Source organism: Yersinia fenwicki (assembly GCF_043099325.1).
Classification (GTDB): Bacteria; Pseudomonadota; Gammaproteobacteria; order Enterobacterales; family Enterobacteriaceae; genus Yersinia.
This window is the reverse complement of record NZ_CP170755.1, coordinates 4,496,161-4,553,831: the sequence shown is the minus strand read 5'-3', so window position 1 is coordinate 4,553,831 and position 57,671 is coordinate 4,496,161. Positions and strand designations below refer to the sequence as shown.

The window sequence follows — 57,671 nt, the reverse complement described above, 5'->3', positions numbered from 1 at the left end:
ACTGTTCACCTGTGCAAGACATAATCGGCAAATAAAAATTTTAAAAAATCGCATCTACAAGTTCAGAGGTAGTCATGGTCAAGAAAATCGGTGTACTAACAAGCGGCGGTGATGCGCCAGGTATGAACGCAGCCATTCGTGGGGTTGTTCGTGCTGCTTTGTCAGCAGGATTGGAAGTTTACGGTATTGAAGATGGCTATCTTGGCTTGTTTGAGAATCGCATGAGGAAGCTGGACCGCTATAGCGTGTCGGACATGATTAACCGCGGTGGTACCTTCCTCGGTTCAGCGCGTTTCCCCGAGTTCCGTGATCCGGAAAAACGTAAAGTCGCCCTACAGAACATGAAAGAGCGAGGCATTGATGGCTTGGTAGTTATCGGTGGTGACGGTTCTTATGCCGGTGCAGACTTGCTGACCAAAGAAGGTGGTATTCACTGTGTCGGCTTGCCGGGCACCATTGATAACGATGTGGCCGGGACTGACTATACTATCGGTTTCTTCACCGCACTGGGTACCGTGGTAGAAGCTATTGACCGCTTACGTGATACCTCTTCTTCACATCAGCGCATTTCCATCGTTGAAGTGATGGGCCGTTATTGTGGCGATTTGACATTGGCGGCAGCGATTGCCGGGGGCTGTGAGTTTATCGCGATCCCTGAAGTTGAATTCAAACGTGAAGATTTGGTTGCCGAAATCAAAGCAGGCATCGAGAAAGGTAAAAAGCACGCTATCGTTGCCATTACCGAAAAACTAGACAATATCGACGAGCTGGCTAAATACATTGAGCAAGAAACCGGCCGTGAAACTCGTGGCACAGTGTTAGGCCATATCCAACGTGGTGGTGCCCCTGTTCCTTATGACCGTATTCTGGCTTCCCGTATGGGCGCTTATGCTGTTGACCTGCTGTTGGAAAACCATGATTACTCACACGGCGGCTTCTGCGTTGGCGTACAGAACGAAAAGATGGTGCATGAATTAATCTCCGTTTGTATCGCGCCAGAAAACAAGAAAAGTAAATTTAAAGAAGATTGGTACGATACGGCGAAAAAACTGTTCTAAAACAGCCAATAGCCCGAAAAAAAGCCTCCGCTCGCGGGGGCTTTTTGCATTTACCGGGTTATATATTTCATATTGGTATAATCAAAACTTTTTTATTCTTTAATTGACCGGAAAGTTTCTGGCACGCTCAGTATCAAGCCAACTAACTTGGTTGATTACAATTTAATTAGTAATAATATTTCTGGGAGCGGGTCAATGCGTAAATGGGGTATAGGTGTTTCATTATTGCTGCTGGCATCTGGTGCTATGGCAAAAGATATTCAATTGCTGAATGTGTCATATGATCCGACACGTGAGTTCTATCAAGAATATAACCAGGCATTTAGTCAACATTGGCAAGAGCAAACGGGTGACAAAGTGACTGTACGCCAATCACATGGCGGTTCCGGTAAGCAGGCGACCTCGGTGATTAATGGTATTGAAGCTGATGTTGTGACTTTGGCATTGGCTTATGACATCGATGCTATTGCTGAGCGTGGTCGTATTGATAAAGACTGGATTAAGCGTCTGCCAGATAACTCTGCGCCTTACACTTCAACGATCGTCTTCCTGGTACGGAAAGGGAATCCAAAACAGATTCATGATTGGTCGGATTTAGTGAAACCGGGTATCTCGGTCATTACGCCGAATCCGAAAACCTCTGGCGGTGCGCGCTGGAACTATCTGGCAGCATGGGCCTATGCGTTAGATCACAACAATAACGATCAGGCCAAGGCGCAAGAGTTTGTCAAACAGCTGTATAAGAATGTGGAAGTGTTGGATTCCGGTGCGCGTGGCGCAACCAATACCTTTGTCGAGCGTGGTATTGGTGATGTATTGATTGCCTGGGAAAATGAAGCTCTACTGGCGGTGAATGAAGTGGGTAAAGACCAGTTTGATATCATCACGCCAAGCCTCTCTATTTTAGCTGAACCGACGGTTTCGGTCGTAGATAAAGTGGTTGATAAACGCGGCACCCGTGAAGTGGCTGATGCGTATCTGAAGTATCTGTATTCACCTGAAGGCCAGACTATTGCTGCGAAGAATTACTATCGTCCACGCGACCCAGCTGTAGCGGCTAAGTTTACCAAGGAATTCCCACAGCTGAAGCTGATTACCATTGATGATGTTTTCGGTGGTTGGACGAAAGCACAGCAGGTGCATTTTGCAACCGGCGGCGTATTTGATGAAATTAGTAAACGATAAAATTAGTAAATAATAGAATAATGATTTATAGCAGTAGTAGACTCAGCGCCCATAAGTGAATGCTTACGGGCGCTTTGTATTATTGGTCATTTTAATCCTCTGATTATTTTCATAATTTATCCCTTTCTTCCCGATTCACTTGGAAGTACTAAAAAAAACCGGAGCATCTGCCCCGGTTTAACAAACAGCTTAAAACCTAAATTAGGCTTTTTTAGCTGCGGCTGCGGCTTTCACGATCACCGCGAAAGCATCAGCTTTCAGTGATGCACCACCCACCAGCGCGCCATCGATATCAGGCTGGGTGAACAGTTCCGCTGCGTTCTTATCGTTAACAGAGCCACCGTACTGGATGATAACTTGTGCGGCAATAGCGGCGTCTTGTTTGGCGATATGGTCACGGATAAATTTGTGAACCGCTTGCGCCTGTGCAGGAGTTGCTGATTTGCCAGTACCGATAGCCCAGATTGGCTCATAAGCGATAACCGCGCCTTCGAATGCTTTAGCACCCAAGGTGTTCAGCACTGCGTCTAATTGCTTAGCGCAAACAGCTTCAGTTTGACCGGCTTCGTTTTCTGCTTCGGTTTCACCGATGCACAATACAGGCGTCAGACCGACTTCTTTCAGTACGCCGAATTTCTTCGCGATGAATTCATCACTTTCTTTGTGATAAGTACGGCGTTCAGAGTGACCGATGATGATGTATTGAGCACCAATATCTTTCAGCATTTCAGCAGAGGTTTCGCCGGTAAATGCACCAGACAGGTTCACATCAACGTTTTGCGCGCCCAGCGCGATACGGCTGCCTGATAATGCATGTTTAGCCTGACTCAGATAGATAGCTGGTGGGGCAATAGCCACGCCACAACCTTCAACAGTACTCAGTTCTTTACGCAGGTTAGCGATAAGCTCGTTAACCATGTGAGTGCTACCGTTCAGTTTCCAGTTACCCATAACTAATGGATGACGCATGTTTCTTCCTCCAACAAGGGGACACGAGGGTCAATAATAATGACTGCCCGACAGGCAGTTTACCTGTCCAACAGTATAGAGATGATTAGCGGCAATGGCTTTGCTTTTCGTCATTAATTGCGGCGAGATTATGCTTCGGATAACGACAGCTTAATCGGTTCAACAGCGAAGGTAAGCCCCTTTTCGCCATTATCTGCCACCACATAGCGAATTGCGCCGACAGGATGGGCGAAGAAAGGTGATCCTTTGCCCTGGGTCAGAAGTTGCTGCACGTTACTGATACTTTGTTCGAGTGTGAGTGTGGGTTCAAACTGGCGCATCAGTGCTGCCATATAATTTACCGCGACCAGCCGGGCGGCTTTTTCTTCACTGCCTTTGATCGGCAAATAAGTAATTTGTATAGTTTTTATCTTGCCAGTGCCTCTCTCCAACGCCGTGGAAGCATAGAGATTTTCATTTATCTTGCTGGCTGCTCGGGTCAGAGGTGGCGCATCATCTTTTACTGTGATGGCGTGAAACTCACTGATTGGCAGGGTTGGATTGGCGTGATTATACCGCTCACGGAATTTCACCAGGGTTAAATCAAAGGTTGGTGCGCCAGAAAGCAGATAAGGTGCCGTAGGTTGAGTCTCTTCAGCCTGCTGATAACGGCCAGCATCGGGGTCGGCATGAGCGCGGCTAACCGTTGCTATTAGCAGCAGTATTGTCAGCATTGCGGTTATTTCTTTTCTCATGGCTACGCCGTTTTTAAGAGTGTGTGGAGGGAATTAAAACGGTAATTGGTGGTGATTGTCAAAATTCACTGCAAAGATTATAGGTTAGTTACTGCGTTGGGTTACTCTATTGTGCATACCCGTCATACTTCAAGCTGCATGTGCGTTGGCTACGCTCGTTACTCGGCCCGTCCATGGGCCTCGCCTCTGCGAGGCCGCTGCAAATAGCGTTCAAATCGGTTCCAGACCGATTTGTCACCCGAATCACTTACTTATGTAAGCTCATCGGGACTCTCTCGTTTGCCGCCTTCCTGCAACTCGAATTATTTAAGGTATATCAACTTTAGGTTATATCAGCTAAATGGATCAGGTTATTGATGACAATACAGCAGTGGTGTTTCTCGTTGAAAGGGCGCATCGGGCGGCGTGATTTTTGGATCTGGATTGGGCTATGGCTATTGGCCATGCTGATTATTTTCACATTGGCAGGGCAGAATTGGCTGCCAACCCAGACCGCTGCTTTTGCTATCGTATTTTTACTGTGGCCGACGGCAGCAGTGGTGGTTAAACGGCTACATGACCGCAATAAAGCCGGTTGGTGGGCATTATTGGTGGTGCTTGCATGGATGCTGATGGCCGGTAACTGGCAGATGCTCGCGCCGATTTGGCAATGGGGTGTCGGGCGATTTATGCCCACACTTATTATTGTCATGATGTTTATCGACTGTGGTGCATTTCAGGGAACGCAGGGGGAAAACCGCTTTGGTCCAGAGGCGGTACCGGTGAAGTTTCTGGCGGAAAAATCACAGTAATATCTTCACGATGTGGCGCAATTGAACCAAGAGGAAACATGCCGCAGGGGGCGTCGTCGCGTAAGCGACCGGAGTGCCCCTCTGCGTGGTCAACTCTTGGCTCTCGGTGCTTATGGTTACCAATACTGTTCGCTGGTCATGTGCCCCGGTTTACGGCGTAAATGCTTGCGCATTCCACGTTGTTCTTTCAGCATTTGCTGAGTATCACGTACCATTTGCGGGTTACCGCACAGCATGACATGGCTATCTTCCGCATCAATTTTCAAACCGACTGCCGCTTCCAGTGAACCATTTTCAATTAGTGCAGGGACCCTGCCAGTCAATGACCCTACGGATTCTTCACGGCTGACAACCGTCTGAATACGCAATTTGCCGTTATAGCGCTGTTCGAGCTGTTGCATTAGCGGCAGATAACTAAGATCTCGGGCAAAGCGAGCAGCATGCACCAGCACCAGATTTTTAAAGCGCTCTAAATCGCGCCCTTCCTGCAAAATAGACAGATACGGGCCAATGGCTGTGCCGGTTGCCAGCATCCATAGCGTGTCGCAATCCGGAATTTCTTCCAACACAAAGAAGCCCGCCGCTTGCTTAGTCACCATCACTTCGCCGCCCACCGCCAGTTGGTCAAGACGTGGGCTGAGTTTCCCCTCTGGCACGGTGACCAGATAGAACTCCAAATTATTGTCACTTGGCGCATTAACGTAGGAATAGGCCCGCTGTACCCGCTCGCCGTCAATATCTAATGCCAGCTTGGCAAATTGACCGGCAGTAAAGGGATCAATTGGCGCATTGACCCGAATACTGAACAACGCGTCCGTCCAGTGTTCAATGTGAGTAATTTTGCCGCTAACCCATTCAGCCATAATTCTGATTCCCTTTATTCAAATACTTATCGAAAGTAGTACCTAAAGCGCAGGCGATATTTTAGGTCATTTAGTTGAAAAGTATTATCGATTACGTGTGACATCCTTCGCTCTTGCTGTAGTCACGTAATATGGACAGTTAACTTTACGACAATGGTGTTTTTATCTGCCAGTTGGCTATTTGGCAATATGTCATGCTGGCTCGCTAAAAAATCTGAATTTGTTAGCTTATGCGCCCAGTAAGTGGTGTCGCATAAATAGTGAGGTGTGTCGCAAAATAGGGCTTTCTCTGCCAGGTATTTGTGACACGAAGTCCGGCTAACAATTAGTTAAGATTATGAGAAAAATAGAGAATTTTCACCTGCTGGTTATGTTGATTCTGTTAGTTGCAGTCGGTCAAATGGCACAAACCATTTATGTTCCTGTTGTCGCGGATATCGCCCGCGATCTCTCGGTGCGCCCCGGCACTGTGCAGCGCGTGATGGCGGCCTATTTATTAACCTATGGCTTCTCGCAACTGATTTATGGCCCACTATCTGATCGGGTTGGGCGTCGGCCGGTCATCTTGGCGGGTATGATGATATTTATGCTGGGCGCATTAGGTGCTTGGCTGGCAAATAGTTTGTCCTTGTTGGTTGCGGCCAGTGCTTTGCAAGGCATGGGGACGGGGGTCGCAGGCGTGATGGCACGAACCATGCCGCGAGATTTATATGCTGGTACCGCATTGCGTTACGCTAACAGTATGCTGAACATGGGGATTTTGGTCAGCCCGCTCATGGCTCCGGTCATCGGTGGGGTGCTAGCAAGTCTGTTTGGCTGGCGTGCATGCTATGCTTTCTTGCTTTTCTTATGCGGTGGCGTGGCATTTTGCATGTTCCGCTGGTTGCCAGAAACTCGTCCGCAGCAAACTGAGAAGCGACGTATGCTGGCCAGCTTCCGCTTATTGTTATCAGACCGCGCTTTTAGCTGTTATTTGGTGATGTTGATTGGAGCATTGGCAGGAATTGCAGTGTTTGAGGCCAGTGCCGGTGTGTTGATGGGCGGTGTGTTGGGGTTGAGCGGCGTGATGGTCAGTATCTTATTTATCCTGCCCATTCCTGCAGCGTTCTTTGGTGCATGGTATGCCGGTCGCGATGGTAAAACTTTCCATAACCTGATGTGGCACTCAGTGATCAGTTGTCTGCTGGCGGGCTTAATGATGTGGATACCTGGCTGGTTTGGCATTATGAATATTTGGACGCTGGTGATACCGGCGGCGCTGTTCTTCTTTGGTGCTGGGATGTTATTCCCGCTTGCCACGACAGGGGCGATGGAGCCATTCCCTTATCTGGCCGGTGCGGCGGGGGCTTTGGTTGGTGGGTTACAGAATGTTGGTTCAGGCCTGGCGACCTGGTTATCCGCGATGTTACCGCAGACCGGGCAATTCAGTCTGGGGCTACTGATGTTTGCTATGGCAGTCTTGATTTTGCTGTGCTGGTGGCCGTTATCTCACCGGATGCAACCGCAAGAACATCGGGTTTAACTGCGAAGAGATTCTTGTGAGCGAAGGGGGTAACGCACCTAGGGGCGCTCCGGCGAGTGGCGTCGCTACGACCCCAGCGGCACGCTTCCCCTTCGTTTAACTTTATCAGCCGCCACCATTTTAATTTTTTGCTAAAAAATTCGTGAGACGAATTACAGCAAGAACTCATGCAGTGCCGGGTCTTTGCGATCAAGGAAATGGGTGGAACGGATACGGCGGATTGTGCGGGATTTACCGCGAATCAGCAGTGTCTCGGTGGTTGCCATGTTCCCTTTGCGATAAATGCCTTCCAGCAGATCACCTTTGGTAATGCCGGTGGCAGAGAAAATCACATTATCATTGCGGGCCATATCACCCAGTAACAGCACTTTACCTGCCTCAATACCCATTGATTTGCAGCGCACCAGTTCTTCTTCACCAATGCGACGATTGTCTTCGTTATCACCTTTTACTTGATGACGAGGTAGCAAACGGCCTTGCATATCACCATCCAGGGCGCGGATGACCGCAGCAGAAATCACCCCTTCAGGTGCTCCGCCGATGCAGTACATCACATCCACTTCACTTTCTGGCATGCAGGTTAGGATGGAAGCCGCAACATCGCCATCGGGAATAGCGAACACTTTGACACCCAGTTGCTGCATTTCGGCGATGATGCCGTCATGACGAGGTTTAGCGAGCGTAATAACCGTTAAATCGGTCAGTGGTTTATTCAGCTTGATAGCCACATTGCGTAAGTTGAGTTCGAGCGGCAGATTTAGGTCGATAGCGCCTTTCGCCCCGGGGCCAACCACCAGCTTTTCCATATACATGTCCGGCGCATGTAAAAATGTGCCTTTATCTCCCACCGCCAATACGGCCAGTGCATTAGCTTGACCCATTGCCGTCATACGGGTGCCTTCAATGGGGTCTACCGCGATATCAACCGCATCACCTTGGCCTGTGCCGACATTTTCGCCGATATACAGCATCGGAGCTTCATCAATTTCACCTTCGCCGATAACAATCTGCCCATCAATATTGACCTGATTGAGCATAATACGCATGGCTTTTACAGCAGCACCGTCGGCAGCATTTTTATCGCCCCGACCCAGCCACTTATAACCTGCCAGCGCGGCAGCTTCGGTGACGCGGGAAAACTCGATGGCTAATTCACGTTTCATCATTAACCTATTAATTGAGGTGGTATAGAAGAATAGAAGCCGGAATTCTACCACCTTTGTGACGTGAAGCCGCAAGCGTGTCTTTTGATGTGGTGGTTTTTTTCACCATAAAAATGCCCCATCGGGGGAGGGATGGGGCGTCGATTGCATAAAACATTTTTAGCTTAAAGCCGGCGGACCGTTACTCTTCGTGCTCTTCCCATGCCTGGGCGCGTGCCACTGCTTTCTTCCAGCCTTTGTAACGGTAATCACGCTCAGTGGTTTCTATTCCTGGGCGGAACTCACGCTCAATGGTTGCTTTACTTTTCACTTCGTCCAAATCATTCCAGAAGCCAGTTGCCAGACCTGCCAGGAATGCAGCACCCAGTGCTGTGCTCTCACGTACCTCTGGGCGCTCAACACGCGTGCCCAGAATGTCGGCCTGGAACTGCATCAGGAAGTTGTTGGCAACTGCGCCACCATCGACACGGAGTGATTTCAGGCGCTCACCAGAATCTGCTTGCATGGCATCCAGTACATCACGAGTCTGATAAGCAATAGATTCGAGTGTTGCACGGATAATATGGTTGCTGTTAACACCACGGGTCAGGCCGAAGATTGCACCACGCGCATACGGGTCCCAATAAGGAGCACCGAGGCCGGTGAAGGCAGGCACCACATACACACCGTTGCTGTCTTTCACTTTGGTGGCGAAGTATTCAGAGTCATCAGCATCGCTGATAAGCTTCAATTCATCACGCAACCATTGGATGGATGCACCACCAATAAACACTGCACCTTCCAGTGCATAGTTAACTTCACCGCGAGGGCCACAGGCGATAGTGGTCAGCAGGCCATGATTGGATTGCACTGCTTCTGTGCCGGTATTCATCAGCAGGAAGCAGCCGGTACCGTAAGTGTTTTTTGCCATCCCTGGTTGGACACAAAGCTGGCCGAACAGCGCGGCTTGCTGGTCACCGGCGATCCCGGCGATAGGAATACGAGTCCCGCCTTTACCACCAATGTTGGTCTGGCCGTAAACTTCTGAGGATGGGCGAACTTCAGGTAGCATTGAGCGCGGGATATTCAGCGCTTTCAACATCCGTTCATCCCACTCTTTGGTGCGGATATTAAACATCATGGTACGTGAAGCGTTGGTGTAATCCGTTACGTGTACGCGGCCTTGCGTCATGTTCCACACTAGCCAAGTGTCAACAGTACCAAACAGCAACTCGCCGCGCTCAGCACGGTCACGCGCGCCTTCTACGTTATCAAGAATCCATTTCACCTTGGTGCCGGAGAAGTAAGGGTCGACGACCAGCCCGGTGTTGTGGCGGATGTACTCTTCCAGCCCTTCTTTTTTCAGTTTTTCACAGATATCGGCAGTACGGCGGCATTGCCAGACGATGGCGTTATACACCGGCTTACCTGTTGTTTTATCCCAAACAATGGTGGTTTCACGTTGGTTGGTGATACCGATGCCAGCAATTTCATCAGAACTGATACCGGCTTTGGCTAGCACTTCGACCAATGTAGAGCTTTGGGTAGCCCAGATTTCCATTGGGTCATGCTCAACCCATCCTGCTTTTGGATAGATTTGCTCAAATTCGCGCTGAGAGATACTCACGATATTGGCATCGTGATCCAACACCACTGCTCTGGAGCTGGTGGTTCCTTGGTCAAGCGCGACAATGTATTTCTTTTGAGTAGTATTTTCAGTTGTCATAATTAGCCTACTTTTAAGTTGCCGTTTATACCCACAATTTCAATTACGGTGAGTATATTCTTCCAGTATCTATTATTTACGCTTTGCGTTCTGTGGTCGTAACCGTGGTTTCTTCATCGTCAGCGACACACACATCACATGGCAAATGGCGACCAATTAGGGCGCGATAACCAAATGCACCTACCAATGCGCCAACGATAGGCCCAAAGATGGGTACCAAGAAGTAAGGAATGTCACGCCCGCCAGTGAAGGCAACCTCGCCCCAGCCAGCAAAATAAGCAAATAGCTTAGGACCAAAGTCACGTGCCGGGTTTAATGCAAACCCAGTTAATGGTCCCATTGAGCCGCCGATAACGGCAATCAAAATACCAATCAGCAGTGGCGCCAACGGACCGCGTGGAATGCCGTTGCCATCATCAGTCAGCGCCAGGATCAGACACATCAAAATTGCGGTGATAACAGTTTCAACCAGGAAAGCCTGGAAAACAGAAATGTGTGGATTTGGATAAGTCGAGAAAATGCCAGCCTAGTTCAGACTTTCAACGCTACCACGTGCTATCTGATGAGTTTGTTCAAAATCGATAAACAGGTTGTAGTAAAGGCCAAACACTAAGGCCGCGGCACAAAATGCCCCGGCAACTTGCGCCACAATGTAGGGAAGAACTTTACGGCGATCGAAGCAGGCAAATAGCCACAATGCAATGGTGACTGCTGGATTAAGATGAGCGCCTGAAATGGCTGCGGTTAAATAGATGGCCATGGCAACACCCAGGCCCCAAATGATACTAATTTCCCACTGCCCAAAACTGGCCCCAGCCAACTTTAATGCAGCGACACAGCCCACACCAAAAAAGATGAGTAGAGCAGTACCGAGAAACTCCGCGATACATTGGCCCTTCAAGGTCGAACTAGCAGTTTGGCTCATAGTAGATGTCCTAGAGACAGAGATTTATAGGGTATTTCTTATTTTTACCCTTTGGATAATAAAAGGGGTGATGTAAATTTATCGTTAACGAGCACAAACGAGAAATAGCGAAATCAAAATGTGTGTAGTGCGTCATAAAAATGAGCGATTTCGCGTTATTCACGGCTGTTAAGGGACTTTGAAAGTGTGATCAGACCAGTACTTTTCTCTTCAGTTGTTAAGGGCATGTATCACTTTACAGGATTGGCCATAGAGGTTTTTCAGTTTTTACTGATGGTTCTTGACATGAAATTGCAACAGAGTGTGGTTTGTACCGGCATGGCGCTAGACAGGGGGGGATTGGCTACATACAATCGCTTTACAAGGGAGGCGCTTTACAAGACCATCGTTTTTATCAAGTGGCGTCACTTGGGCGATGGGACGTCTAAAATAGAGTGCTTGTGGCACTCGTTTGATGGATATATAGCGCGATAAATAAGTATTCACAGCAGTTTCATTTGTCGATGGTTGCTTCAGTTTATGCGGCAACTGAAGCTAAAAATGATGACTGCGATCAAGATATGTACGCCTTGCGACTCATAAGGGGACCGAAGAATGTCATTTGAAGTATTTGAGAAATTGGAAGTTAAAGTTCAGCAGGCGATTGATACCATCACTTTGTTACAGATGGAAATTGAAGAGCTGAAAGAGAAAAATAACACCCTGTCCCAAGAAGTTCAGGAAGCGGCTGGTGGCCGTGAAGCGTTAGTGCGCGAAAATGAACAACTGAAACAAGAACAGCATGTGTGGCAGGATCGTCTGCGGGCACTGTTGGGAAAGATGGAAGAAGTCTAAGTACCCGTTGGCTTAAAGCTTCACTAACGCGTTGTTGAAAGCCGCTAGTCACATAACCTCTCCTGGTTGGAAAGGCAAAAAGGGCGATATCAATATCGCCCTTTTTAATGATTATTATATGTAAATCAGCTAGATACTATTCAATATCCAACGGTTCTTCTGACAAGATGATCCCGGTGTTGTCTGCATACAAATGGTCACCGGAGAAGAATGTCACCCCACCAAAATTAACGCGGATATCGCTCTCACCAATACCCTCATCTGCAGCACCGACTGGAATTGCCGCCATCGCCTGGATACCAATATCCAATTCGGCCAGTTCATCAACTTGACGGACAGCGCCGTAAACAACGATGCCTTCCCACTCGTTTTTCAATGCTAAATCAGCAAGTTCAGCATTGATTAATGCTCGGCGCACTGAGCCACCGCCATCGACAACTAAAACACGGCCAAGACCATTTTCTTCGAATAGGTCAAACAACAAGCCGTTATCTTCGAAACATTTTACAGTGGTTATCTTGCCACCAAATGAAGTACGTCCGCCAAAATTGGAGAACAGTGGTTCTACCACATTTACCTCTTCATGATAGATATCACAGAGATCGGAAGTATCATATTTCATAGGATTAACGTCTGGTTGCGGCTGGGATGCTAAGTATATCCCTTTCTGGCAGCTGTTGGCAAAATCATCAATTGTTAAATTTCTCCGGGAAGGTTTTATCGATCACAACCCGGAGAAAAAAGAAGCGGGATTAACTCAGCACCAGGCCAATAGCAAATAGGATATTGGTCAGTAGTGCGGCTTTGACCATATGTTCGAGCATTGGGCGCATACCTGCGGCGGTTGGCTCACGCAGTACAAACAGCGCGTGTCTGGCTAGCAAGGGAATGGCCAGAACAAAGATCCAACCCGCCCAGCTATGCAAATAAAGAATGTTGAATAATGTCAGGCAGAAGATAGCCGCGACAATCAGCAGGGCATGATAATAACGTGCGACGACAGGGCCTAAACGCACCGCCAGTGTGTTTTTGCCATTTGCTTTATCATTTTCGATATCGCGCAAATTATTAATATTCAAAACAGCTGTTGCCAATAAACCACAGGCGGTAGCCGGTAGCATGACGATACTGTCAAAGTGGCCAGCCTGAAGATAGTAAGTTCCAGCGACACTCAGCCAGCCGAAGAATACTAATACCGAGATATCGCCTAACCCCATATAGCCATAGGGTTTGCTACCCACGGTGTAGGTAATTGCAGCCACAATTGCCATCAGCCCGAGCAGTAAAAAGCCTAAAACGTCGCTGGGCTTTTCACAAGCCACGGCAATGAGTGCGATACCTGAGATAACTGTCAGACTCACAGTGATGATTAGCGCGACTTTCATCTGGTGACGCGTAATTATCCCTTTTTGCATACCGCGCAATGGCCCGATACGTTCTTCGGTATCACTGCCCTTGATAGCATCGCCATAATCATTGGCGAGATTAGATAAAATTTGCAGCAGGCCGGCGGTTAATAAGGCGAGTAATGCGACTGCCGGCTTGAAACTATCGAGCCAGACAGCCAGTGCTGAACCGGTAACGATAGAGGCAAATGCCAGTGGCAATGTTCTTGGCCGCAGGCTTTCCAGCCAAGCCTGGGTCTGGCTGGTGCTGGTTAAGCGGGTATTAGTTGATTGGCTCATGTTCTGCTTCATTGTATAGGAGTCTGGTCCGCCCATATCGGCGAGTTAAAAATTTCAAAACGATCATACGATAAAAATAAGAGCGGGAGGCAGCGCCTCCCACTCTTATTTTGGCGAACCATTTTATCCAGCAAAGGCTTATAAAGCGAATTATAGGATAAAACGACTCAGATCTTCATCTGCAACCAACTCATCCAGGTGCTTACCGACATATGCCGCATCAATAGTTATGGATTGGCCATTGCTCTCGCTGGCGTCATAAGAGATATCTTCCATTAGACGTTCCAGCACAGTATGCAAACGGCGTGCGCCGATGTTCTCGGTGCGCTCGTTAACTTGCCATGCCGCTTCAGCGATTTTGCGGATACCTTCACGGGTAAACTCGACAGTCACCCCTTCAGTTGCCATCAGTGCTTTATACTGTTCCGTTAGCGAAGCACTCGGTTCGGTCAAAATTCGCTCAAAATCATCTGTTGTCAGGGCCTGCAATTCTACCCGAATTGGCAAGCGACCTTGCAATTCCGGGATAAGGTCTGACGGGCTGGAAACCTGGAATGCACCGGAGGCAATAAACAAGATATGGTCCGTTTTCACCATGCCGTGTTTGGTTGATACGGTGCAACCTTCTACCAATGGCAACAAGTCACGCTGTACCCCTTCGCGAGATACATCCGGGCCAGACGTCTGACCGCGTTTACAGATTTTATCGATTTCGTCGATAAATACGATCCCGTGCTGCTCGACCGCATCAATCGCCTGCTGTTTCAGCTCCTCTGGATTAACCAGTTTCGCTGCTTCCTCTTCAATTAGCAGTTTAAATGCTTCTTTGATTTTGATTTTACGCGGCTTTTGCTTCTGCCCCGCAATATTCTGGAACATGGATTGCAACTGGTTAGTCATCTCTTCCATGCCAGGAGGGGCCATGATTTCGACACCAACCGGTGCAGCCGCTAGATCGATTTCAATCTCTTTGTCATCTAATTGGCCTTCACGCAGTTTCTTGCGGAAAGCTTGACGCGTCGGGGATTGCTCTTGGGTTTCTTCCGACTGGCCCCAGTTATTCTTAGCCGGTGGGATTAATACATCCAGAATACGTTCTTCGGCCAGTTCTTCTGCCCGATAACGCATTTTTTCAATGGATTGATGGCGAACCATTTTTACTGCTGCATCGGTCAGATCGCGGATTATCGAATCCACTTCTTTACCAACATAGCCAACTTCGGTGAATTTGGTCGCTTCTACTTTGATGAACGGTGCATTGGCCAGTTTTGCCAGTCGGCGGGCAATTTCAGTTTTACCTACACCGGTTGGGCCGATCATCAGAATATTTTTAGGGGTAACTTCATGGCGCAGCTCTTCGCTAAGCTGCATCCGACGCCAGCGGTTACGCAGGGCAATAGCCACTGCACGTTTAGCTTTATCCTGGCCGATAATGTAGCTATCAAGTTCGCTGACGATTTCGCGTGGGGTCATTTCAGACATGTCACTCTATCCTTACGCTCTGTACGTTAATAACGTTTAGTACGTTAATTCTTCAATGGTTTGGAAGCGGTTGGTATAGATACAAATATCCCCCGCAATGCTCAGAGATTTCTCAACGATATCTCGTGCACCCAATTCGGTATTTTCTAGCAACGCGCGTGCAGCAGACTGGGCATAAGGCCCACCTGAGCCGATAGCAATCAGATCATCTTCTGGCTGAATCACATCGCCGTTACCGGTGATGATGAGCGATGCAGTTTCGTCTGCGACTGCCAACAATGCCTCGAGTTTACGTAACATGCGATCGGTGCGCCAATCTTTGGCTAACTCAACGGCGGCTTTGGTCAGGTGGCCCTGGTGCATCTCAAGTTTGCGCTCAAATAGTTCAAACAGGGTAAAGGCATCAGCCGTACCGCCAGCAAAACCAGCAATGACTTTATTGTTATAAAGGCGGCGTACTTTTTTAGCGTTGCCCTTCATTACGGTATTGCCCAGAGTGACCTGGCCATCACCACCGATAACGACATGACCATTACGGCGTACACTTACAATTGTTGTCACGAGCGGACCCTCGTTGCAGACTGAATGAGTCCCCATACTGAATTCAGAAAAACAGTATGGGGTATATTGAGATTATAAATGGGGGAGGATTATGACTTTTCAACCCCCAACAGCGAGGGGAATGCATCCTGACTGACCTGCGCCTTTCAAACGTTGTAAGGCTTTATCGGCAGCAGCCTTGGTGCTGTAAGGGCCGAGTACCACGCGATTCCAGCCACCGCCGGCGGTAATGCGGCTTTCGATACCTTCGAATGCCAATTGCGCGCGAATAGATTCAGCCTGATCAGCAACTTTGAATGAGCCACACTGCACCATCCAGCGTTGTACCTTTTCTTTCTCTTTCTCTTTCTCTTTTTCCGGCTTCGGCGGTGTTGCTGCCTGTGTTACCGGCGCAGTAGGCTGCTGCGTACGAGGTGGTGTCGTGACTTGCGGCTGCACTTGTACCTGTGGAGCAGGTATTGACTGCGTTGTCGTCTGACGTGGCTGCGTTAAGGGTTGCTGCTGCATATTGGTGACCGGTGGTTTGATGGTCACTGCGGAGCGTGGCACCGACATCCCTTGGTTATACGGCACTTCTGAAAGCTGCGTAGGTTGCTGGCGCATATCTGCCTGCATCTGCTCAAGCAATTGGCGTTGCTCATTGGTCAGTTGTGTCTTGGAATTGACTTCACCACCAGCAGACGGTTCTGTTGGTGTTGGCACGCCAATCTGGCGATTTTCCAACTCCTTAATATAACGCCAACGCTCTTCCGGTTTCGGCGGTAAGCCATTACCGGTACGCGGGTCATGACTGGGCAGTAACGGAAGCTCACCCGATTTGTTATGGGTGATGAAATAAAGTCCACCAACAAATACCACTAATAGCGCGACGGCCAGTGCCACCACGGTTTTGGATACTGCTGGAGCACTGCGTTTTTTTCGGCTGGTGCTTTTGCGCCGCGCTCCTGAGCGCCCTCGGCTTACATAATCTCTTTGTGCCACTATCGTTTCGCTGCGTCGTGATGATGGAATAAGTCCGTCATGTTACTGAACCCCTGAATATTTGCCTAGCGTTTAGGCGCAGCAGTACTTTCCCTGACGATCAATTCGGTGTCTAACAGGCGGGAGCCACTTTGTACTGAATGCCCTTGTAACTGCTCAAGCAATAGTAACATGGCTTGCTGACCAATTTGATAACGCGGTTGTGCCACGGTGGTCAAGGGGGGATCACAATACTGTGACAATTTCAGGTCGTCGAAGCCGACCACCGAGATATCCTGCGGGACGCGCAGCCCCATTCTCTTGGCCTGCCACATTGCTCCTATCGCCATAACATCATTGTGACAAAATATTGCTGTAGGGGGGTGAGGTAGCCCCATGAGAGTGGCAAAGGTTTCGGCTCCGGCTTCATAACTAAAATCACCGCGAATAATATAGTCACTGTCGATCGTAATACCATTACGGCGGAGCGCCTGGATATAACCCTGTAGCCGGTATTGGCATAAGGGGAAATGCTCCGGCCCGGCAACACAGGCAATGTGTTTGTGGCCTAACTCATGCAGATAATTAACGGCTTCATAGGCGGCGGTCAGGTTATCGATATGTACGGTGGGCAGTTCCAATTCTGGTGCAAACTCATTTGCCATCACCATCGGCGGTAAATTACGTTGTTCTTCCTTGCTGGCATCAAACGGCAGGTTGGAACCTAGCAGCAACATACCATCAATTTGTTTAGTGATGATCAGGTTAACGAAAGTCCGCTCTTGCTGCGTTTGTTGGGCACAATCACCAATTAAGATCAGATAGCCTTGTTGGGCTGCGGCATGTTCAATGCCTTGGATGATGTCAGCAAAAAAGGGGTCGCTGATATCTGGAACGATAACCAGAATAGTGCGCGACTCGTTACGTTTAATATTGCGGGATAAAGCGTGAGGAGAGTAACCGACAGCCAGAACAGCTTGCTCCACTTTTTGCCGAGTCACTGTTGAAACCTTTTCAGGGTTCATCAATGCGCGCGATACCGTCGCAGTTGAAACACCTGCCATTTCGGCAACGTCTTTCATCGTGGCCATCGTGAATTCTTTCTTATGTTCCAACGCCTTTCTCCTTGCTCTGGCTCCGAGCCAGCACTCATGCTTAATGCAGGCTTTCCGTCATTCTATACAGATAGTGAGGGCAATTTGTTACCTAATTTGCATTAAAAGTGTGACGGAAGTGGGTTTTTTCGCACTGGCTCGCATAAAGCAGGGTAAACGATTGCTTTATGATGTTAGCTATATCGCCAAAATCGTTGGCGTTACAGTTAACATCATGGTGGCGTCAGCTGATTAGCTATCTATGGGATCAACATCCAATGTCCACTTAACTTTCCGCGCTTGCGGCAAAGTATTGATGAGGGGCTGAGATGTTTTAATCAGTCGTTGCAGTAATTGCCGCGAGGGGTGTTGTAATAATAATTGCCAGCGGAAGCGCCCACCTCGTTTCGCCTGTAATGCCGGAACCGGCCCCATAATCCATAATGCATCATCTTTAAGCGGGCTGGCTTCCAGTAAATTACGTAATTGTTGCAAAAACAGTGCCGCTTGCTGGTTATCGTGATCTTCGCTGCGCACGATAATATGGCTGGTATAGGGGGGTAAAAATACGCTTTTGCGCTCTGCCAGAGCTTGTTTGGCAAAGGCATCGTAGCCCTGTTGCAGCAGGATTTGCAGCAATGGATGCTCAGGGTGATGGGTTTGTAAGATGACCTCGCCTTGCTTACCTGCACGGCCAGCACGGCCTGATACTTGCGTGTAGAGCTGCGCAAAGCGCTCCGCCGAACGGAAATCTGCCGAGAATAATGCACCATCGACATCCAGCAATGCCACCAGAGTCACATCGGGGAAGTGATGGCCTTTCGCCAGCATTTGGGTGCCAATCAATATTCGCGCCCCTCCTTGATGTACATCAGCCAGATGCTGTTCCAGCGAGCCTTTGCGGCTGGTGGTATCACGGTCAATTCGGGTGATCGGCGTGTCTGGGAACAGAGGAGCCAGCTCATTTTCCAACTGTTCAGTACCGACACCGACTGACACCAGATGTGTTGAGCCGCATTTAGGGCACTGCTGTGGCACTGGGCGCTGGCTGTCGCAGTGGTGGCAGCGTAATTGGCGGTAATTCTGATGCAGGGTGTAATAGTGGTCACAGCGCTGACATTCAGCAATCCAACCACACTCATGGCACAGCAGCGCAGGCGCATAACCCCGGCGGTTGAGGAACAGAATCACCTGATTGTCGGCCTGCAAATGGGTTTTCATCCGTTTTAGCAGCGGCTGAGAAAGGCCGACTTTGAGCGGCAACCCTTTGAGATCTAACAAGTGCTGCACTGCCGGTTTAGCATTACCGGCGCGTTTCGTCAGGGTTAACTGGCGATATTTACCCATTTGTACATTATGTAAGGTTTCCAGCGCGGGGGTTGCCGTCCCCATCACGATGGGAATGCCTTCTTCGCGCGCACGGAATACCGCTAAATCGCGGGCATGGTAACGCCAGCCTTCTTGCTGTTTATAGGAGCTATCATGCTCTTCATCAATAATGATGACGCCGAGACGGGAGAATGGCGTGAACAGCGCGGAGCGAGTTCCTATTACAATGGCGGCTTCGCCGTTACGGGCTCGTAGCCAGACGGATAAGCGCTCGCTGTCGTTTAAACCAGAATGGAGCACTTCAACCGGCGCATTGAATCGTTCGCGAAAACGGGCGATAGTTTGCGGTGTTAGGCCAATTTCAGGAACCAAAACCAGCGCCTGGCGGCCCTGCGCCAGAATATTTTCCAGCACACTGAGATAAACTTCGGTTTTACCCGAGCCAGTCACCCCGGCCAGCAACCAGGCGGCAAACTGAGTATCTTCACTGCGAATCGCCCCGACAGCGGTGGCTTGCTCAGTATTGAGCCGCAAGCGTTCGCCTAATACGGAAAAACCGTCGCGCCAGTCTGTGGTTGCTACTTCTTGTGCCCGCAGGTCAATTAGCCCTTTGCTACGCAATGCTTGCAGCGCACTTTCCGTTAATGCCATTTCATTAACTTGATGGCGATAAACCGGCTTTTGTAATAACGCCGCAAGGGCTTGTTGTTGCTTCGGTGCGCGTTTTAAGCTTTCTGGCGGAGTGGCCCTGCCTTGTTCGGTGGCAAACCATTGCCACAAGGGGGCAGATTGCGCAGGCTTCCCCTGGCGCAATAAAATTGGTAACGCATGAAACAGCACTTCGCCTATCGGGTAATGATAGTACTCGGTCGCCCAACAAAGAATGCGCCACAGGCTGGGTGGGAATAAGCTGTCGCCGTCCAACACCGCATCAATAGCTTTAAGCTGTTCGAGGGGGAATGTACTGGTTTCGCTGATACCCACTACCATTCCAATGGCATTACGTTTACCAAATGGCACACTGACGCGAGCCCCCACTACCGGGCAGGGCGTGGCACTGTCAAGGCGGTAGTCAAAGGTGCGGGCCAGTGGAACGGGTAACGCCACTTGAACAACGGGCATGTGTTTTCATCCTGATATACCCGTCATATTTCAAGCCGCATGTGCGTTGGCTGTGCTCAATCACCCCAGTTGCTCACTTATGTAAGCTCTTGGGGATTGACTCGCTTGCCGCCTTCCCGCAACTCGAATTATTTAGGGTATTAATAAAATGGTATAAATAAAGATTGAACAGTTTACACTGCGTACCTCACAATGTGCGGATTCGATTGCGCGGCTTGGTCAAATTCTGTATTATTCGCCGCCTTTGATATAATTTGATATCAAATTCTGTTAACAACCGTTGTTTGTTTTATCAGCGCTTGTTATTTTCTAATCGTGTGGTGTCTGGCGGAACAGGGCTGGATAGCGACACGGCCTAAATATAGAGGTTTCCATGAAACAAGGTATCCACCCTAAATACGACTTAGTTACTGCTTCTTGCTCTTGCGGTAACGTTATCAAGATCAACTCAACTGTTGGTCATGACCTGAATCTGGACGTGTGCGGCGAATGCCACCCGTTCTACACTGGCAAGCAGCGTGATGTTGCGACCGGTGGCCGTGTTGACCGCTTCAACAAGCGTTTCAGCGTGCCGGGTGCTAAGAAGTAATTATTGCCCGCCAGACGAAAAAAAGGCCTCCAGGGGCCTTTTTTCATTTCTACTCTCAGGTTCAGATTGAACCGGACGGTAGCTGGAAATCAATATTCCCAGGTATCGGGATCAACACCCAATTCACGCATTAAAATCTTCGCGGCTTCCGGGATTTCATCACTGCGTTCTTTGCGCAGATCTTCGTCATTCGGTAGCGGCTGACCGGTAAATGCATGCAAAAAAGCCTCACACAACAACTCACTGTTGGTGGCATGGCGCAGGTTGTTCACCTGACGGCGAGTCCGTTCATCGGTGAGGATTTTTAAAACCTTCAGCGGAATGGATACCGTAATTTTTTTGACCTGCTCGCTTTTCTTACCGTGTTCAGCGTAAGGGCTGACATACTCGCCGTTCCACTCAGCCATGGGACACCTTAAATTTGTCGGGAAAATACAAAATTCTGAAAACCGGCCAATTATGCCCGATCTTCGCTGTTCTCACTAAATAAATGTCGATTTTACTAGACTAATGTCACTGAAATAACCTTTTTTGCTATTTATTGATAGCTATTACCTTTCTATGTCATCTTTGTGGTTAAACAAAGCACCACTGAAACCTGACTGACATCATAAGGATATCTAAAACCTCTATAATTTTAGCGGTTATTATCCCATTGCTCAATCTATACGCAAAGAAGTTTAGATGTCCAGATGTATTGACGTCCGTAATTTGTGCGTCTACTCTGGCGTAACATTTTCTCGATATCCGGTTGGTGGAAATCCATATGACGCGTAAACAGGCAACCATAGCAGTCCGTAGCGGGTTGAACGATGACGAGCAATACGGCTGCGTTGTCCCCCCGATTCACCTCTCCAGTACCTATAATTTTATCGATTTTAATCAGCCACGCGCCCATGACTATTCTCGTCGCGGTAATCCGACGCGTGATGTGGTGCAGCGGGCATTGGCTGAACTGGAAGGGGGCGCAGGTGCGGTAATGACCAGCAGTGGGATGTCGGCGATTCATTTGGTTTGTACCACCTTCCTTAAACCCGGCGATCTACTGGTTGCTCCGCATGACTGTTACGGTGGTAGCTATCGTTTGTTCGATAGTTTGAGCAAGCGCGGTGCTTATCGGGTTCTGTTTGTTGATCAGGGCGATGAAGCTGCATTGAGTCAGGCCTTGGCTGAAAAGCCCAAGCTGGTTTTGATTGAAACCCCGAGTAACCCGCTGCTGCGAGTGGTGGATATTGCCGCTATCTGCAAAGCCGCTCATGCTGTCGGCGCATTAACGGTTTGCGATAATACTTTCCTTAGCCCAGCGCTACAGCAGCCGCTCACTTTGGGGGCGGATCTGGTGGTGCACTCCTGTACCAAATATCTAAATGGTCATTCTGACGTGGTGGCGGGGGCGGTCATTGCCAAAGATCCTGAGTTGGCTGTCGAGCTGGCATGGTGGGCGAACAATATCGGCGTAACCGGTGCGGCATTTGATAGCTACTTGTTATTACGTGGGTTACGCACGCTGTCACCGCGTATGGCTCAACAACAGCGAAACGCAGATGAAATTGTCCGCTATTTAGAGCAACAGCCTTTAGTGAAAAAGCTGTATCATCCTTCTCTGCCACAACATCCCGGCCACGAAATTGCTCGCCGTCAGCAGTCAGGTTTTGGTGCGATGCTCAGTTTTGAGCTTGATGGTGATGAGCAGGTATTGCGTCGTTTCCTCTCTGCCCTTGAATTATTTACCCTGGCAGAGTCTTTGGGGGGCGTTGAAAGCCTGATTTCCCATGCCGCGACCATGACCCATGCCGGTATGGCGCCAGAAGCGCGCACGGCCGCCGGTATTACTGATAGTTTATTGCGAATTTCCGTGGGTATCGAAGACAGCGAAGATTTGATTGCCGATTTGGAAAATGCTTTCCAGTTGGCGAGACCGAGGTAAGTATGAATGCAACAGCGGTAGCAGCGGCGGTGACTGGCCGTCAACTGCATAAATTTGGTGGTAGTAGTCTTGCGGATGTGAAGTGTTACCTGCGGGTGGCCAATATTATGGCCAACTATAGTCATCCCGGCGACCTTATGGTGGTGTCTGCGGCGGGTAGCACCACAAACCAGCTGATTAGCTGGTTGAAACTGAGTCAAACTGATCGTCTTTCTGCCCATCAGGTGCAGCAAAATCTGCGCCGTTACCAACATGACTTGATTAGTGGTTTATTGTCGCCAGAAATGGCCGAGCCGTTAATTAGTGAATTTATTCATGATCTGGAACGCCTGGCTGGCCTGTTGGATAATAAAGTCGACGATGCTATCTATGCCGAAGTGGTTGGTCATGGTGAGATTTGGTCGGCCCGCTTGATGTCTGCGGTATTGAACAAACTCGATATGGATGCCGACTGGCTTGATGCTCGTAGTTTCCTGCGTGCTGAACATGCGGCGCAGCCACAAATCGACGAAGGCCGTTCGTATCCGTTGTTGCAGCAATTAATGGCACAACACCCACACCAACGTCTGGTGGTGACGGGTTTTATTTCGCGCAATAGCGCCGGTGAAACCGTGTTGTTGGGGCGTAACGGCAGTGACTACTCGGCCACTCAAGTCGGTGCGCTGGCAGGGGTCGAACGTGTCACTATCTGGAGTGATGTGGCGGGGGTATACAGTGCTGACCCGCGCAAAGTGAAAGATGCTTGTTTGTTACCTTTACTGCGGCTGGATGAAGCCAGTGAACTGGCTCGATTGGCAGCTCCGGTATTGCATACTCGCACCCTACAGCCGGTTTCCGGCAGCGATATTGATTTACAACTACGTTGTAGCTATCAGCCAGAACAAGGTTCAACCCGTATTGAACGGGTGCTGGCTTCCGGGTCAGGTGCCAAAATTGTCACCAGTCACGATGATGTCTGCCTGATCGAATTACAGATTGCCGCCCACCATGATTTCTCGCTAGCACAGAAAGAGATCGATTTACTGCTCAAACGCGCGCAAATCAAGCCGCTGGCTACCGGTATTCATCCTGATCGTAATCTATTGCAACTTTGCTATACCTCCGAAGTGGTTAACAGCGCATTAAGAGTGCTGGAGGATGCCACGCTGCCGGGGAAATTATCCTTGCGTGAGGGGTTGGCTCTGGTCGCTTTGGTCGGAGCTGGGGTCAGCAAGAACCCCCTGCATAGCCACCGTTTCTATCAACAACTGAAAGATCAGCCCGTCGAGTTTATTTGGCAGGCAGAAGACGGCATTAGTATGGTTGCGGTGCTGCGTCTCGGGCCGACTGAGCACTTGATTCAGGGCTTACACCAATCACTGTTCCGTGCAGAGAAGCGCATCGGTTTGATGCTGTTTGGTAAAGGCAATATTGGTGCTCGCTGGTTGGAGCTATTTGCCCGTGAGCAGAAGAATATCTCAGCTCGCAGTGGCTTTGAGTTCGTGTTGGCCGGTGTAGTGGATAGCCGCCGTAGTCTGTTGAGTTATGACGGGCTGGACGCTAGCCGGACGCTGGCATTTTACGATGACGAAGCTAAAGAGCAGGATGAGGAATCCTTATTCTTGTGGATGCGCGCGCACCCATTTGATGATTTGGTGGTGTTGGATGTGACCGCCAGTGAGTCACTTGCCGAGCAGTATCTGGATTTTGCCAGCTATGGTTTCCACGTTATCAGCGCCAATAAATTAGCCGGAGCCTCCAGCAGCAATAATTACCGCCAAATCCGTGATGCTTTTGCCAAAACTGGCCGCCACTGGTTGTATAACGCCACGGTGGGCGCGGGGTTACCGGTTAACCATACCGTGCGCGATTTGCGCGATAGCGGCGACAGTATTCTAGCCATCAGCGGTATTTTCTCTGGCACTCTATCCTGGCTGTTCCTGCAATTTGACGGCACCGTGCCCTTTACCGATCTGGTGGATCAAGCCTGGCAACAGGGCTTGACTGAACCTGATCCGCGTGTCGATCTCTCCGGGCAAGACGTGATGCGCAAGCTGGTGATTTTAGCTCGTGAAGCCGGTTACGACATTGAACCTAATCAGGTGCGGGTCGAATCGCTAGTACCTGCGGGTGCCGATGTGGGTTCCGTAGATCAATTCTTTGAGAATGGCGAAGCATTGAATCAGCAAATGATTCAGCGTTTAGAAGCCGCCAATGAAATGGGTCTGGTGCTCCGTTATGTCGCGCGCTTTGATGCCAATGGTAAGGCGCGGGTGGGCGTTGAAGCAGTGCGTGCGGACCATCCGTTAGCGTCATTACTGCCATGCGATAACGTTTTTGCCATCGAGAGCCGTTGGTATCGCGATAATCCCTTGGTTATCCGTGGCCCAGGGGCAGGGCGTGATGTTACCGCTGGTGCCATTCAGTCTGATTTAAACCGCCTATCCCAGTTGTTATAACCTGCACTTATTCACCTCCTCTGTCCAACGCAGAGGAGGTGAAGTGACTACATTTCATACAGCATGAATTTTCCGCGCATTGCGTGTGAATATTAATCATCGCTCTAAACTTATTTAAAAGTTGACTCTTTAGCCAACTTCGGTCATTTTCTATTTAGACGTCTAAACGTATAGACGCTTATAAAATGACAGATAACATAAGTCGTCAAAATGATGACAATAGTCAATGGAGTAACAGGGTATGAGTTTTTTCCACGCAAACCAGCGGGAAGCGCTGAATCAAAGTTTGGCAGAGCTGCAAGGCCAGATTAATGTTTCTTTTGAGTTTTTCCCGCCGCGTACCAGCGAGATGGAAGACACCCTGTGGAGCTCGATTGACCGCCTGAGTACTCTGAAACCAAAATTTGTCTCAGTGACTTATGGTGCTAACTCCGGTGAGCGCGATCGTACTCATAGCATCATCAAAGGGATTAAAGAGCGTACCGGCCTTGAAGCGGCTCCGCATCTGACTTGTGTTGATGCTTCTCCAACCCAGTTACGGGAAATAGCCACCGATTACTGGAACAGCGGTATTCGCCATATCGTGGCGCTGCGCGGTGATTTACCGCCCGATAGCGGTAAGCCGGAAATGTATGCTTCTGATTTAGTGGGTTTATTGAAAGATGTCGGTGATTTTGATATCTCAGTTGCTGCTTATCCAGAAGTACACCCAGAAGCCAAAAGCGCGCAAGCTGATCTGATTAACCTGAAACGCAAGATTGATGCCGGTGCTAACCGCGCTATCACTCAGTTTTTCTTCGATGTTGAAAGTTACCTGCGTTTTCGTGATCGCTGTGTAGCGACGGGTATTGATGTTGAGATTGTACCGGGTATCTTGCCGGTATCTAACTTTAAACAGCTTCAGCGCTTTGCCACCATGACCAATGTGCGGGTACCTAACTGGATGACCACTATATTTGAAGGGCTGGATAACGATCCAGAAACCCGCAAAATGGTCGGTGCATCAGTAGCAATGGATATGGTGAAGATTCTTAGCCGCGAAGGGGTAAAGGACTTCCATTTCTATACCTTAAATCGGGCAGAATTAAGTTATGCGATTTGCCATACGCTGGGGGTCAGGCCGTAGTGCCGATAAACTCATGGCGTGATATTTATTAGAGGACCACAGATAGATTTATTTCTAGTTCTTTGGCTTCAGATAGAGCTAAAGAACTAGAACCAAGAGGCCTGAGATAACTCTTTGTTTAGCGAGTCTATTGGCAGTTTTACGGGTTATTTTATTTTTCTGCAGTAATCATTTTTATTTGTTCACTTAGTTGGTTCAGTGCTTTTTCTTTACTATCATGCATACCTGAATATTGGAAAAGCAGTGTATGTTTCATCGTGGCGATATCGGATTGCATCTGTTTTCCCTCAGCCTTGGATAATATAGAATTCACTCCGCCGAAAAGGCCATGATTGTCTTCAGGCCCCCTGAATGTATGTAGCGTATTTTTTATTTCATTCACCTGGACTGTTATTGCTTTCATGTCTGCTTTGTGAAAACGGCCGTCACTCTTGGTATTGTTGACCGCATTTTCAATAGTACCTAAGAGATTACTTCTAATGGCCATTGTTCTGTTATTTAAGTTGATACTCATATAAATTCCTAATTATGAAAGTGAAATTGATTTATAGTCAATAATAAATGAGCTACTCATAACAATCTTTCATAAACCGATTGCAAACAGTTCCAGCGCTTGGCCACCATGACCAATGTGCGGGTGCCACACTGGATGACCCGTATATTTGAAGGGCTGGATAACGACCCGAAAACGCGCAAAATGTTCGGCGCCTCAGTGGCAATGGATAGGGTGAAGATTCTGAGCCGCGAAGGGTGAAGGACTTCCATTTCTATACCTTAAATTGGGCAGAATTAAGGTGTGCTATTTGCCATAAGTTTTGGTAATACTTTGATTTAGATAAATTAAACCCGCCTATTCAAGCTGGCGGGTTTGTTAATTCAATTAGTTATTGGCTATATTTAGATGCTATACCTCGACCACCAGCAGCGCTCTGAAATGCTGAATCAAAAGCGGATTTTTGGGTGTTGATACCAACACTATTGATGGCTTTCATCATTTGTGCGATGGGTGCCATTTTTTTCTCCAACATATTTGAGTTTTGGCTCAAAAGTTTATCACTCATTATTGTCAGATGATTCATCGCCCCTCGTTGTTCCGATTTACTAAGACCTTCAATACTATTTTTTACTTCCTTGAATAAAGAAGCCAGGCTCTGTGTGGTACTTTTAGTGACTTTACCGTCTGTTTGAGATGCTTTGGCAAAGCTATCTAATTTGTTCAACATCATACTTCTGGCTGCTGGACCGGATATATTCATTGTCTTACTCCTAATAATTTTAATAAAAATGGTTTTGTAAGACGTAATAATGAATCTACAGGCCATAACAATCTTTCATAAACCGATTCTAAACTTACAGTCTATTGATGGAATAAATGTGCACCCTTGATTGAGCAATAAAAAAACGGGCACTCGGCCCGTTTTGTCTTTTTATTCCCGATAATTCTGCTGGCACTAACCGGTATTACGCATCCCGGCCGCTACCCCAGCTATAGTCACCATCAAGGCTTGCTCAACACGGGCATCGGGGTGTTGTTGCTGGCGCGAACGGTGCAACAGCTCGGCTTGCAACACGTTCAGTGGGTCGGTATAGACGTTACGCAGTGCTATTGACTCGGCAATCCACGGCAAATCAGCCATCAAGTGGTCGTCGTTGGCGATAGCCAGCACCACGTTAATATCGGCTGCCAGTTGGTCGCGTAATTGCTGTCCTAACGGCCACAATGATTTATCCACCAGACGCTGGTCATAATATTCAGCCAGCCACAAATCGGCTTTGGCAAACACCATTTCCAGCATACCAATTCGGGTTGAGAAGAACGGCCAGTCACGGCACATGGAGGCTAATGCTTCTTTCTTACCGGCCTCGATAGCTTTCTGCAAACCGGCACCGGCACCCAGCCACGCCGGTAACATCAGGCGGTTTTGTGTCCAGGCGAAGATCCACGGAATAGCACGCAGGCTTTCCACCCCGCCATTCGGGCGACGTTTGGCGGGGCGTGAACCCAATGGCAGCTTGCCTAATTCCAGCTCTGGCGTCGCGGCGCGGAAGTAAGGCACAAACTGTGGATTTTCACGTACATAGCCGCGATACATCTCACAAGAGGCATCAGACAGAATATCCATCACCTCCACCCATTCTTTCTTCGGCTCTGGCGGCGGCAATAGATTCGCTTCCAGAATCGCCCCTGCGTACAGGGCCAGGCTGCTGATGGTGACTTCCGGTAAACCAAATTTAAAGCGAATCATCTCGCCTTGTTCCGTTACGCGTAAGCCGCCTTTCAGGCTGCCCGGAGGCTGAGAAAGCAGCGCGGCATGGGCAGGTGCACCACCACGGCCAATGGAACCGCCGCGACCATGGAACAGTGTCAGGGAGATACCGGCTTTCTCGCAGGTTTTAATTAGCGCATCTTGCGCGCGATATTGCGCCCAAGACGCGGCCATCACACCGGCATCTTTCGCCGAGTCAGAATAGCCAATCATCACCATTTGCTTGCCTTGGATCAGACCGCGATACCAGTCGATATTCAGTAACTGGGTCATCACGTCGTCCGCATTGTTCAGGTCATCGAGTGTTTCGAACAATGGCGCGACTGGCAGAGTGAATGGGCAGCCGGCTTCTTTCAGCAGTAAATGCACCGCCAGCACGTCCGATGGTACTTTCGCCATGGAAATCACATAAGCGGCGATAGAACCTTGCGGTGCTTCGGCAATCACCCGGCAGGTTTCCAGCACTTCTTGGGTATCTGCACTGGGTTCCCATTTCAGCGGAACCAGTGGGCGCTTAGAGTTCAATTCGCGGATCAGGAAGGCTTGTTTGTCCGCTTCAGACCAGCTTTCATAATCACCGAGGCCCAGATAACGAGTTAGCTCAGCAATGGCATCGGTGTGACGGGTGCTTTCCTGACGCACATCGATACGCACCAATGGCACACCGAAACAGCGCACGCGGCGCAAGGTATCGAGTAACTGGCCGTTGGCGATGATTTCCATGCCACAAGCTTTCAGGGATTGATAACAAGCGTATAGCGGATCCCACAGTTGGTCATTGCTGACCAGTAAATCTGTTGGTGGCAATACGCGCTCGCCCTTCAGACGTGCTTCCAGATAAGCCTGAGTATTGTTCAACTGAGTACGCACGCGTTTCATCAGTTCACGATAAGGTTCGAGGACCTCTTCGCCGCCCGCCAATTCCCGCAGTTCCGGCGTACATTCCGACATGGAAAGTTCTGATACCAACACCTGAATATCGCGCAGGAACAGATCGGTCGCTTTCCAGCGGCTCAGTAATAGCACATGGCGGGTAATTTCAGCGGTGACATTCGGGTTACCATCACGGTCGCCACCCATCCATGAAGTGAAGCGGATCGGCACCGCTTCTACCGGCAAGCGATAATCGAGGGAGTTTTGCAACTGCTCGTTAAATTCACGCAGGAAAGCTGGCACACCTTCCCATAAGCTGTTTTCAACCACAGCAAAGCCCCATTTGGCTTCATCAACCGGGGAAGGGCGAATTTTGCGAATTTCGTCGGTATGCCATGATTGTGCGACTAACTGCCGCAAACGACGCATGATCTTGTTGCGCTCGTAATCGGCTAAATCATTATGATCCAACTGGCTTAGGCAGGTATTCACTTCAACCAGTTTATGAATCAGGGTACGGCGGGTAATTTCGGTTGGATGAGCGGTCAACACCAGTTCAATGGATAACTCATCAACCGCGCTGCGCATGTCTTGCTCGCTCAGCTTTTTGTTTTTTAAGCGGGTGAATAGTTGGGCCAGAGCTTCCGGGTTACTCGCGGCTTCGCCATGCGGTGAAATGCTGTGATATTGCTCTGCCGTATTCGTCAGATTGAGGAATTGGCTAAAAGCCCGGGCGACCGGCAGCAGTTCGTCGTTGGATAAATTTTGCAGCGTTGTCAGCAATTCCTGACGGCTCGCTTCATTACCGGCACGCGAAGATTTAGATAATTTACGGATGGTTTCTACTTTTTCAAGGATGTGTTCACCGAGCGCTTCCTTGATGGTGTCCCCGAGTAGCGTACCGAGCATACTGACGTTACTTCGCATTGCGGAATATTGTTCGTTCATATGATTTCTTTTAGTACCCTTCGTAACTTGATGAGTATGTAAATTAATTTCACCCAAGATGCCGAGATGGACAAATCCACTCGCCACGCTCAATCCCATCCCCCAATTGACACTATTTTCAGCAAAAAAACATCATTTTTGGGGATATTTCTGAAATTTAATTACCAGAGGCAGGTTATCAGTCTTTCTAATGGGCAAAATTGATCACCTACCTCATAAGGGGTAACTATTGCTGGCAGAAATGATCGACTAATTGACCAATCAGCTCACGAGTGGGTTCAATAAAGGCCATATCGATAAATTCATCCGGCTGATGGGCTTGATTGATGGAGCCGGGCCCTAGCACTAATGTCGGGCAAATTTGCTGAATAAACGGCGCTTCGGTGCAGTAGTTCACTACCGCCGTGCGCTCACCCAGTAATTTCTCAATAACCTCGACCATATGATGATCTGTCGGACATTCATAGCCCGGAATCGGTGGATGCAGTTGGTCAATACTCAAGCGACCCGGCCAGCGGGCACTGACGGGGGCCAGTGCTTCAGTCATCAATTCATCCAAATCACTTAATGTCAGCCCCGGTAACGGGCGGATATCCATATGTAATTCACAGCAAGCGCAGATACGGTTTGCAGCATCACCTCCATTGATGTGGCCGAAATTCATTGTCGGATAAGGGATAGCAAATGCCGGGTTGTTATAACGTTCTTGCAAAGTGGTACGCAGCTTCATTAGCTCGGTAATAGATTCATGCATCAAATCAATAGCATTGACGCCACGCGCTGGATCACTGGAATGGCCGGACTGACCGGTAATACGGATAGCATTGGAAATATGGCCTTTGTGCGCACGCACCGGTTGCAGTGATGTTGGCTCACCGATAATGGCAAAGTCAGGGCGTAATTGGGTGGAAGCGGCAAAATAGCGTGCGCCCGCCATGGTAGTCTCTTCATCAGCGGTTGCGAGGATATACAGCGGCTTACTCAATGTGCTGGCATCGATATCACGTACCGCATCAAGAATAAAGGCAAAGAAGCCTTTCATGTCGGCAGTACCCAGACCATACAATTTATTATCATGCTCGGTCAGAGTGAAAGGGTCGCGCGTCCAGCGGCCTTCATCGTAAGGTACGGTATCGGTATGACCTGCCAAGAGTAGCCCACCGCTGCCCTCTCCGCTGCTTTTTTTGCCAACAGAGTTTTCACCAATAGAGGCAAGTAGATTAAATTTGTGGCGTGTATCCGGTACCGGCTGGATTTCGACGCGAAAACCCAGATCAGCAAACCATCCGGCCAACAAGTTGATTAACGCCTCATTACTTTGATCGAGGGCGCTATCGGTTGCGCTGATCGATGGCGTTGCGATTAGCGCCCGATACAGCTCAATAAATGGAGGTAATTTCATCTTCACTGTTGACAGCCTTTGGTTAGGGTAGTATCAATATTCATGCATTAATTATGAATAAAAATACATTAAGCTTGAGTGTAAGGGAACCTAAAAACACCCTTAAATCTACGAAAATGTCAATGCTCAATCACGTGGGGGAACAGTAAAACCTTGCTGAGAACCCAAATGCCGGTTTTGACTACTTATGTCTTTATACCGAATAACATTTTTATACCCAAAGTACTAAGGGCAAGGTGAACTGAACCCATGTTGAATACGCTAATTGTTGGTGCCAGTGGTTATGCCGGAGCTGAGCTTACGGCTTACCTGAATCGTCACCCACATATGAACATAACCGGTTTAACGGTTTCAGCGCAAAGTGCAGATGCAGGGAAATTACTTTCTGATCTGCATCCGCAGCTAAAAGGCATTATCGATCTTCCGCTACAGCCCTTGGTGGATGTGGCTCAAGCGGCAAAAGGTGTGGATGTTGTCTTCCTCGCCACCGCTCATGAGGTCAGCCATGATTTAGCGCCACAATTCCTGGCAGCGGGTTGTGTGGTATTCGACCTCTCCGGTGCATTCCGGGTTCAGGATGCGGCGTTTTATAGTCAATATTACGGTTTTGAGCATCAACATGCCGATTGGTTGGATAAAGCGGTCTATGGATTAGCTGAATGGCAGGCTGAGCAAATTAAGCAGGCCCAATTGATCGCGGTCCCAGGTTGTTATCCAACCGCATCCCAGCTGGCGCTTAAACCGTTAGTGGAAGGCGGTTTGCTCAATGATGCACAGTGGCCAGTGATTAACGCCGTCAGCGGTGTGAGTGGCGCGGGTCGCAAAGCCAGTATTGGCAACAGTTTCTGTGAAGTGAGTTTGCAACCCTATGGTTTGTTTAATCATCGTCATCAGCCGGAAATTGTCGCCCACCTTGGTACGCCAGTGATTTTTACTCCGCACTTGGGGAATTTCGCCCGCGGTATTTTAGCGACCATTACCTGCCGTCTGAATGCGGGTGTGACAGCACAAGATATCGCTGAGGCATACCATAATGCCTATCAGGATAAGCCGCTAGTTCGGCTGTATAAGCAAGGCGTACCGGCGCTGAAAGCGGTGGTGGGTCTACCTTTCTGTGATATCGGTTTCTCTGTGCAGGGTGAACATTTAATTATTGTTGCGACAGAAGATAACCTGCTCAAAGGCGCGGCAGCGCAGGCCGTGCAATGTATGAATATACGTTTTGGCTTTGCGGAAACCCAATCTCTGTTGTGAGTAATAAAACGCTAAGCAGCAGAGGTTTTAACCGAGTCAGAACTGAAATTTTTTCTAATTATATTGAGGCGAAACATGATAAATCCGTTGGTCATTAAATTAGGTGGCGTGTTGCTCGACAGCGAAGAAGCGCTGGAACGCCTGTTTACTGCATTGGTGACCTATCGTGAGAAGCATGAGCGCCCGCTTGTGATTATGCACGGTGGTGGTTGTCTGGTTGATGATCTGATGAAAAAACTCGCGTTGCCGGTGGTGAAGAAAAACGGCCTGCGTGTGACGCCTGCAGATCAAATTGACATTATTACCGGGGCATTAGCGGGTACCGCCAACAAAACATTGCTGGCCTGGGCGGTTAAACATGACATCAATGCGGTTGGCTTATGCTTGGGTGATGGTAATACCGTGTCGGTCACCCCGCTGGATGCGGCACTTGGCCATGTGGGCAAAGCCGAAGCTGGCTCACCGGCTTTAGTACAAATCTTACTGGCCGCAAATTACATGCCTATCATCAGCTCTATTGGTATTACTAAAGATGGTAGTCTGATGAATGTAAATGCCGATCAGGCAGCGACTGCTTTGGCTGCGACATTGGGAGCCGATTTAATTTTGCTGTCGGATGTCAGTGGGATTTTAGATGGCAAAGGCCAGCGCATTGCTGAGATGACTGCACAAAAAGCCGAACAACTGATTGCGCAGGGCATCATCACTGACGGTATGGTGGTTAAAGTGAATGCGGCGCTGGATGCGGCTCGTTCATTGGGCCGTCCGGTGGATATCGCCAGTTGGCGTCATGCAGATCAGTTACCGGCGCTGTTTAACGGGGTGCCAATTGGCACGCGTATTCTGGCCTGATACCTGATACTGTTTATTTTATTATTAATTTTTATAACCCAAAGTCATTGGAGTTACAGGTAGGCAGCCAGCAAACGAATCCCGATGAGCTTACTTAAGTCAGTGATTCGGGTGAGCGAGTGCAGCTAACAACCCTGTAGCTTCAAGGATGAAGGGTAGGATTTAGGGAAGCAAGATTATGGCATTGTGGGGCGGACGGTTCAGTCAGGCGGCAGATCAGCGTTTTAAGCAATTTAACGATTCGCTGCGGTTTGATTACCGACTGGCAGAGCAGGATATTATAGGTTCTGTTGCCTGGTCGAAAGCACTGGTGACGGTCGGCGTTTTAACGGCGCCCGAACAGCAACAACTTGAGCAGGCGCTCTCTGTTTTATTAGAGGAAGTTCAGGCCGATCCGCAAGCTATTTTAGCCAGTGATGCAGAAGATATTCATAGCTGGGTTGAAACAAAACTGATTGATAAAGTCGGTGATTTAGGCAAAAAACTGCATACCGGGCGCAGCCGTAACGACCAGGTGGCAACTGACCTGAAGTTGTGGTGCAAATTTCAGATAACTGAATTACAAACCGCCGTGCAGCAATTGCAACAAGCGCTGGTTATCACTGCCGAAGCCAATCAGGATGCGGTGATGCCGGGTTATACCCATTTGCAACGCGCTCAACCTGTGACCTTTGCACACTGGTGTCTGGCCTATGCTGAAATGCTGGCTCGTGATGAAAGCCGCTTGCAAGATACCTTGAAACGCCTGGATGTCAGCCCGTTAGGCAGTGGCGCTTTAGCTGGAACAGCCTACGCTATTGATCGCGAACAACTGGCAGGTTGGTTAGGTTTTGCTTCGGCCACGCGTAATAGCCTGGACAGTGTTTCTGACCGTGACCATGTATTGGAATTACTGTCAGATGCCAGCATTGGTATGGTGCATTTGTCCCGTTTTGCAGAAGATCTGATTTTCTTCAACAGCGGCGAAGCAGCTTTCGTTGATTTATCTGATCGTGTTACATCGGGCTCTTCCCTGATGCCGCAAAAGAAAAATCCAGATGCGCTAGAGTTAATTCGTGGTAAATGTGGCCGGGTACAGGGCGCATTGACCGGGATGATGATGACGCTCAAAGGCCTGCCTCTGGCTTATAACAAAGATATGCAAGAAGACAAAGAAGGCCTGTTTGATGCGCTCGATACTTGGCTCGACTGCTTGCATATGGCAGCGTTGGTATTGGATGGCATTCAGGTAAAACGCCCACGTTGCAAAGAAGCGGCTGAGCAAGGTTATGCCAATGCGACTGAGTTAGCTGATTATTTGGTTGCCAAAGGTGTGCCATTCCGTGAAGCACACCATATTGTCGGTGAGGCGGTGGTTGAGGCGATTCGTCAAGGGAAAGCATTGGAGGCGCTATCATTAAGTGATTTGCAAAAATTCAGTGCAGTCATTGGCGATGATGTTTATCCGATCCTGGCGTTACAATCTTGTTTAGATAAACGTGTTGCTAAAGGTGGTGTATCACCGCAACAAGTCGCATCGGCTATTGCCGAGGCTAAAGCGCGTTTATTTTAATTCGCAGAGTATTGGTTAATATTGAAGCGGGCCACAATTAATGTGGCTCGTTTTGCGTTATAAATACTTAAATATATTTTATTCGTTACTCGTTTTATTTATAAATCTTTAATCCACGTAACAGCTACTGCTATATCTAGATTATTTATTTCTTCTATTAAATCAATATCATCAGCGACCTGGCGTTTTATTCTTAATAGACAGTTGAGTTTATAACCACAAATGATTATGATAATCATTATCAAATAATGGCGATATAGTAAAACCTCTACTAGCATTAGAAAATTAAATGAATGTTACTTAGGTGAAATAATAGTAGATCTTACTGAAAAAAATTATTGAATCCTCTAATAAAGTAACTGCTTTATTTTTAAATTTAATGCCCCATTTATTTGATGACATAACTTATTTAGCCCATACAAAATAACATCATTTTAGTTACCGGATACTTTCTATTATTTGGCGGTAATCTTATAGCTAAATTTCAGAGTGAGTACCATTTAAACAAAGGCTAATAATTAATTGACGTATTGCTTTTATACTAATAAGGATGAAATCTTATAAATGGATAATATATTAAGAGATAAAAGAATAACAATAAATGCAATGAATAGAGTTACATTCGGTATATTCTTGGCGTTAGTCACTCAAGGTTATTCAGAGAGGATCAATGCTGAAACTACCGTCATACCTGCCAATGAACATGACATAGTATTAGATGAGCTGAAAGTGGAGGGTACCAGTAATGCCCATGAGGGGGACTGGGTTTATGATGAACTCCATTCCGTGAGTGAAATATCCCGCGAACAGCTCGATAACCGGCCTGCCCGCCATGCGGCGGATATATTGGAACAAACCTCCGGTGTCTATTCAAGCGTTAGCCAACAAGACCCTGCACTTTCAGTGAATATTCGTGGCATTCAGGATTATGGCCGTGTCAATATGAATATTGACGGTATGCGGCAAAATTTTATGAAAAGTGGCCATGGGCAACGCAATGGTGTGATGTATATCGATCCGGAAATATTAAGCGATGTGGTGATTGAAAAGGGGGTCACCAGTGGTATTGGCGGAGCGGGGGTAATAGGCGGTATTGCAACGTTCAATACAATTAATGCCAGTAACTTTCTTGAATCGGGAAAAGAAATTGGCGGCAAAATCCGCGTTCTCACCGGTGATAATGGCACCAATTTTATTGGCAGCGCCGTGCAGGCGTTGGGGAATAAACATGGCGATATATTAATTGCCATCAGTGAGCGCAATTTAAGTGATTATTGGCCGGGCAATAAAGGAACTTTGGGAGATATTCGATTTGGCAACGGCACAGAGAAATTTAATTATGATATTAAGAATAATAAAGTGCCGTTCACCAATTATAAAATGCAGTCGCACTTGGCCAAGTTGGGCTGGAATTTACCCGCCGATCAACGATTGACATTCAGTTATCTGCAAACACAAATACACAGTCCTAATACTGGTTTTATGACTAACGTAAAAGAAGGTCCAGGAAAAGGAAGGCATGGCTGGGTAAGCAGCAGTGTGAGTGATGTGCTGAATCGCAATATTGGGCTGGATTATAGTCTCAATCCCCAGCATATCGCCTGGCTAGATATGACGGCAAAAATCTATTACGTTGATACCGATGATAAAACGGATACTCATAATGCCAATGTTGTTTACCGCGATAAATTCTGGACTCAAACCCGCTTAAGTACCCGTGGTTTACAACTGCAAAATACCAGTTTTTTTAGCTTTGCCGATTACCATCAATTCCGTCTCAACTATGGTCTGGAATGGTTTAGTGACCACTCAACCGGCAACTCAACTCATGCATCAATGCTTGGCATCACCCCACCCGGCAAGCGCACCATTACCAGCACCTTTGCTCAGTTGAATTATGAATATGCTGATTGGCTGCGGCTGGAAGGTGGGCTGCGTTATGATCAATTTCGCTTACAGGGCAATACTTGGATGCACAGCAAAAATTTTCGCGGAGACTATACCCGTGAAAATCCCTGCAACCAAAAGATACATGAGCAATATCTTATCGAGTGGAAACGGTGCTCATCTAACCGGTTGATGAAAATGACCTGGGAGGTCGATCGCCGTGAACAACAACTTTCACCTACGCTAGCCGTCGGCATCAAGCCTGGCGTACAGTGGCTGGAGTTTTTTGGCAATTACGGTAAATCCTGGCGGCCACCGGCGATTACTGAGGTGCTGGCCACGGGCAGCGCCCATGGTCATGGTTGGATCTTACCCAATCCTATGCTGGCCGCTGAGCATTCCAAAGCTTGGGAAGCTGGCATGAATATTCAACACAGCCATCTGTTTATTGCAGAAGACCGCTTAGTCACTAAGCTGGCCTACTTTGATACCCGTGTCACTGATTATATCAATCTTGAGTTATCCAAAACTAAACCGCTGTATGGAGGCGGGAGCTTTACCAACGCGACTTATATTAATAATTTACTGGCCACTCGTTTTCGTGGTCTGGAATATCAATTGAGTTATGATATGGGTTTTTTTTATACCAATTTAAATTATACCAGAATGATTGGCGTTAATTATTTTTGTTCAAAAAGAGCCTGGTTAGGTGGGGTAAAGAAAATGGATTATAATGGGAATGATTATTATGGTGATCGATATTCTATTGATGATGACTATGCAAATAATAAAATTGATTGCCTTGAGGCAAAGAACTTATTTGGTTCTTCTGCCTATTTACCGGGTGATCGCGGCAGCTTAACTTTAGGTGGAAGACTTTTTGATAAAAAGCTGGATCTCGGCACCGTTATTCGTTATAACAAAGGACACCAAGATAAATCAGTTATTAATAATAAAGGCCATGCTAATACCGCTTATGTTGCTGATTGGCCCAAATATACCATATTTGATTTTTATGCCAGCTATAAGATAACTAATAATTTAACTTTGCGCAGCTCAATAGAAAATATAACTAATCGCGCTTACCTTATTAGTTATGGTGATTCACTTTCTTTTGCGCCAAATCGTGGCAGAACTATTCAGGGTGGTTTTGAATATAAATTTTAGAATTAACATTCAGAATAGAATTAAGGGACTGATGGAAGTTTTAAATATTCAGATGGAATGATATCTTCATCTGTAGTCAGGTGACTCAATGATGAGTCATATTATTGTTGTTAACGATAAGGAAATTTATTATGACAGTAACTATCAAATATCAAAGTCAATTCAGTAACGACACTCTAACTTCTTATACTAAACAGTGGGCCACTAAGCATGGTGATATAAAAGACACCGGGGCCGAAGGATATTCTAAAGATTTTGGTCAATTTGCTGGCGGCGGATGGTTTGATGGAACCCAATATTCAGTTGGCAGCTCGCACAGTGATGCCAGTACTGCGATGATAGTTGAAGGCGAGTTGAAGTACTCCTTCATGCCTCAGCATACTTTCTACGGTAAAATCGATAGCTTGGAATTGGGTGAAAATCTGATCGCTAATTCCAATGGCATTGGTAGAGAGCTTAACCCACTGCAATTGAAAATGTTCGATTTAGATATTACTGGTGAGTTTGACACTAATAAGACAATGGCAGAGAACCATCAAGGTGATATGCATAAAGCTACATATGGTCTTATGAGAGGTAATGCCGATCCACTGCTGGAAGTGCTCACAGCTAAAGGCATTGATATTAATACCCCACTAAAAGATATGGCTATCGCCAGCCAATTCGACACTATGGTATCAGATATGCCAATGATTGATACCGTTGGTGTCTTTGAAAGCAGTGATATGTTATTAGCTGCTTAAGTAAAACTTCCGGAAAAGGATTTTCTGGTCGGATCTAGCTGTTGTGCAATAAATGTAATAAATGTAATAAGTGTAAGTGTACCATCGCCGTACTTTGCTATATTAGGTACGGCGGTGGTTCATATTTTATAAAGGGATATTAATATGACAATCACTATTAAATATCATGAGCAAATTAAAAACGAAACTATTTATTCTTATACTTATTGGTGGGCCTATGACTTTGGTGATATCGCGTTAGAATCGAGCGAAAACGAATATCATCTCTACTCGGCTGGGCCAAATCCTCCCACCGTTGGTGTAAAATATGCAATTCAAAACAGCACTTCTCAAAGTAAAGTTGCGATAGTGATGGAATCTAAAGGAATGCATGCGGCGATGGTATTGAAGGAATCTCCTCTAATTCCGGGTGAGAGTGAAAACCTGCAATTTGGTGAGTATTTAATCCCTATTCCAGATGCTGATTTAAAAGATCCTCAATTTCATCAACTCCAACTCCAACAAGTACAACTGGAATTCAGTGGGTTAGCTATTTCAGATGACATTGATATTTCAATGTTTGAGGTTTTTTTTGCGATGCTTATTGATAATAGCTATCCAAATGATATTAATCTTGGTGTATACGGTCTGTTGAGGGGAAACAATGCGCCTATACTGGAAATTCTTAAATCTCAAGGTGTAGATGTCAATACACCATTTAAAGATTTAGCAATTGCCAGTCAGTTTGAAATTCTTGCTGACAGACCACTAATTGAAACTGTGGGCACAACCGATGTGGGCGATATACTTTTAGCTGCTTAACCCTCTCCTTAGCCAAATGCTGAGCTACATATTAGTCATAAGTTAAAAGGATATTATTATGACGGTAATTGTTAGATTTAATGGAAATATAAAAGATGAAACCATTTACTCATATACCCATAAATGGATAAATGATTTTAATATAGCCACTGAAGAAGGGGCTAATTTTGGAGGTTTCCATGGGCTTAAAGATTCTATAACCAGGCAGTTCGAACAATTCTCGGTGACTAATACTTCAGGAGATAAAGCCACAATAATTCTGAGTGGGGAGATAAGTTTTGATTTATATCATAGGGTTATTTACGGAAAAGTGGAAAGTTTGGAGCTAGGCAAGGAAGGGGTTATTCAAACTGTGGAGGGCCATTCTATAATTGAAAAGCATTTGGTGGAGCCTCAATTGATATTTGATAATTTAAATATCATCGGTGAATATGATTACTTCAAAATGCCCGCCGAAAATCGAAAGAATGACATTCATCAAATTGGATTTAATTTAAAGGAAAATAATGCAGATATACTCTTGGGGATATTAAAAACTCAAGGTATTGATATCAATACGCCACTTAAAGATATGGCGAGTGCTAGCCAGTTTAACATACCGCTTATTGATACCTTGGGTACAAACGATAGTAATGAAATATTATTAGTGGCTTAATTAAATGTGCGGGAGAGTAGTTATCTTGCTAAGTAAATACTGCCATCACGATACAACTCTATACTTACTACGGTGATGATTATCATAGAAATTAAATTTTCTATGAATTTATATATTCTGATAAACAACTTTTTTTACAAAAATGAAAATCGGCCACCAGTGATTTTACGTTTAAATATTTTCAGTATGGAAATGGATGCCATGAAGTCACAAAAAACTATCGACCTTTCTTCGGATTCGCTGACAATTCTTTCCGTTCTGGCCAGTCACAAGAAGAGCCTATGGGGGATAGGACTTTTTACAGCAGTAATTAATCTTTTGATGTTAGCCCCTGCAATTTATATGTTGCAAGTTTATGATCGGGTTCTGGCATCAGCTAATACCATGACATTGTTGATGCTTACTGTTCTGGTTCTGGGAATATTTGTATTTATTGGCTTACTTGAGTGGATTCGCAGTGCGATAGTCATTCGTCTCGGTACGCGTATTGATATGCAACTTAATCAACGAGTGTTTAATGCTGCTTTTGCATCCCAACTTATGGGGCATACCGCTCCCGCGGGCCAAGCGTTGAATGATCTCACCTCTTTACGCCAGTTTGCGACCGGCAATGCCCTGTTTGCTTTTTTTGATGCTCCCTGGTTCCCGCTTTATTTACTGGTTATTTTTGTACTCCATCCCTGGTTGGGTGTATTAGCCGCATCCGGGGCTTGTGTGTTGATTTTTCTGGCCTGGCTTAACCAGTGGGTGTGTAAAAAACCATTGAAAGAAGCCTCCATTGTCACCTCACAAGCAACGCAACAAGCGAATGCGAACTTACGTAATGCGGATGCGATTGAAGCGATGGGGATGCTGGATGCATTACGCAAACGTTGGTTAGCGCAGCATTCACGTTTCCTTTATCAGCAAAATGTGGCCAGTGATAAAAGTAGTCAGGTTACTGCGGCTTCTAAATCCAGTCGTCAGGCCTTGCAATCAATGATGCTAGGGCTGGGGGCATTATTGGTCATTGATGGTGCAATTACGGCTGGCGTCATGATTGCTGGTTCTATCTTAATCGGACGAGTATTGGGGCCAATTGATCAATTGATTGCCGTCTGGAAACAATGGAGTCATGCACGATTATCTTATTTGCGGCTCGCCCATTTATTAGCTGAGCACCCACCTGTACCCACTGGTATGGCGCTCTCGGCGCCCACAGGAAAGCTCAATGTGGCACAACTGACTGTGTGTAAACCGGGTACACATATTCCCATTTTATATTCCATCGATTTTGAATTACAGGCTGGCGATGTTTTGGGCGTTTTAGGGGCATCAGGTAGCGGTAAATCGACTTTGGCAAAGCTATTGGTGGCCTGTAAACCGGCTTTTAGCGGCTCGGTACGGTTGGATAGTGCAAATATTTCTCAATGGGATAAAACTCACTTGGGACAATTTATTGGTTACTTACCGCAAGATATTCAGCTATTTCGCGGGTCGATTGCGGAAAACATTGCGCGCTTTGGCGCGGTTGATACCGCAAAAGTGACAGCGGCAGCCCAAATGGCAGGGGTACACGACTTAATCCTGCATCTGCCACATGGCTATGACACTCAACTTGGAGAGGGGGCTGATGAACTCTCCGGTGGTCAGCGTCAGCGTATTGCTCTGGCGCGGGCAATGTATGGTGTGCCACGACTTATTATATTGGATGAGCCCAATGCCAGCTTGGATAACGAGGGTGAAAGAGCCTTATTGGCTAGCATCATCCAGCTCAAAAAGCAGAGCTGTACCATTGTGATGATCACCCATAAGCCAGAGCTATTATCAGGTAGCGATTTTCTGTTGCTACTTAATAAGGGGCGGATGGAATTATTTGATCGTACTGCGGCCGTTCTGCAGCAGATTAAAGGAGCGGATATGCAAATGGTCAACGCCGAAGTCAAGGCAACCGGTAGCCAGAAATCTTGGGGAGGCGGTATGTCATATTCCGTCATCCCTGCTCGCACAGCATCCCAAAAATCATAATGTTAATTATATACCCACATATCCACGGATGGAGTCTTCACTAATGTTACCTGAATCTGACCATTCTTCGGCTAAGAATTTAAGTCAACATCCACTACTGCAAACCAATAGCGGGCGATATCTTGGCCTTGGCACATTATTGGTTTGTGGTGGCTTTATCGGTTCTTTGTTGTGGGCGGGATTGGCTCCTTTGGATAAAGGTATTGCGGTGATGGGGCATATTGTTGTGGCAGAAAACCGTAAATTGGTTCAACCGCTGCAAGGAGGACGTATTCAGCAATTGCATATTGCTGAGGGCGATGACGTCATGCAAGGGCAATTACTTATCACTCTGGATGATACTGCACTACTCAGCCATCGCGATAACTTACAAAATCAGTATTTGAGTGCGCTTGCTCAAGAGTCTCGTCTCACGGCAGAGCAACATGAATTACCGACAATTATCTTCCCTACCGCATTGCTTCAGTATCCAGCACAAGCTTTAGTTGAGCGTAATACTGTGTTGCAGCAGCAGCTATTCCTCCATCGTCGTCAGGCCCAACTGAGCGAAATTGCGCGGCTATCAGCACAAATTACCCGTCACGAGAGTCGACTTGATGGGTTACAAGTGGCCCGCGGCCATAACCAGCGCCAATTTGACTTATTCCAGCGACAATTACAGGGAGTACAGTTATTGGCCAAAAATGGTCATGTTGCTCAAAGTCAGTTGTTAGAGATGGAACGTCAGGCGATTTCATTGCGTGCCAATATAGAAAAGAATACCAGTGAGATTTTGGAGCTTCACAAGCAAATTGGCGAAACAGAGCAACATATCTTACAACGGCGCGAGCAGTATAAAAGTGAGAACCGCGAGCAGTTGGCCAAAGCGCAACAAAACACTCAAGAGTTGGAGCAGCGCTTGGGGATTGCAGAATATGAATTAGATAATGCGCGAATTTATGCTCCAGTCAGTGGCACTGTTATCGCTCTTGCTCAACACACGGTTGGTGGTGTGGTCAGTACCGGGCAAACATTGATGGAACTAGTTCCCAGTGGGCAGCCACTATTAGCTGAAGCTCAGCTTCCGGTGTCATTAATTGATAAGGTGATGGTTGGGTTGCCGGTGGATCTGAATTTCTCTGCTTTTAACCAAAGCAGCACCCCGCGGTTACAAGGTTCGGTATTACACGTTGGTGCTGATCGAATTCAGCATCCGAATACCTCAGAATCTTATTATCCTTTAACTGTTGCCATTGATATCACACAAACCGAGCTGGAAATCCGGCCCGGTATGTCAGTTGATATTTTTATCCGAACAGGGGAGCGCTCATTACTTAATTATCTGTTTAAACCCTTAACTGATCGCCTGTACGTTGCTTTTTCTGAAGAATGATTTAGGGAGGTAATTGATTAATAATAAAGGAATATAGTGACTTAATTTATGAAGATACGGCAGATAAACGGTAGTGTGATTTTCTTTTGGGTCAGTGCCTTATTAACCAGCGGTGTCCATATTTATCTGATATGGCTATTGAGCAATACCCTTATCCCCGCGATATATACAGAGGCCTCTCCTGTGGCAATTATGATCGCGGTGTCGACGGAGCCGGAGTTTGCCGAATATATGGAGCAAGATTCGGTAGTCGGTATCACTCAAAATATCAACGAGCCGGTTACGGAGGTGTCGGAACATCAGCCAGAAGAAGTGAGCCATATGCTGGTTGCACCTGAGTATTCAAATGCTGCGTTGATTGTCGAGAAAGAAGTAGATGTGCCGCCAAAAGAGCTAAACAACGCAAAACGACCACAACAGAAAGTGATGACACCACGTCAGCCTATTAATGAACAAATATCTGAAAACCAAAGCAGCCCCTTAGCGCCAGCAGTGGTAACCAGTACGCCTTTATCGGGGGAGAGTCATCGAGTCGCAGCTGCGACGAACAGTCATTCTTTGCATAATCAACAAAGTAAAATGAATTGGAAAAGCCGGTTACAAGGGCATTTGGCAGGGTTTAAACGTTATCCACCTCGTGCACGAAAACAGCGCCAGCAAGGAACTGTGATTATCCGTTTTGTGGTTAATAAAGAGGGATATGTGCTATCTACCAAACTTGTTAAGAGCAGTGGGGTTATTGCTTTAGATCAAGAAGCATTGGCAGTGGTTAAACGCGCTCAACCATTGCCACAGCCCCCCGTCGGGTTATTATCGAATGGGCAGGTTTCATTGACTATGCCAGTTGGTTTTGATCTAAAAAATATAAGACGGTGAACAGTGGGGTGTTTTTTGACGTTGCTGCGCGAAATAAAGGATAAAAAACCGGGCATAACGCCCGGTTTCAGGCTGCTGACAAACGCCAACGACTCGATCTTGCAAGGTGAGAACAGGTAGATGAGTAAAGCGTCCGCGCCAAGGATGGCGCGGGTCGAGCTCCCAGGGAAGCTTGTTTTAACAAAAGAAGTGTGGCGTCTTTACGATCTCCCTGTTTTCACCGTTACGGGCACTTCGTCATTAACCTCGTTTAAACGGTTGGAAAAGGTTATTCACCTGGGCAGCGCAGGCAACGTTCGGCCTCGTCAGTACCCAGTTTCAATTTAGACTGCAAATCACGCAATGCTGTACGCAAACCTTCTTCAATCACGGGGTGATAGAACGGCATATCCAGCATCTGGTTAATGGTCATTTGTTGTTGATGTGCCCAAGCCAATAGATGGGCAATATGCTCAGCACTTGGCCCCATCATCTCGGCACCCAGGAAACGGCCTGTTCCCTGTTCGCCATAAACCCGCAAGATACCTTTGTTTTTCAGCATGACCCGTGAGCGGCCTTGATTCTCAAAAGAGACTTCGCCGATTTCAAAGCAACCGCATGCACTGAACTTTTGCGACAATTCGCGGAATGTAGAGCCTACCATCGCGATTTGTGGGTCAGAGAACACCACAGAGATTGGGCTGCGGCGTAAACCCGGTACCACTTCAGGGAATCCACCGGCGTTTACCCCCGCGATGCGAGCCTGATCACTGGCTTCATGCAGTAAGGGTAATTGGTTGCTGGCATCACCGGCAATAAAGATATGCGGCACGTTAGTCTGCATTGTCAGCCGGTCGGCTGGCGGAACACCACGATCGTCAAGTACCAGTGAGGTATTTTCCAAACCCAGTCTATCGACATTCGGCCGGCGGCCTGTGGCAGCTAAAACATAATCCACCATGATTTCTTGTGGTGAACCGGCTTCATCCAAATAGCGGATAAAGACTTTATCCCCTTCGCGCTGCATCACTTCAACTTTCACATCTGGGTTGAGATAGAACTCTTCACCCAAGGTTTTTGCTGCGTAATTGCGCACAATACTGTCTGTCAGCGGGCCGACACCGCCACCCACGCCGAACATGTTGACTTTAACACCGAGTCGATGCAGTGCCTGGCCAAGTTCCAACCCAATAACACCTGGCCCGAAAACCGCGACTGATTCGGGTAAATCGTCCCAGCTGAATACGTCGTCGTTGACGATAAGTCGATCACCCAGCTCATTCCAGGCAGCAGGCCAGCTTGGGCGAGAACCAGTAGCAATGACAATGCGTTGCGCCACAATACGTGTGTGATCATCAACTTGTAGTGTGTTGTCATCAATAAAACGGGCATACCCCTGAATTTTGTCATTGGCCGGAATGTTATCGACACCTTCCAGCACAAAACCCACAAAGCGGTCTCGCTCGCGTTTGACGCGATCCATGACTTCACGACCATTAATCAGAATGTCGCCTTGTAGGTGAATACCAAAACCGGGAGCTTTTTCAAGCTGATGTACAGCTTCAGCCGCCGCAATCAACAGTTTGGATGGCATGCAACCGACGCGGGCACAAGTAGTACCGTATTCGCCACCTTCAATCATGACTACATTGGGGGTCGCCAGTTTGGCCGCGCGATAAGCGCCAAGTCCTGCAGTGCCGCCACCAATCACAGCGACATCAACGTTTAAGGTTTTCATGTCTGCTCCATAACAGGAAAAAAGGTAGGCCGAAGCCTACCAAGCTACTTCATATTATCTTCATTCTATTAATATTATTAAGCAGATAAGTAATTCTCTAAATCATCACTACCACCAATATGGCGGCCACCGATAAACACTTGTGGCACTGTCCCACGGCCAGTCACAGCGCGCAGACTGACGGTGGTGGCATCTTTACCCAGCACGATTTCTTCATACTGAATACCACGATCTTGCAGCATCTGTTTAGCTTTGGCACAGAATGGGCAGCCTGGTTTGGTAAAGACAGAAACTGATTCCTGTACTTTAAAATCAGGGGCCAGATATTTAAGCATGGTGTCAGCATCAGACACTTCAAACGGGTCACCTGGTTTGTTTGGCTCGACAAACATTTTCTCAACCACGCCATTACGTACCAGCATTGAATAACGCCATGAACGCGGTCCGAAGCCCAGATCAGCTTTCTCAACCAGCATATTCATGCCTTTGGTGAATTCGCCGTTACCATCAGGAATGAAAGTAATATTTTCAGCATGTTGATCAGCTTTCCAGGCATTCATCACGAAAGTATCATTGACCGACACACACAGAATGCTATCAACACCGTGTTGTTTAAACACACCGGCCAGTTCGTTATAACGCGGCAGATGGCTGGAAGAACAAGTCGGGGTAAAGGCACCCGGTAGTGAAAATACGATTACGGTTTTATTGTTAAATAACTCATCGGTAGTTACATCAATCCACTGGTCGCCCTGACGGGTATGGAAAGTGACTTGTGGGACTTTTTTACCTTCTTGGCTAGTAAACATTTGTAACTCCTTAATTAGAAAATAAAATATTTAAATTTTTCTGGGTATCTCTTCGTTGGGACACATTATTCATTTTATCACTTGATAGTTCTAATCACTGGTTGCTATCTTATCTATCGTTAATGGCTATCATAAAGCGGAGCACCGATGAATATTCGTGATTTAGAATACCTAGTGGCGCTGGCTGAGTTCAGGCATTTCCGTCGCGCAGCCGACTCTTGTCATGTCAGTCAACCCACATTAAGTGGCCAGATTCGTAAACTGGAAGATGAACTGGGCGTGATGTTGTTAGAGCGCACCAGTCGTAAAGTGTTGTTTACCCAAGCAGGGTTGTTGCTGGTGGAACAAGCCAGAACAGTATTGCGAGAAGTGAAAGTGCTCAAAGAGATGGCTAGTTTGCAGGGAGAGAGCATGTCTGGCCCACTGCATATTGGACTTATTCCTACTGTTGGGCCGTATTTATTGCCGCAAATCATCCCTATGTTGCATCAAACATTTCCTAAACTGGAAATGTATCTGCACGAAGCGCAAACCCAAAACCTTCTGGCACAGTTGGATAGCGGTAAACTCGATTGTGCCATTCTGGCTTTGGTTAAAGAGACAGAAGCTTTTATTGAAGTTCCGCTCTTTGATGAGCCGATGCAATTGGCGATTTATGCTGATCACCCGTGGGCCGATCGTGACAAAGTGCAGATGCATGAGCTGGCAGGTGAGAAATTACTGATGCTGGAAGATGGTCACTGTTTGCGAGATCAGGCGATGGGTTTTTGCTTCCAGGCCGGCGCTGATGAAGACACACATTTCCGCGCTACCAGCTTGGAAACTCTGCGTAACATGGTTGCAGCGGGAAGCGGAATTACGCTATTGCCATCACTTGCAGTACCGAATGAAAGAAAGCGTGATGGTGTTTGTTATCTGGAATGCTACAAGCCAGTACCAAAGCGCACTATTGCGTTAGTGTATCGCCCCGGCTCCCCATTGCGTGGCCGCTATGAGCAACTTGCCGAGGCCATACGTAAACACATGCAACCGCGCATGGATTCAGATGTTATCAACCCAAAATTAGAACAGGCGGTTTAATCCATTGAGTGCAGCCACTCGGTAGGCTTCTGCCATAGTTGGATAGTTGAAGGTAGTATTAACGAAATATTCGATAGTATTGCCTTCTCCTTTTTGCTCCATTATGGCCTGCCCGATGTGGATAATTTCAGCCGCACGTTCGCCAAAGCAATGAATGCCGAGGATCTGTTTGGTTTCCCGATGGAACAAGATTTTTAAACTGCCGGTATCCATGCCAACGATTTGCGCCCGTGCGAGATGTTTAAATTGCGCGCGACCCACCTCGTAGGGGACTTTCATCGCTGTTAGATCTTGTTCCGTTTTACCCACCGAGCTGATTTCCGGGATAGTATAAATTCCGGTTGGAATATCTTCGATCAGGTGAGTATTCGCTTCGCCTTTGATCATCGCCTGTGCTGCAATTCGCCCTTGATCATAAGCCGCAGAGGCCAGACTTGGGTAGCCAATGACATCCCCAACCGCATACACATGGGAAAGTGCTGTTTGATACATGCTGTTGACCTTCAACAAGCCGCGGCTATCCGCTTCCAGCCCAATTTTCTCTAAGCCTAAGCCACTGGTATTACCGGTGCGTCCATTAGCATACAGCAAACAATCTGCTTTGACCTTTTTGCCTGATTTTAGATGGACAATAACTCCGTCAACGGTTCCTTCAATCTGCTCAAATTCTTCGTTATGGCGGATAACTACGCCGTTATTCCAGAAGTGGTAAGAGAGGGCATCTGACATTTCCTGATCGAGGAACGCCAGCAGACGGTCGCGGGTATTGATTAAATCAACTTTGACACTCAAGCCACGGAAAATTGAAGCGTATTCACAGCCAATAACCCCAGCGCCATAGATAATGACGTGTTGGGGCTCATGGCTGAGTTGTAAAATAGTATCGCTGTCGTATATGCGTTCGTGGGTAAAATCAACATTTGCTGGGCGATAGGGGCGTGAACCGGTCGCAATCACGATGTTATCGGCTCGCAGTGTATCGTTGGTACCATCTGCATAACGCACGTTTATGGTATTGGCATCAATAAAACTAGCATCGCCGGAGAACATTTGGCAGTGATTACGATCATAAAAGCCCTGGCGCATACGGGTTTGCTGATTAATAACGCGATCCGCATGGTTTAAGATATCAGCAAAAGAGGAGCTGATGGTTCGGGCGTTGTCGCTGTAAAGTGGATTTTGATTGAACTCGATAATACGGCTAACGGCGTGGCGCAAAGCTTTGGAAGGGATGGTGCCCCAATGGGTGCACCCCCCGCCCACATTACTGTACCGTTCAATCACGGCGACGCGGGCACCTTGCTTAACCAACCCCATAGCGGCACCTTCACCGCCAGGACCCGAGCCAATAACAATGGCATCAAAATGGAAATGCTGTTGCATGTAGGAGAGACCTATTATTATACAAAATTACAACGCAACATTAACATCATCCTGGATATAACCCAATAAACAATAGGTAAATTCCCGTGACGTGTGCTGTAAAGCGGCAATTCTGTATTGTGATGATACGTTTGTATAACGGTTGTTACTATAAAGTTTGGTATATTGCTGACTATATGTCTTAGATTGAGAAATTGGATATCCTTTGGGTACGATTATGGGCGTCAGAGCACAACAAAAAGAGCGGACTCGTCGTTCCCTTATCGAAGCGGCGTTCAGCCAACTAAGTGCTGAGCGGAGTTTTGCCAGCCTGAGTTTGCGGGAAGTCTCCCGTGAGGCGGGTATTGCACCGACTTCTTTTTATCGGCATTTCCGTGATGTAGACGAACTTGGGCTGACAATGGTCGACGAAAGCGGTCTGATGTTGCGCCAACTTATGCGGCAAGCTCGTCAGCGGATTGCCAAGGGCGGCAGTGTTATCCGCACCTCAGTATCTACATTCATGGAATTTATCGGTAATAACCCTAATGCATTCCGCTTATTGCTGCGGGAGCGGTCTGGGACGTCCGCCGCATTCCGTGCGGCAGTTGCGCGTGAAATTCAACATTTTATTGCCGAGCTGGCCGATTATCTTGAGCTAGAAAACCATATGCCGCGCAGCTTCACTGAAGCACAAGCTGAGGCTATGGTCACAATTGTCTTCAGTGCGGGTGCAGAAGTACTAGACGTAGATGCTGAACAGCGGCGACAGTTAGAAGAACGACTGGTTTTACAACTGCGGATGATCTCCAAGGGTGCTTATTATTGGTATCGGCGCGAGCAGGAAAAGCTCGCTGTATCCCGCGCTTAATAAGGTAAGGAAAACAATGGAACAATCTTGCTCTAAAAAACAATCTTGCTCTCAACAACAAGCTTATTCTGAAAAACAACCTCACCGTGAAATGGGCACCCTGCTGCTGGCTTTGATTACAGGGTTGGCAATAAACGGCTCATTCAATACGTTATTCAGCGGGTTTGTTCCTTTTTCAGTTTTTCCTCTGCTGACATTAATCTTGGCGGTTTATTGTTTGCATCAGCGCTATCTTAATTTTGCCATGCCGCAAGGCCTGCCGGTACTGGCTGGTGCGTGTTTCTTACTTGGCATTTTATTGTATAGCGCGATTGTGCGGGTTGAGCATCCGGCGATTGGTTCTAACTTTGTCCCTTCGATTTTGAGTGTGGTGTTGGTGTTCTGGATCTTATTCAAACTGAAAGCACGTAAATCGGTGCAGATAGACATCAATACTGATACCGACGCGGATATAGATAACCAGCATCCGCAATAGCTTTTCTGTTCATTCATTGCACCCAATAGAAAGGGCAACATCGCGTTGCCCTTTTTTGTCTCGATTCCTGCTGTCCGTCAGTCTCGTTTTTCCAGTAAAACCCCACATTCCATATGATGGGTGTAAGGGAACTGATCAAATAGCGCTAATCGGCTGATTTTATGAGTGTGTTGTAACTGTTCAAGGTTGGCACTCAGGGTTTCTGGATTACAGGAGATATAAAGGATACGTGGATAGGCCTGTACCAGCTTAACAGTTTCATCATCCAACCCACTACGTGGCGGATCGACAAAAATGGTCTCGCAGTTGTAACTACTCAAATCAATACCCTTCAGGCGGTTAAACTCACGCACACCTTGCATAGCCTGGGTAAATTCCTCCGCTGACATCCGGATAATTTGCACATTATCGATATGATTGGCTGCGATATTGTATTGCGCCGCCGCGACTGACGGTTTGGCAATTTCAGTTGCCAATACGCGATCAAAATTACGTGCCAACGCCAGTGAGAAATTACCGTTGCCGCAGTACAACTCTAATAAATCGCCGCTGGCATGTTGAGTGACATCAATCGCCCATTCCAACATATGAATATTCACCGCCGCATTAGGTTGGGTGAAACTATTTTCAACCTGACGATAAATCATGTCGCGCCCGGCGACGGGCAACACTTCGTCGATATGGTCGTGATCCAGCATGATTTTGGTTTTTGACGCTCGGCCAATCAGTTGCAGGTCAAAACCTTGCTCGCGCAATTGGTCACGCAGTTCCAGGGCTTTGTGCTGCCACTCTTCATCTAATGGACGGTGATATAGCAAAGAGGCAATCAGTTTGCCACTTAGGGTCGATAAGTAATCAATCTGGAACAGTTTGCGTCGCAAAATCGGCTCGGCTCTGATGGCCGTCATCAGTGCACTCATTAGACGATTAATTAACAAACTGGCTACCGGGAATTGCTCAACCCTAATTCGCTGCTTAGTCTGTTGGTCAAACATGATGTGGTAAAGGTCGTCTTCATCATGCCAAACACGGAACTCGGCTCTCATGCGGTAATGTTCTGCTGGAGAACGGAATATTTCCGCAGCGGGTGCCTGAAACGGCGACATCATCGCCTGAAGACGGGCAGATTTTTCCGCCAATTGGTGCTCGTAGCCGTCAGTCGGCAGGATGTCAGGAGTCATGTTTCTTCTCGTCTGGACATAATAAAAGAGGAGTATTGCTGCGGATTGTAGGGAAAGTGGCTCTGATGTCCAGTTTTGTTGTATTTATTCCTTGTAACAATAATGGAAGTCTAGACATCTATTTTACTTGATCGTAGCATTGCGTTCCGGCCTCAAGCTGTTACTTAAACACCTAAGAGTTAAAAGGGAATCCGGTGTAAATCCGGAGCTGACGCGCAGCGGTAAGGGGAAGTCACGGCGATAGGTTTCAACCAGACACTGTCCGTAAGGATGGGAAGTCATCGCCCGCTCTGTTTTATTCATAGTCAGATAACAGAGATCCCAAGCCCGAAGACCTGCCGGTATCACGTCGCAATATTCGTGGTCGTCGCGTAATACCGGCCATGGCACTGCGGCATCCGCTATTTGAGTTTGGATGCTCTCTTAATGATCACTAAAAATACAATCACAATTAAAAAATATACGCTGCTCACAGCTCTCTCTATGACAGCATTTTCTGGATGGGCGCAAGGTAATACCACAACCGGCAATAAAGATGAAATGGTGGTTACCGCCAGCCGTTTCAAACAACCTATTTCTACCGTATTGGCTCCTGCCGATGTGGTCACGCGCGATGATATCGACCGCTGGCAGGCGAAAAGTCTTAATGAAGTGATGCGCCGTTTACCGGGGGTGGACATTGCACAATTCGGCGGGGTAGGTCAGGGTTCTTCTATGTATATCCGTGGCACCGAAGCCCGCCATGTCCTGATATTGATCGATGGCATTCCCCTGGCACGTACCGGTATTGTTAACAGCGTTAACCTCGATCAAATCCCTATTTCCTTAGTGCAGCGGGTTGAATATATCCGCGGGCCGCGTTCTGCTGTTTATGGTTCTGGTGCCATTGGTGGCGTTATTAATGTGATTACGCAGACAGACCAGGAAGGCGCGCAGATTAATGCCGGGATCGGCTCTAAAGGCTATCAGCAATATGATGGCAGTGTTCGCCAGCGCTTTGGCGAGACCTTGGCGACGTTAGCAGGCGGGTATCAAACCAGCAACGGATATAACATCAAACCTGACTCACCGAACCCAATCGATAACGACCGTGATGGTTTCCGCAATAAAAACTTCTGGGCAGGGTTGGAGCATCAATTCAACCAAGAGATATCTGGTTTCGTCAGAGGTTATGGTTATACCAACAATTCTGATTACGATATTGGCAGTTTGTCGTCTCCGGCTTATAGCGGCGATGAAGAGCGGCTATATAACCACACTTATGATGCGGGATTGCGTTATGCTTCGGGTGCCTACTCTTCACAATTAATCGGTAGCTATCAGAAATATAAAGATTACAACTTTAGTAGCCAATATGGCCGCTATGGTGTGGCTACCACGCTGGATAATATGGATCAGCGAAATGTGCAATGGGGCAACACTTACAGCTTTGAAAGTGGAACATTGAGCGCGGGCCTTGACTGGCAGCAACAGCGTTTGACCTCATCTAGTCAGACCATCTCTGATACTTATAAGCGGGATAACACTGGTTTATACCTTAGCGGACAGCAGAAAATCGGCAATGTGACATTAGAAGCTTCTGGTCGTGGCGATAAGGATGAGCAATTTGGCTGGCATGAAACATGGCAAACTGCGGCGGGCTGGGAGTTCGTTCCTGACTATCGCGTAACCGTGTCTTATGGCACCGGTTTTCTGGCTCCGTCTCTGGGTCAGCAATATGGTTCGCAGCGCTTTGACATCGTATCCAACAGTGACCTTAAGCCGGAAGAGTCTCGCCAATGGGAAGCGGGTTTGGAAGGGGTCACTGGGCCACTTGACTGGCGTTTGTCCGCTTATCACAACAAAATTGAAAATCTGATTGATTACTCTTTTGATAATTCAACATTCAAAGGGCATTACTACAATGTCAATTCCGCGACCATAAAAGGTGTGGAGTGGACGGGTAATCTCACTACCGGCATATTTACGCACGGAGTCACACTGCAATATATTGACCCGCGTAATGATCTGAATAATGAGGTATTAGCTCGCCGTTCTAAGCAACAGGCGAAGTATCAGTTAGATTGGACGATGTTTAACCTTGATATGGATGTCTCTTATCAGTATTACGGTAAACGTTATGACAATAGCACCTCAGCTTATAGCTCGACTCAGCGTGAATTATCGAGTTACAGCACAGTAGACGTTTCAGCGGGCTATCCGGTTACTTCTCATCTAACAGTTCGTGGTAGAATTGCCAACCTGTTTGATAAAGAATACGAAACGGCTTATGGCTATAAAACCGCTGGACGAGAGTATTACCTCACCGGAAGCTACAACTTCTAAGGCTGATACTGCTAATCGCCCGACAGCGCTGATTTTTGACTCAGGTGTTGGCGGGCTGTCTGTCTATCAGGAGATTCGGCAATTACTGCCGGATCTCCACTATATATATGCTTTCGACAACGTTGCGTTCCCTTACGGGGAGAAGTCAGGCGAGTTTATTGTTGAGCGCGTATTGGAAATTGTCACCGCTGTACAACAGCGCCACCCGCTCGCTATCGTGGTTATTGCCTGCAACACGGCGAGCACTGTCTCTCTTCCTGCTTTACGTGAACGTTTTACCTTCCCGGTTGTGGGGGTGGTTCCGGCCATCAAGCCTGCGGTACGGCTCACACGTAATGGTGTTGTCGGTCTGCTAGCCACTCGAGGCACAGTTCATGCTTCTTATACCCAGGATTTGATCGAGCGCTTTGCGACAGACTGCAAAATTGAGTTACTGGGATCATCTGAGCTGGTGGAGTTGGCGGAAACCAAGTTACATGGTGGTGTTGTTCCGAAGGAAGCATTAAAGAAAATCCTTCATCCGTGGCTCGCCATGCGTGAACCGCCAGATACTATCGTTTTAGGTTGCACCCATTTTCCTCTATTAACTGAAGAGTTAGCGCAAGTGTTGCCAGAAGGCACCCGAATGGTTGACTCCGGCGCTGCAATTGCCCGTCGTACCGCCTGGCTTATCTCTTCTCAAGAAAATGTGATTTCTTCCGATGAAGAAAACATCGCGTATTGCATGGCACTGAATGCGGATACTGACGCTTTATTACCCGTTTTGCAGAGTTATGGCTTTCTAACGCTGGAAAAACTGCCAATTTAACGGCGTTTTGACTAAAGAATCAGCGGTTGAAAAGTTTTTTGAAATTAGGGGTTGCAGGCTGTCAGGAACTCCCTATAATGCGCCTCCACTGACCGGGAACAACGAAATACACTTCGCCGGGTCAGGAAGAGAAATGATTGAGTTTGACTTCGAAAGAAACCAAATAAACTCTTGACTCTTCAGCGGGAAAGCGTATTATCTGCCTCCCGCGTTACCGTAAGATTCGCCGCAAGGCAAACGGGTAACGAACGCTCTTTAACAATTTATCAGACAATCTGTGTGGGCACTCGCAAGACGATATCGAAGCCTGTTTCGACAGGCAGAAGAAATATCAAAGTCTTGAAGAGTGACCAAAGCAGTACACATTTGAACTTCGGTTCGAATGCATATTTGCAGAAAGTAATCTTTGAGCATCGCTATGTTAACTCATAGCAAATCAAACAAATCTTAAATTGAAGAGTTTGATCATGGCTCAGATTGAACGCTGGCGGCAGGCCTAACACATGCAAGTCGAGCGGTAACACAAGAGAGCTTGCTCTCTGGGTGACGAGCGGCGGACGGGTGAGTAATGTCTGGGAAACTGCCTGATGGAGGGGGATAACTACTGGAAACGGTAGCTAATACCGCATAACGTCTACGGACCAAAGTGGGGGACCTTCGGGCCTCACGCCATCGGATGTGCCCAGATGGGATTAGCTAGTAGGTGGGGTAATGGCTCACCTAGGCGACGATCCCTAGCTGGTCTGAGAGGATGACCAGCCACACTGGAACTGAGACACGGTCCAGACTCCTACGGGAGGCAGCAGTGGGGAATATTGCACAATGGGCGCAAGCCTGATGCAGCCATGCCGCGTGTGTGAAGAAGGCCTTCGGGTTGTAAAGCACTTTCAGCGAGGAGGAAGGCATAAAGGTTAATAACCTTTGTGATTGACGTTACTCGCAGAAGAAGCACCGGCTAACTCCGTGCCAGCAGCCGCGGTAATACGGAGGGTGCAAGCGTTAATCGGAATTACTGGGCGTAAAGCGCACGCAGGCGGTTTGTTAAGTCAGATGTGAAATCCCCGCGCTTAACGTGGGAGCTGCATTTGAAACTGGCAAGCTAGAGTCTTGTAGAGGGGGGTAGAATTCCAGGTGTAGCGGTGAAATGCGTAGAGATCTGGAGGAATACCGGTGGCGAAGGCGGCCCCCTGGACAAAGACTGACGCTCAGGTGCGAAAGCGTGGGGAGCAAACAGGATTAGATACCCTGGTAGTCCACGCTGTAAACGATGTCGACTTGGAGGTTGTGCCCTTGAGGCGTGGCTTCCGGAGCTAACGCGTTAAGTCGACCGCCTGGGGAGTACGGCCGCAAGGTTAAAACTCAAATGAATTGACGGGGGCCCGCACAAGCGGTGGAGCATGTGGTTTAATTCGATGCAACGCGAAGAACCTTACCTACTCTTGACATCCACGGAATTTAGCAGAGATGCTTTAGTGCCTTCGGGAACCGTGAGACAGGTGCTGCATGGCTGTCGTCAGCTCGTGTTGTGAAATGTTGGGTTAAGTCCCGCAACGAGCGCAACCCTTATCCTTTGTTGCCAGCACGTCATGGTGGGAACTCAAAGGAGACTGCCGGTGATAAACCGGAGGAAGGTGGGGATGACGTCAAGTCATCATGGCCCTTACGAGTAGGGCTACACACGTGCTACAATGGCAGATACAAAGTGAAGCGAACTCGCGAGAGCAAGCGGACCACATAAAGTCTGTCGTAGTCCGGATTGGAGTCTGCAACTCGACTCCATGAAGTCGGAATCGCTAGTAATCGTAGATCAGAATGCTACGGTGAATACGTTCCCGGGCCTTGTACACACCGCCCGTCACACCATGGGAGTGGGTTGCAAAAGAAGTAGGTAGCTTAACCTTCGGGAGGGCGCTTACCACTTTGTGATTCATGACTGGGGTGAAGTCGTAACAAGGTAACCGTAGGGGAACCTGCGGTTGGATCACCTCCTTACCTAACGATACGCATTGCGCAGTGTCCACACAGATTGTCTGATGAATGTAAACGAGCAAGAGCACCTGTTGATGTTGTGAGTTTCGACTCATGCTGACACGAAACGGTTAGATTTCGGTTTAATCGGAACTCCGTGTCCCCATCGTCTAGAGGCCTAGGACACTGCCCTTTCACGGCTGTAACAGGGGTTCGAATCCCCTTGGGGACGCCAATCCGATAATGTGTGAAAGACATTATCAACTGAATATCTTAAAGATGACTTTAACAAGTCGTGTTTAAGATATTGCTCTTTAACAATCTGGAACAAGCTGAAAATTGAAACAATACAGCTGA

General features: G+C 47.6%; 45 protein-coding genes, 1 tRNA gene, 1 rRNA gene, 2 pseudogenes and 1 riboswitch. Of the genes and pseudogenes, 27 read left to right on the top strand and 22 right to left on the bottom strand.

Annotated elements, in window-relative coordinates; translation table 11 throughout:
* The first annotated feature begins 74 nt into the window (after positions 1 to 74).
* Positions 75 to 1,058, top strand: coding sequence for a 6-phosphofructokinase (pfkA, locus tag ACF3VQ_RS20625; RefSeq protein ID WP_392432770.1), 984 nt, complete (start codon positions 75 to 77; stop codon positions 1,056 to 1,058).
* Positions 1,059 to 1,253: 195 nt separating this feature from the next.
* On the top strand, positions 1,254 to 2,243 hold the full coding sequence (locus ACF3VQ_RS20620) for a sulfate ABC transporter substrate-binding protein (protein WP_392432769.1): 990 nt from the start codon (positions 1,254 to 1,256) through the stop codon (positions 2,241 to 2,243).
* A gap of 201 nt (positions 2,244 to 2,444) precedes the next feature.
* Here ACF3VQ_RS20620 and tpiA read toward each other — a convergent pair whose 3' ends face one another.
* Positions 2,445 to 3,212 carry a triose-phosphate isomerase gene (gene tpiA, locus ACF3VQ_RS20615; protein ID WP_050076947.1) on the bottom strand — a complete coding sequence of 256 codons (768 nt, stop codon included), beginning with the start codon at positions 3,210 to 3,212 and terminating at the stop codon, positions 2,445 to 2,447.
* 128 nt (positions 3,213 to 3,340) lie between these two features.
* Complete coding sequence (locus tag ACF3VQ_RS20610) at positions 3,341 to 3,946, bottom strand: DUF1454 family protein (RefSeq protein ID WP_392432768.1); 606 nt, start codon at positions 3,944 to 3,946, stop codon at positions 3,341 to 3,343.
* A gap of 356 nt (positions 3,947 to 4,302) precedes the next feature.
* On the opposite strand from ACF3VQ_RS20610, the gene ACF3VQ_RS20605 reads away from it, so the two are divergent.
* Positions 4,303 to 4,737: a DUF805 domain-containing protein gene (locus tag ACF3VQ_RS20605; protein WP_392432767.1), complete on the top strand. Its 435-nt coding sequence runs from the start codon at positions 4,303 to 4,305 to the stop codon at positions 4,735 to 4,737.
* 116 nt (positions 4,738 to 4,853) lie between these two features.
* Here ACF3VQ_RS20605 and fpr read toward each other — a convergent pair whose 3' ends face one another.
* Positions 4,854 to 5,600, bottom strand: coding sequence for a ferredoxin--NADP(+) reductase (gene fpr / locus ACF3VQ_RS20600; RefSeq protein WP_392432766.1), 747 nt, complete (start codon positions 5,598 to 5,600; stop codon positions 4,854 to 4,856).
* Positions 5,601 to 5,937: 337 nt separating this feature from the next.
* Here fpr and emrD point away from each other — a divergent pair, with 337 nt between their 5' ends.
* Positions 5,938 to 7,122, top strand: a complete 1,185-nt coding sequence (gene emrD / locus ACF3VQ_RS20595) for a multidrug efflux MFS transporter EmrD (protein ID WP_392432765.1) — start codon at positions 5,938 to 5,940, stop codon at positions 7,120 to 7,122.
* A gap of 152 nt (positions 7,123 to 7,274) precedes the next feature.
* Here the strand turns inward: emrD and glpX are convergent, their stop codons facing one another.
* From glpX to ACF3VQ_RS20580, 3 genes and pseudogenes are all read right to left on the bottom strand, one after another.
* On the bottom strand, positions 7,275 to 8,285 hold the full coding sequence (gene glpX, locus ACF3VQ_RS20590) for a class II fructose-bisphosphatase (protein WP_011815289.1): 1,011 nt from the start codon (positions 8,283 to 8,285) through the stop codon (positions 7,275 to 7,277).
* A gap of 181 nt (positions 8,286 to 8,466) precedes the next feature.
* On the bottom strand, positions 8,467 to 9,990 hold the full coding sequence (gene glpK / locus ACF3VQ_RS20585; protein WP_392432764.1) for a glycerol kinase GlpK: 1,524 nt from the start codon (positions 9,988 to 9,990) through the stop codon (positions 8,467 to 8,469).
* A 76-nt stretch (positions 9,991 to 10,066) separates the two neighbouring features.
* A pseudogene (locus ACF3VQ_RS20580) lies at positions 10,067 to 10,915 on the bottom strand (MIP/aquaporin family protein).
* Between the two features lie 594 nt (positions 10,916 to 11,509).
* Here ACF3VQ_RS20580 and zapB point away from each other — a divergent pair.
* On the top strand, positions 11,510 to 11,749 hold the full coding sequence (gene zapB, locus ACF3VQ_RS20575) for a septal ring assembly protein ZapB (RefSeq protein ID WP_004392238.1): 240 nt from the start codon (positions 11,510 to 11,512) through the stop codon (positions 11,747 to 11,749).
* A gap of 136 nt (positions 11,750 to 11,885) precedes the next feature.
* Here the strand turns inward: zapB and rraA are convergent, their stop codons facing one another.
* The 7 genes from rraA to priA form a co-directional block, all read right to left on the bottom strand.
* Positions 11,886 to 12,371 carry a ribonuclease E activity regulator RraA gene (gene rraA, locus ACF3VQ_RS20570; protein ID WP_392432763.1) on the bottom strand — a complete coding sequence of 162 codons (486 nt, stop codon included), beginning with the start codon at positions 12,369 to 12,371 and terminating at the stop codon, positions 11,886 to 11,888.
* A gap of 130 nt (positions 12,372 to 12,501) precedes the next feature.
* The gene (locus ACF3VQ_RS20565) at positions 12,502 to 13,434 is read right to left on the bottom strand and encodes a 1,4-dihydroxy-2-naphthoate polyprenyltransferase (protein ID WP_019080284.1); all 933 of its coding nucleotides are present in this window, start codon (positions 13,432 to 13,434) and stop codon (positions 12,502 to 12,504) included.
* Between the two features lie 150 nt (positions 13,435 to 13,584).
* A complete protein-coding gene (gene hslU / locus ACF3VQ_RS20560; RefSeq protein ID WP_392432762.1) occupies positions 13,585 to 14,916 on the bottom strand; it encodes an HslU--HslV peptidase ATPase subunit in 1,332 nt (443 codons plus the stop codon).
* 36 nt (positions 14,917 to 14,952) lie between these two features.
* A complete protein-coding gene (hslV, locus tag ACF3VQ_RS20555; protein WP_392432761.1) occupies positions 14,953 to 15,477 on the bottom strand; it encodes an ATP-dependent protease subunit HslV in 525 nt (174 codons plus the stop codon).
* A gap of 99 nt (positions 15,478 to 15,576) precedes the next feature.
* A complete protein-coding gene (gene ftsN / locus ACF3VQ_RS20550) occupies positions 15,577 to 16,458 on the bottom strand; it encodes a cell division protein FtsN (protein ID WP_392432760.1) in 882 nt (293 codons plus the stop codon).
* Positions 16,459 to 16,523: 65 nt separating this feature from the next.
* On the bottom strand, positions 16,524 to 17,552 hold the full coding sequence (gene cytR, locus ACF3VQ_RS20545) for a DNA-binding transcriptional regulator CytR (protein WP_392432759.1): 1,029 nt from the start codon (positions 17,550 to 17,552) through the stop codon (positions 16,524 to 16,526).
* Positions 17,553 to 17,783: 231 nt separating this feature from the next.
* Positions 17,784 to 19,982 carry a primosomal protein N' gene (gene priA / locus ACF3VQ_RS20540; protein WP_392432758.1) on the bottom strand — a complete coding sequence of 733 codons (2,199 nt, stop codon included), beginning with the start codon at positions 19,980 to 19,982 and terminating at the stop codon, positions 17,784 to 17,786.
* Positions 19,983 to 20,355: 373 nt separating this feature from the next.
* Here priA and rpmE point away from each other — a divergent pair, with 373 nt between their 5' ends.
* A complete protein-coding gene (gene rpmE, locus ACF3VQ_RS20535) occupies positions 20,356 to 20,571 on the top strand; it encodes a 50S ribosomal protein L31 (protein ID WP_005163858.1) in 216 nt (71 codons plus the stop codon).
* Between the two features lie 89 nt (positions 20,572 to 20,660).
* On the opposite strand, the gene metJ is transcribed toward rpmE, so the two are convergent.
* Positions 20,661 to 20,978: a met regulon transcriptional regulator MetJ gene (gene metJ, locus ACF3VQ_RS20530; RefSeq protein WP_004392248.1), complete on the bottom strand. Its 318-nt coding sequence runs from the start codon at positions 20,976 to 20,978 to the stop codon at positions 20,661 to 20,663.
* A 359-nt stretch (positions 20,979 to 21,337) separates the two neighbouring features.
* On the opposite strand from metJ, the gene metB reads away from it, so the two are divergent.
* The 3 genes from metB to metF all read left to right on the top strand — a co-directional run bounded on the left by metB (position 21,338) and on the right by metF (position 26,062).
* Positions 21,338 to 22,498 (top strand): cystathionine gamma-synthase, encoded by a 1,161-nt coding sequence (metB, locus tag ACF3VQ_RS20525; protein WP_392432757.1) that lies wholly within the window; start codon positions 21,338 to 21,340, stop codon positions 22,496 to 22,498.
* A gap of 2 nt (positions 22,499 to 22,500) precedes the next feature.
* Positions 22,501 to 24,936, top strand: a complete 2,436-nt coding sequence (locus ACF3VQ_RS20520) for a bifunctional aspartate kinase/homoserine dehydrogenase II (protein WP_392432756.1) — start codon at positions 22,501 to 22,503, stop codon at positions 24,934 to 24,936.
* 241 nt (positions 24,937 to 25,177) lie between these two features.
* The gene (gene metF, locus ACF3VQ_RS20515) at positions 25,178 to 26,062 is read left to right on the top strand and encodes a methylenetetrahydrofolate reductase (RefSeq protein ID WP_005163851.1); all 885 of its coding nucleotides are present in this window, start codon (positions 25,178 to 25,180) and stop codon (positions 26,060 to 26,062) included.
* Positions 26,063 to 26,213: 151 nt separating this feature from the next.
* Here the strand turns inward: metF and ACF3VQ_RS20510 are convergent, their stop codons facing one another.
* Complete coding sequence (locus tag ACF3VQ_RS20510; RefSeq protein WP_392432755.1) at positions 26,214 to 26,576, bottom strand: hypothetical protein; 363 nt, start codon at positions 26,574 to 26,576, stop codon at positions 26,214 to 26,216.
* Positions 26,577 to 26,660: 84 nt separating this feature from the next.
* On the opposite strand from ACF3VQ_RS20510, the pseudogene ACF3VQ_RS20505 reads away from it, so the two are divergent.
* Positions 26,661 to 26,884, top strand: a pseudogene (locus tag ACF3VQ_RS20505) (methylenetetrahydrofolate reductase); the annotation flags it as partial.
* A 62-nt stretch (positions 26,885 to 26,946) separates the two neighbouring features.
* Here the strand turns inward: ACF3VQ_RS20505 and ACF3VQ_RS20500 are convergent.
* The 3 genes from ACF3VQ_RS20500 to argE form a co-directional block, all read right to left on the bottom strand.
* Positions 26,947 to 27,318: a hypothetical protein gene (locus tag ACF3VQ_RS20500; protein ID WP_392432754.1), complete on the bottom strand. Its 372-nt coding sequence runs from the start codon at positions 27,316 to 27,318 to the stop codon at positions 26,947 to 26,949.
* A gap of 195 nt (positions 27,319 to 27,513) precedes the next feature.
* Entirely contained in the window at positions 27,514 to 30,150 is a 2,637-nt protein-coding gene (gene ppc, locus ACF3VQ_RS20495) for a phosphoenolpyruvate carboxylase (RefSeq protein ID WP_392432753.1), read from the bottom strand.
* A 226-nt stretch (positions 30,151 to 30,376) separates the two neighbouring features.
* Entirely contained in the window at positions 30,377 to 31,552 is a 1,176-nt protein-coding gene (gene argE, locus ACF3VQ_RS20490) for an acetylornithine deacetylase (RefSeq protein ID WP_392435741.1), read from the bottom strand.
* A gap of 249 nt (positions 31,553 to 31,801) precedes the next feature.
* On the opposite strand from argE, the gene argC reads away from it, so the two are divergent.
* The 10 genes from argC (at position 31,802) to ACF3VQ_RS20440 (ending at position 44,718) form a co-directional block, all read left to right on the top strand.
* The gene (argC, locus tag ACF3VQ_RS20485; protein WP_392432752.1) at positions 31,802 to 32,806 is read left to right on the top strand and encodes an N-acetyl-gamma-glutamyl-phosphate reductase; all 1,005 of its coding nucleotides are present in this window, start codon (positions 31,802 to 31,804) and stop codon (positions 32,804 to 32,806) included.
* Positions 32,807 to 32,881: 75 nt separating this feature from the next.
* Entirely contained in the window at positions 32,882 to 33,658 is a 777-nt protein-coding gene (gene argB / locus ACF3VQ_RS20480; protein WP_392432751.1) for an acetylglutamate kinase, read from the top strand.
* Positions 33,659 to 33,836: 178 nt separating this feature from the next.
* Positions 33,837 to 35,210 (top strand): argininosuccinate lyase, encoded by a 1,374-nt coding sequence (argH, locus tag ACF3VQ_RS20475; RefSeq protein WP_392432750.1) that lies wholly within the window; start codon positions 33,837 to 33,839, stop codon positions 35,208 to 35,210.
* Positions 35,211 to 35,774: 564 nt separating this feature from the next.
* A complete protein-coding gene (locus ACF3VQ_RS20470) occupies positions 35,775 to 38,264 on the top strand; it encodes a TonB-dependent hemoglobin/transferrin/lactoferrin family receptor (protein ID WP_392432749.1) in 2,490 nt (829 codons plus the stop codon).
* A 131-nt stretch (positions 38,265 to 38,395) separates the two neighbouring features.
* A complete protein-coding gene (locus ACF3VQ_RS20465) occupies positions 38,396 to 39,007 on the top strand; it encodes a heme acquisition protein HasA (RefSeq protein ID WP_392432748.1) in 612 nt (203 codons plus the stop codon).
* Positions 39,008 to 39,151: 144 nt separating this feature from the next.
* Positions 39,152 to 39,808, top strand: coding sequence for a heme acquisition protein HasA (locus ACF3VQ_RS20460; protein WP_392432747.1), 657 nt, complete (start codon positions 39,152 to 39,154; stop codon positions 39,806 to 39,808).
* A gap of 58 nt (positions 39,809 to 39,866) precedes the next feature.
* Entirely contained in the window at positions 39,867 to 40,463 is a 597-nt protein-coding gene (locus ACF3VQ_RS20455) for a heme acquisition protein HasA (RefSeq protein WP_392432746.1), read from the top strand.
* Between the two features lie 186 nt (positions 40,464 to 40,649).
* Positions 40,650 to 42,470, top strand: a complete 1,821-nt coding sequence (locus tag ACF3VQ_RS20450; protein WP_392435739.1) for a type I secretion system permease/ATPase — start codon at positions 40,650 to 40,652, stop codon at positions 42,468 to 42,470.
* Between the two features lie 43 nt (positions 42,471 to 42,513).
* Positions 42,514 to 43,842, top strand: coding sequence for an HlyD family type I secretion periplasmic adaptor subunit (locus tag ACF3VQ_RS20445; RefSeq protein WP_392432745.1), 1,329 nt, complete (start codon positions 42,514 to 42,516; stop codon positions 43,840 to 43,842).
* Positions 43,843 to 43,890: 48 nt separating this feature from the next.
* Positions 43,891 to 44,718 carry an energy transducer TonB gene (locus ACF3VQ_RS20440; RefSeq protein ID WP_392432744.1) on the top strand — a complete coding sequence of 276 codons (828 nt, stop codon included), beginning with the start codon at positions 43,891 to 43,893 and terminating at the stop codon, positions 44,716 to 44,718.
* 268 nt (positions 44,719 to 44,986) lie between these two features.
* Here the strand turns inward: ACF3VQ_RS20440 and ACF3VQ_RS20435 are convergent, their stop codons facing one another.
* Together ACF3VQ_RS20435 and ACF3VQ_RS20430 are read right to left on the bottom strand one after the other, a co-directional pair.
* The gene (locus ACF3VQ_RS20435; RefSeq protein ID WP_392432743.1) at positions 44,987 to 46,435 is read right to left on the bottom strand and encodes a dihydrolipoyl dehydrogenase; all 1,449 of its coding nucleotides are present in this window, start codon (positions 46,433 to 46,435) and stop codon (positions 44,987 to 44,989) included.
* A 77-nt stretch (positions 46,436 to 46,512) separates the two neighbouring features.
* Entirely contained in the window at positions 46,513 to 47,244 is a 732-nt protein-coding gene (locus ACF3VQ_RS20430) for a glutathione peroxidase (RefSeq protein ID WP_392432742.1), read from the bottom strand.
* Between the two features lie 147 nt (positions 47,245 to 47,391).
* Between ACF3VQ_RS20430 and oxyR the strand changes: the two genes are divergently transcribed.
* Positions 47,392 to 48,324: a DNA-binding transcriptional regulator OxyR gene (oxyR, locus tag ACF3VQ_RS20425; protein WP_392432741.1), complete on the top strand. Its 933-nt coding sequence runs from the start codon at positions 47,392 to 47,394 to the stop codon at positions 48,322 to 48,324.
* Here the strand turns inward: oxyR and sthA are convergent.
* Positions 48,307 to 49,707, bottom strand: a complete 1,401-nt coding sequence (sthA, locus tag ACF3VQ_RS20420; protein WP_392432740.1) for a Si-specific NAD(P)(+) transhydrogenase — start codon at positions 49,705 to 49,707, stop codon at positions 48,307 to 48,309. The genes oxyR and sthA overlap by 18 nt on opposite strands.
* A 217-nt stretch (positions 49,708 to 49,924) precedes the next feature.
* Between sthA and fabR the strand changes: the two genes are divergently transcribed.
* Together fabR and ACF3VQ_RS20410 are read left to right on the top strand one after the other, a co-directional pair.
* Positions 49,925 to 50,557: an HTH-type transcriptional repressor FabR gene (fabR, locus tag ACF3VQ_RS20415; RefSeq protein ID WP_005163800.1), complete on the top strand. Its 633-nt coding sequence runs from the start codon at positions 49,925 to 49,927 to the stop codon at positions 50,555 to 50,557.
* A 16-nt stretch (positions 50,558 to 50,573) separates the two neighbouring features.
* On the top strand, positions 50,574 to 51,032 hold the full coding sequence (locus ACF3VQ_RS20410) for a YijD family membrane protein (protein WP_392432739.1): 459 nt from the start codon (positions 50,574 to 50,576) through the stop codon (positions 51,030 to 51,032).
* Positions 51,033 to 51,109: 77 nt separating this feature from the next.
* Here ACF3VQ_RS20410 and trmA read toward each other — a convergent pair whose 3' ends face one another.
* A complete protein-coding gene (trmA, locus tag ACF3VQ_RS20405; RefSeq protein ID WP_392432738.1) occupies positions 51,110 to 52,213 on the bottom strand; it encodes a tRNA (uridine(54)-C5)-methyltransferase TrmA in 1,104 nt (367 codons plus the stop codon).
* Positions 52,214 to 52,343: 130 nt separating this feature from the next.
* A riboswitch (cobalamin riboswitch) is annotated at positions 52,344 to 52,571 on the top strand.
* Positions 52,572 to 52,639: 68 nt separating this feature from the next.
* On the opposite strand from trmA, the gene btuB reads away from it, so the two are divergent.
* From btuB to ACF3VQ_RS20385, 4 genes are all read left to right on the top strand, one after another.
* A complete protein-coding gene (gene btuB / locus ACF3VQ_RS20400; RefSeq protein WP_392432737.1) occupies positions 52,640 to 54,538 on the top strand; it encodes a TonB-dependent vitamin B12 receptor BtuB in 1,899 nt (632 codons plus the stop codon).
* On the top strand, positions 54,483 to 55,346 hold the full coding sequence (gene murI / locus ACF3VQ_RS20395; protein WP_392432736.1) for a glutamate racemase: 864 nt from the start codon (positions 54,483 to 54,485) through the stop codon (positions 55,344 to 55,346). Before btuB ends, murI begins: the two co-directional genes overlap by 56 nt.
* A 449-nt stretch (positions 55,347 to 55,795) precedes the next feature.
* A 16S ribosomal RNA gene (locus ACF3VQ_RS20390) occupies positions 55,796 to 57,338 on the top strand.
* 135 nt (positions 57,339 to 57,473) lie between these two features.
* Positions 57,474 to 57,549, top strand: a tRNA-Glu gene (locus ACF3VQ_RS20385).
* Positions 57,550 to 57,671 lie beyond the last annotated feature (122 nt).

Coding starts and splice junctions, on each gene's coding strand:
- ACF3VQ_RS20620 (WP_392432769.1), top strand. CDS start 1,254: ATGCGTAAATGGGGTATAGGTGTTTCATTATTGCTGCTGGCATCTGGT.
- murI (WP_392432736.1), top strand. CDS start 54,483: ATGGCTATAAAACCGCTGGACGAGAGTATTACCTCACCGGAAGCTACA.
- oxyR (WP_392432741.1), top strand. CDS start 47,392: ATGAATATTCGTGATTTAGAATACCTAGTGGCGCTGGCTGAGTTCAGG.
- ACF3VQ_RS20520 (WP_392432756.1), top strand. CDS start 22,501: ATGAATGCAACAGCGGTAGCAGCGGCGGTGACTGGCCGTCAACTGCAT.
- ACF3VQ_RS20565 (WP_019080284.1), bottom strand. CDS start 13,434: ATGAGCCAATCAACTAATACCCGCTTAACCAGCACCAGCCAGACCCAG.
- trmA (WP_392432738.1), bottom strand. CDS start 52,213: ATGACTCCTGACATCCTGCCGACTGACGGCTACGAGCACCAATTGGCG.
- tpiA (WP_050076947.1), bottom strand. CDS start 3,212: ATGCGTCATCCATTAGTTATGGGTAACTGGAAACTGAACGGTAGCACT.
- metB (WP_392432757.1), top strand. CDS start 21,338: ATGACGCGTAAACAGGCAACCATAGCAGTCCGTAGCGGGTTGAACGAT.
- ACF3VQ_RS20445 (WP_392432745.1), top strand. CDS start 42,514: ATGTTACCTGAATCTGACCATTCTTCGGCTAAGAATTTAAGTCAACAT.
- ACF3VQ_RS20500 (WP_392432754.1), bottom strand. CDS start 27,318: ATGAATATATCCGGTCCAGCAGCCAGAAGTATGATGTTGAACAAATTA.
- ACF3VQ_RS20460 (WP_392432747.1), top strand. CDS start 39,152: ATGACAATCACTATTAAATATCATGAGCAAATTAAAAACGAAACTATT.
- priA (WP_392432758.1), bottom strand. CDS start 19,982: ATGCCCGTTGTTCAAGTGGCGTTACCCGTTCCACTGGCCCGCACCTTT.
- argE (WP_392435741.1), bottom strand. CDS start 31,552: ATGAAATTACCTCCATTTATTGAGCTGTATCGGGCGCTAATCGCAACG.
- pfkA (WP_392432770.1), top strand. CDS start 75: ATGGTCAAGAAAATCGGTGTACTAACAAGCGGCGGTGATGCGCCAGGT.
- zapB (WP_004392238.1), top strand. CDS start 11,510: ATGTCATTTGAAGTATTTGAGAAATTGGAAGTTAAAGTTCAGCAGGCG.
- ACF3VQ_RS20410 (WP_392432739.1), top strand. CDS start 50,574: ATGGAACAATCTTGCTCTAAAAAACAATCTTGCTCTCAACAACAAGCT.
- ACF3VQ_RS20470 (WP_392432749.1), top strand. CDS start 35,775: ATGGATAATATATTAAGAGATAAAAGAATAACAATAAATGCAATGAAT.
- metF (WP_005163851.1), top strand. CDS start 25,178: ATGAGTTTTTTCCACGCAAACCAGCGGGAAGCGCTGAATCAAAGTTTG.
- ACF3VQ_RS20435 (WP_392432743.1), bottom strand. CDS start 46,435: ATGAAAACCTTAAACGTTGATGTCGCTGTGATTGGTGGCGGCACTGCA.
- sthA (WP_392432740.1), bottom strand. CDS start 49,707: ATGCAACAGCATTTCCATTTTGATGCCATTGTTATTGGCTCGGGTCCT.
- argB (WP_392432751.1), top strand. CDS start 32,882: ATGATAAATCCGTTGGTCATTAAATTAGGTGGCGTGTTGCTCGACAGC.
- ACF3VQ_RS20605 (WP_392432767.1), top strand. CDS start 4,303: ATGACAATACAGCAGTGGTGTTTCTCGTTGAAAGGGCGCATCGGGCGG.
- metJ (WP_004392248.1), bottom strand. CDS start 20,978: ATGGCTGAGTGGAACGGCGAGTATGTCAGCCCTTACGCTGAACACGGT.
- ACF3VQ_RS20440 (WP_392432744.1), top strand. CDS start 43,891: ATGAAGATACGGCAGATAAACGGTAGTGTGATTTTCTTTTGGGTCAGT.
- hslU (WP_392432762.1), bottom strand. CDS start 14,916: ATGTCTGAAATGACCCCACGCGAAATCGTCAGCGAACTTGATAGCTAC.
- ACF3VQ_RS20465 (WP_392432748.1), top strand. CDS start 38,396: ATGACAGTAACTATCAAATATCAAAGTCAATTCAGTAACGACACTCTA.
- ACF3VQ_RS20430 (WP_392432742.1), bottom strand. CDS start 47,244: ATGTTTACTAGCCAAGAAGGTAAAAAAGTCCCACAAGTCACTTTCCAT.
- btuB (WP_392432737.1), top strand. CDS start 52,640: ATGATCACTAAAAATACAATCACAATTAAAAAATATACGCTGCTCACA.
- rpmE (WP_005163858.1), top strand. CDS start 20,356: ATGAAACAAGGTATCCACCCTAAATACGACTTAGTTACTGCTTCTTGC.
- argH (WP_392432750.1), top strand. CDS start 33,837: ATGGCATTGTGGGGCGGACGGTTCAGTCAGGCGGCAGATCAGCGTTTT.
- fpr (WP_392432766.1), bottom strand. CDS start 5,600: ATGGCTGAATGGGTTAGCGGCAAAATTACTCACATTGAACACTGGACG.
- ACF3VQ_RS20510 (WP_392432755.1), bottom strand. CDS start 26,576: ATGAGTATCAACTTAAATAACAGAACAATGGCCATTAGAAGTAATCTC.
- ACF3VQ_RS20450 (WP_392435739.1), top strand. CDS start 40,650: ATGGAAATGGATGCCATGAAGTCACAAAAAACTATCGACCTTTCTTCG.
- emrD (WP_392432765.1), top strand. CDS start 5,938: ATGAGAAAAATAGAGAATTTTCACCTGCTGGTTATGTTGATTCTGTTA.
- ACF3VQ_RS20455 (WP_392432746.1), top strand. CDS start 39,867: ATGACGGTAATTGTTAGATTTAATGGAAATATAAAAGATGAAACCATT.
- fabR (WP_005163800.1), top strand. CDS start 49,925: ATGGGCGTCAGAGCACAACAAAAAGAGCGGACTCGTCGTTCCCTTATC.
- glpK (WP_392432764.1), bottom strand. CDS start 9,990: ATGACAACTGAAAATACTACTCAAAAGAAATACATTGTCGCGCTTGAC.
- glpX (WP_011815289.1), bottom strand. CDS start 8,285: ATGAAACGTGAATTAGCCATCGAGTTTTCCCGCGTCACCGAAGCTGCC.
- rraA (WP_392432763.1), bottom strand. CDS start 12,371: ATGAAATATGATACTTCCGATCTCTGTGATATCTATCATGAAGAGGTA.
- ppc (WP_392432753.1), bottom strand. CDS start 30,150: ATGAACGAACAATATTCCGCAATGCGAAGTAACGTCAGTATGCTCGGT.
- argC (WP_392432752.1), top strand. CDS start 31,802: ATGTTGAATACGCTAATTGTTGGTGCCAGTGGTTATGCCGGAGCTGAG.
- ACF3VQ_RS20610 (WP_392432768.1), bottom strand. CDS start 3,946: ATGAGAAAAGAAATAACCGCAATGCTGACAATACTGCTGCTAATAGCA.